Source organism: Paenibacillus sp. 2TAB19 (genome assembly GCF_052115185.1).
GTDB lineage: Bacteria > Bacillota > Bacilli > Paenibacillales > Paenibacillaceae > Pristimantibacillus.
In genome coordinates this window covers 1-57671 of the sequence record NZ_JBFRGE010000033.1, presented here as the reverse complement: position 1 = coordinate 57671, position 57671 = coordinate 1, and the positions used below count along the sequence as shown (strand labels likewise).

The following is a 57671-nucleotide window of genomic DNA, read 5'->3' as shown; positions in this document are numbered from 1 at the left end:
ATTCTCGCTGGCCATCATATCGATGCCGTCCGACCAGCCTCTCGTGCTGAACGACTTGAAGTTCTCGATATGAATGTTCCGAGACTTGCCAATATAGATGCTGTAATGCGGCGGATCGAGCGTAATGATGCCTTCGACCCTGATATCGCTTGAGAACACAATCCGTACGCCGCGGAATGCAGAGAACCGGTGGAAGTCCGACAAGTAGACGATGCCCCTGCCCTTTATCGTTACATTCTTTACGTTGTCGCAGAGGAAAGAGCCTACCACGACTGCACCTCCTGCAACGTATACCGTTGTGCCGGAAGGAATGCGAAGCAGCGTTTCCTCCAAGTAATGCATGCCCGGCGCGAAATAGATGGTGTCAGGCGCCTTGCCGCTTGTTTCGTTTGGCGTTGCCGCCAGACGGTAAATATCTTCCGTCCGGTGAATGGCCGGCTTTAGCATAAGTACGTTCGGATCGGTTGGCTGCGGCGGAGCTTGATCGATCTTGTTCGCGAACACGTGCAGGTTCGCAAAACGCTCACCGTTCACTTCAATAGCTAGCTTGCGCGGCCGGTCCAGCTTGAAGATGACCCGATTTCCCTGCTGCTCRAAAGGAATTTCATACGATAACGGCCGGATAGTTACTTGTTCGACAACTAGATGCTTGGATAGGATAGCGACCTCTACTGTTCCATCCATATCGAAATAAACCATCGAAGCACGTCTCACGTTATGCATATCCACCTTCGCCTCGTAGACGAACAGCTCCTGCCACTCACCGCCCGGCACTCTTACACTCACCATAAAATCGTCGTTACTTGCCGCCCCCTTGGGCGCATCATATACGATTAGCTGATTCATCCTTTTGCCCTCTCTCTGCAATCGTTCATATTATCAACGTCCTCATGGATCGATGACAGCGCCTTCAATATCGGATATCGTGCATATCGACACGTATGCCATTACGGCTCATTCCTCCCATCCTGTTGCTTCTTCCTTCCCATTTTACTGAAACGATAGGATAGATCCTATTGCAATTTGCCGCGAATAATTGTAATAATCCAACTACCCGGAATCCAAGCAAATAGAAAAATGATGTCAACAGTCATCATGACGTAACCTGCTTTTCAAATGATTGAATATGTAAGCGCTGTACATTAGGATTAAATTAGGTTTTGGAAGTGAACTATACCAACGAATAAATTTTAAAAAATGGGAGGTTGCTGCATGAGTAAACTGATATCAGATAAACCGGCATCCGGCGGCGTTAAAGTTTCCGTTCAACGATTTGGCCGTTTTCTAAGCGGCATGGTCATGCCGAATATTGGCGCATTTATTGCTTGGGGACTCATAACGGCTTTATTCATACCGACAGGTTGGATTCCGAACGCAAGTCTGGCAACGCTTGTCGGACCGATGATCACTTATTTGCTCCCTATACTCATCGGTTATACCGGCGGTCAAATGATTCATGGCGTGCGGGGCGGCGTCATTGGTGCGGTCGTAACGGCAGGGGTTATTGTAGGATCAGATATTCCGATGTTTCTCGGCGCGATGATCGTTGGACCTTTTGCCGCATGGTTGCTCAAAAAATTCGATAAATCCATTGAAGGCAAAATCCCTTCGGGTTTCGAGATGCTGATCAACAACTTTTCTTCCGGCATTATCGGCGGTGGACTCGCGCTGCTGGCTTTCAAAGGAATCGGACCTGTAGTCGAAACCTTCAGCAAGCTGCTTGCACAAGGCGTCGAATTCCTAATTAACACGGGATTGCTGCCGCTCGCTAACATTTTGATCGAACCGGCAAAGGTGTTGTTCCTGAACAATGCGATCAATCACGGCATTCTCGGACCGCTTGCGCTTGATCAGGCATCCAAAGCAGGCCAATCGATCATTTACATGCTGGAATCCAATCCCGGTCCGGGTCTTGGCATCCTGCTCGCATACTGGCTCTTTGGTAAAGGCATGGTCAAACAGTCTGCTCCGGGCGCTGTCGTCATCCATTTCTTCGGCGGTATTCATGAAATCTATTTCCCTTACATTCTCATGAACCCGCGCTTGATTCTTGCCGCTATCGCGGGAGGCGTGTCAGGAACGTTCACCTTCTCCATCTTCGGTGCCGGTCTTGTCGCCGCTCCTTCGCCGGGCAGTATCATCGCCTACATTACGATGACGCCTAAAGGCGGCTTCCTCGCGATGTTTAGCGGTGTCGTAGTGGCCACAATCGTCTCGTTCCTAGTCGCTGCGCTGCTGCTGAAAACAAGCAAGCAAGCGGATGATTCAGAGAACGATCTTGAGCTCGCTGCGCACAAAGTTCAGCAAATGAAAGCTGAATCCAAAGGTACGGCAGCTCCGTCTGTTTCGCAGTCGGCGAAGCCAACGAAGGCGAAAATAAACAAAATCGTCTTTTCCTGTGACGCAGGCATGGGTTCAAGCGCGATGGGCGCTTCCATTTTACGCAAAAAAATAAATGCTGCGGATTTACCGATCACGGTCATTAATACGGCAATCAATGATATTCCGGCCGATGCCGACATTGTAATTACACACAAGACGCTCACCGACCGCGCGCGGCAAAAGGCTCCGGATGCGGAGCATATTTCGATCGATAATTTTCTCAAAAGTCCAGAGTATGATTTGCTCGTACAAAGACTAAGTTAATTCTACTCTACCTAACGCTGACAGAGTCATGTCGGCGTTATGCTCATTCCTCGGGAGGAGGATGATTCATATAAAAGCGTCTACCAGGCAGCGCCGTATTATTGTGCTTCTGCTCGAGCGGAAGCATGAAATCACCGTGGCCGATATAGCGGCTATCGTCGGAACGAGCACGAGGACGATCCATCGCGAGCTTAACGATATTGAACGGTTGTTAGCCGCAAACGGTATTCTTCTTCATAAAATTTCTGGACTTGGCATCCGGATCGAAGCCGACACGGATACACTGGAGTACTTCAAGCAATCATTCGACAGAACCGATTCATTCGAATATTCGGCAGAAGAACGGCAGGCCCTGATTCTCTGCAGACTCCTTGAGCATGACGAGCCCATTAAGCTGTTCTCGCTCGCTCACGAGCTGCGCGTGACGATGCCGACCATCAGCCACGACCTTGATGAGCTGGAACAATCCATTATCAAGCAAGGATTAACCCTTGTCCGTAAAAGAGGCTACGGCGTTGAACTCATTGGCCCTGAAACAGCGAAACGTCATTTCATTAGTTTGCTTGCGCTCAATCTTTTTGACGATTCCGATTTATTCGGGCAATTCGCAGACCATACGGTTTCGCAGACCAATCCTGTAACGGCACAGCTTCTAGACATGATCGGCAAGGATAACTTCAAGAAGCTTGAACAGGCATTATGGGAGCTTAACGACGATTGGCCAAACGACTTATCCGAAGCCGATTACACCCGACTGCTTATTAAACTGTCGGTTGCGTTAACCCGAATAGAACACAACCATCTGATTCTATCGGACGATTATGGCACTGGCGGCGAAATCGGCTTGCTAAGAAGCCTGCTGGACCTGCTTGATATACAGCTTCCGTTAGAAGAACAACGATACCTTTCCCGATTGCTCGACAACAACGCTTTTTTTGAAAGCAGTCTCTTGATTCATCACGACGATATGTCAATTATCGAGTCTGTGACGCTGTTGATCCGTTACGCCCAGGATCATCTGCAAATACCGCTTTTGGAAGACCGCTCGCTCTTAGAAGGGTTAATTCAACATATAAAAAAGGCCTTTCAGCGGATTAGAGACGGCATCGCGATACGTAATCCGATGCTGGCGCCAATTAAGAAGGATTACGCCCAGCTATTCGCCACGGTCCGGCAAGGCGTGAATGAGGTTATCCCTTCAATTGTCGTGCCTGACGAGGAAGTCGGTTATATTGTTATGCATTTCGGCGCTTCCATTGAACGCGTAAAACAATTCCCGAGAAAAATTAGAGCTGTGCTCGTTTGTACGAGCGGCATCGGTTCATCTAAGCTGCTCGCCGTAAGAATAACGAAGAAGCTGCCGCAAATCGAATTATTGGGTCATTACTCTTGGTACGAAGCCGCACGGCTGCCTTCGAATCAATATGACCTGGTCATATCGACCGTCGACCTGCCTTTGGATTCAGGCCAGTACATTAAGCTCAGCCCTCTACTTACCCAAGAGGAAACGGATAAGCTTCGCTCTTATATTGAGAGCACGACCTTAAAGAAGCTCTCTCACGCCGCTGAGTCAGAGCCGTCTATACAGTCGCCAATGGATCGTTTGACACTGCTGCAGCAATATTCCGGCAGCATCCTACGGCTGCTCGAAAGCTTCACCGTTCATGATTTGTCCATTTCGGAGCGGCGATTGAAGTTAGAAACACAGTTTCTGCCGATGATCTCGATGATTGGGAAGCCGGACATTTTGGCCCATAGCGAGAAAATAGCTGCGCAACTGCTGGCAAGAGAACAGCAAGGCAGTCTTGTCATTCCGGATACGGAGCTTGCCTTAATCCATACCCGAAGCGAATGGCTTCAAGAGCCGCTGCTCGCCTTGTACCGTTACGATCAGTCCCTGCTTCTTAACGATGATGAAACGATAAAGGTTAAACAAGTATTAATGATGCTGGGACCTGCAAAGCTGGATAAGTCCAGCTTGGAAGTGCTGAGCGAAATAAGCGCGATGCTGCTGCTGCCGGAAATGATTGCGATACTGGAAAATGGCGATAAAGCAAGCATCAAAGCTTTCATATCAAAGAAGCTGGAACAGTATATAAAAACAAAATGGATTGGAGAGAGTAAGCAATGACTATTTTAGCGAAAGAAAAAATCAAACTGAATGTAAATGTGAAAGACAAATACGAAGCCATTCGCATGGCCGGGCAACTGCTTGTTGACGCAGGACACGTACCTTCGGAATATATCGGCAAAATGCTTGAGCGAGAGGATGATCTGTCCACCTATATCGGAGGAGGTCTTGCCATGCCGCATGGTACGAATGAGTCGAAGGCTTTTATCCGCTCGACAGGCATAGCTATTCTTACTGTACCCGAAGGCGTAGACTTTGAAGGCGATGAACCCGCTCGATTAATTATCGGTTTAGCGGCGGTAGGTGACGACCATTTGAATATTTTGACGAACGTCGCTATGCTCGTGTCTGAAGAAGAGGATATGCAGCGCATTATGAATGCTTCTACGGAGGAAGAACTCATATCTATTTTCGAAGCGGGGATGCAGGAATGAAGGCCGTTCACTTTGGAGCCGGCAATATCGGCAGAGGTTTTATAGGTCTGCTGCTGCATCAATCAGGGTATGAGGTTGCTTTCGTGGATGTAAACGATGCTCTCGTTTCCCTCCTGCAGATGAAGCGGCAATATACCGTCAAGCTTGCCAATGAGCAGGCTGACACATTTCTTGTCGATCAAGTTACCGCCATTAACGGTAAACATCTATCTTTGGTCGCCAGAACGATCGCAGAGGCCGATCTTGTTACGACCGCCGTCGGTGTATCGGTTCTGAAGCATATTGCTGCCGCCATCGCTAAGGGAATCGAGCTTAGGTTAGCGGGCAGCCGGGAGCCTCTTCATATTATTGCATGCGAGAACGCCTTAGGCGGCAGTACGACGCTTAAGCATTTGGTCTATGAACACCTGTCGACTGAGGATCGGACGCTGGCCGACCGACTTGTCGCTTTCCCGGACGCTGCGGTAGACAGGATCGTCCCGCTTCAGCAAAACGARGATCCGCTGCTGGTTACGGTTGAACCATTCTATGAGTGGACGATCGATCGTTCTATCGTGCTGCCCGGACATCAAGAAATCGGCGGCGTCCACTATGTCGATCAGCTCGAGCCCTATATCGAGCGCAAGCTGTTTACGGTCAATACCGGACATTGCTGCGCCGCTTATCATGGCTACTTGAAGGGCTATACGACTATCCAGGAAGCGATGAAGGACCCGACCATCGTGGCTGAGGTTAGAGGAGCGCTGCAGGAGTCCGGTGCCGCACTCATACAAACCTATCAATTCGACGAAGCGGCGCACTCGCAATATATCGAGCAAATACTTGAGCGCTTCATTAACCCTTATTTAGTTGACGAAATCGTCCGGATTGGCCGCTCACCGATTCGGAAGTTATCGCCGCAAGACCGTCTTGTGCGGCCGGCTTCGCTCGCTAACCAATGCGGGATAACCGTTACGCATTTGACCAACGCCATGGCAGCAGCCCTGCACTTCGACTATTCGGATGATCCGGAGGCCGTTGAGCTGCAGGAAGCGATTAAGAAACATGGCATTCATCAGACGATAACGGAGTATACGGGGTTAAGCGGGCAGAGCCCTCTTCATGCGCGTACGGCGGAGCAATATCAACAGCTGGGACAATGGGTCCGGCACGGAAAGGAATGATCGAACGATGACACAATCATTGAGAGGGATAGGCGCATCGCCCGGCATCGCGGTCGCACCCGCCTTCTTCCTTACTTCGGAGCGCTTCGTTCCGGTCCGGACTGCCGTTGCGGACGGGAAACAGGAGATTGCAAGGTTCCGTGAAGCTGTAGCCGTCTCCCGAGGCGAAGTGGAAGTCATCCGGGACGCCGCTGAAGAGCGGTTTGGAGCGGACAAAGCTGAGATTTTCGAAGGCCATCTTATGCTGCTTGAGGATCCGGATCTCATTGATGCCATTGAAGAGAAAATAACGGATGAAGCCATTAATGCCGAATTCGCGTTACATGAAACAGCTCAATCCTTTATTGAGCTGCTGCAATCGATGGAGGACGAATTGCTCCGCGGACGCGCGGTTGATATAGAGGACATTTCGAGCCGAATAATGAGTCATTTGCGAGGTGTTCCGCATATGGACTTGGCCAATCTAACAGAAGAATGCGTTATTGTTGCACGGGATCTGACTCCTTCGGATACGGCCCAGCTTAATCTGGCTCTCGTTCGCGGATTCATTACCGAGGTCGGCAGCCGCACCTCTCATTCCGCCATTATGGCCCGCTCGCTGGAAATACCCGCAATCGTAGGTGCAGGCGCAGCGATTTATGCCGTACCGGACAATACCGTCGTGATCATGGATGCTAATGAAGGACTCATCCTTATTAATCCGACTACCAATGAGCTTGAAACTTATCAAGTAAAGAAGCAACAGGACGATCAGCGAAAAATCGAATTGGCGAAGCTGAAGGATCAGCCGACGCTGTCCAGTGACGGCAAGCAGGTCGAGCTTGCGGCTAATATCGGTAAACTGGAGGATATTCAAAAGGCCATCGACAACGGGGCCGAAGGCATCGGACTTTTCCGCACGGAATTTTTATATATGGGCCGCAATTCTCTTCCTACGGAGGAGGAGCAGTTCGCCAGCTACAAATATGCGCTTGAGAAAATGAGCCCTAAGCCGGTCGTTATCCGGACGCTGGATATCGGTGGCGATAAAGAGCTTCCGTATATGGATCTTCCGAGGGAAAGCAATCCCTTCCTTGGACTTCGGGCGCTTCGTCTCTGTCTGGATAGACAGGACCTGTTCCGCACGCAGTTGCGGGCGCTGCTTCGGGCAAGCCGTTACGGCAACCTGAAAATCATGTTCCCGATGATCGCCGTGCTCGAAGAGCTGCTGGAGGCCAAGCGGCTGCTCGCGGAAGAACAACAGAAGCTAATCGCCGAAGGCGTACAGCTGGCCGAGCATATCGAAGTAGGCATGATGGTCGAAATTCCGGCCGCAGCCGTCTCTGCCGACTTGTTCGCTCCGGAAGTCGATTTCTTCAGTATTGGAACGAATGATTTGATTCAATATACAATGGCTGCTGACCGCATGAACGAAAACGTGGCCTATCTGTACCAGCCTTGGCACCCTTCCTTGCTGCGCTTGATTCGTCTCGTTATTCAAGCGGCGGAGACGGAAGGCAAATGGGTCGGCATGTGCGGCGAAATGGCGGGCGACGCTACGGCTATTCCGCTCTTGCTTGGTCTTGGCCTGCATGAATTCAGCATGAGCGCCGGTTCCATCCTCCCATCAAGGGAGCTCATTGGCCAGCTTGATCAAGCGCACTGGTCCGGTTATGCCGATCAAGCGCTTCGGATGCGCAGCACGCAAGAAATTACGCAACTTGTAGAACAGATGAGAAACGGAGTGAATTCATAATGGTCAGCAAAACCTTCACCATTCTTAATCCGACGGGCTTTCATGTCCGTCCGACCAAAACATTCGTGCAAACCGCAAGCACCTTTCCTTGCAAGATTACCCTTATCAATAAAGGCAAAAAAGTAAACGGCAAAAGCTCGCTGAGCATGCTTACGCTCGGTATCGCTGCAAACGAGGAAGTGACGCTTGAAATTGACGGCGAGCAGGAAGAGCAAGCGCTTGATGCGCTCGGCAAGCTGTTGACGGAAATTCACGAGTAGAGCAAGTTGAACGGATAGCGTTGGGGCTGTCCCGGCAGGTCATATTCGACATGCTTGTGCAGCCCTTATTTCATCATGATGAAACAACTCCATCTCCGTATTGCCCCAAAGGGTTATGCGCTTTATGGCCGGCTTATCGCCTTGCCGACCTCGACTTGGCGTACGAGTAGAGCTGCGATTGCAGCGCGTTCAGATACTCCGTCATACCTGCATCCTTCAGCTCACTCCTCATCTCGGCAAGCTCGCTGTCGATATCGACACTTACGCCGACGGAAAGCGGCTGCACGTAAGCTTGCCTGATCTTCTCCAATCGCTCCAGCTCTTCCGAAACAACGGACGTATCGAAGATGAAGCCTTCATACGGATCGATGCCGTTCGCTTCCGCGAGCTTCGGCCCTTCCGTTACCGTCAGCTTGTCGATGATAGACTGCCATTCACCAGGCGCTTTGGACGGATAAGACATATAGCCGTCCGTCAGTCCCGTCCATCCCGGCTTACGGTTCTGCTCCGGTATTCCCTCATAGGATACCCTTCCGTTGTCCAGCTTGTAGTTCTCGCCTTCAACGCCGTACATGAGCAGATCGTAATACGACTGATCGGTATGCGCCTTCTCCAGAAACTTCAGCGCCAATAGCGGATAAGACGAGTTCGAGCCGATCGAGATCATGCTCGACGAATCGACCGATACCTTCGGCAGGAAGACCGTCGCCGGGTATAAGTCGAACCCAATGTCCAACCAGCCGAACTGCTGCTCAGGATACCTCGCTTTCAATACGTCGATATAGTTGCCGGATACCGCGCCGAAATGATTGCTGAATTCAAGAGGTTTCCTGTCGGCCTTCATGAGCTCGAACGTCTTGCTCGTCTCGTTGCCTTGGGACGCAAGGATATCCCGGTCGACAACGCCGTCTTCGTACCATTGCTTCGCTTTGCGTACGATCTGCTCGTATTCCGGCGTGTCATACTTGCTCATGACCTTGTAGGGATCTTTCACCGGCGCTACCGCATAATCGTTTACGATCGTGTAGTAGTCGCCCCCTGCCAGCAGTTGCCATAGCAGATCACCGAACCTCTTATCGTTGATCATCGGCGTGTCTGGGTATTGCTCCTTCGCTTTGTACAAATATTGTTCCAGCGCCTCGAAGCTATCCAGAACCGGAAGCCCCCATTGCTGACGCAAATCCTCGCGGTAGAGCACGCCTTGATATCCGGCACCCGGCTTGCCGAAGGATGGAATACCGTATAACTTACCATCCAGCATCGCTCGCTCCAACACGTCTCCATAATGCTCCGCGAGCGCCGGCACCTCGTTCAGCATCGGCGCGAGATCGACGAAGGCGTTCCGCTTCGCGTATTGCTTGAAGTCAGTCCAGAAGCCCCCGACGTAGAGATCGTATTCCTTCGTCGCAATGGCCCTGCCGATCTCGTTCTTCTCCTCGCCCCAAGGAATGAAGACGAACCGAACGGTGATGCCGAGATCATCGATCGTCATGGCGTCGAGCTGCTTGTAGAAGCTGTCCATTCCGCTGGCAGGCTCAGTGCCCATCGTAACCGCCTTAAGCTCCACAACGTCAGTCTGTATCTCATCTCCAGCCTCGGCGCGCTGCTCGGAAGCAGCATCCGGCTTCCGGTCCGAGCACGCGGACATGACAATGGCGATACCGATGACAAGCAGCGACAGCCCTACTTTTCGGAATCCGGCAATTCCCATTCGATTCCCTCCCTTCGTTATTCCGGTCCACTTCTCACGGCAGGAACGTCGATCGTGACGCATGTCCCGCCTTCAGCGATACTGGTGAACCGCAAAGTCGCGGGCTGGACGAAATACAGCTCCAGCCTTTTTTCGATATTTTTGACACCGTAGCCGCTTCCTTTGTGACTTCGCGGCGTCTCTCTCCCTTGCTGGTAGCCGACACCGTCATCCCTCACCTCCAGTAGCAGGCGTCCGTTCGCTACACCGCCCGTGACATGGATGACGCCCGTTCCGCCCTCCTTCTCGGAAATGCCGTGAATGATCGCGTTCTCGACGAGCGGCTGCAGCGTTATTTTCGGAATAAGACAGTCCATTGCCTCTTCCGCGACATCGAAATCTATCTGGATCCGGTTTCTGAAACGTTTCATCTGGATGTCCATATAAATGGCGCTGAGGCGAACCTCGTCCCTAACCGTGACGAAATCCTCCCCTTTGTTGAGAATAAGTCGATAATAGCCTGACAGCGCGTAAACGATTTGCTGAATATTTTCGCGCTCGCCCTTCTGCGCCATCCAATTCAGCATATCGAGCGTATTATATAGAAAATGCGGATTGATCTGGGACTGCAGCGCCTTAAGCTCCGCTTCGTTCTTCTCTTGCCCCAGCTTGAATTGCTCCGCAAGAAGCTCCTGCAAGCTGCCTATCATATAGTTATAGCTGGAAATTAGCTGTCCAACCTCGTCCTTGCTCGGCGAAATGTCAAGCTCGTTCAGCCTGCCCTGGCGAACCTGGCTCATCCTGTTCATGAGCAGCAATATTCTGCGCGTAATCGACTTCGCCACTGGAAAAATAACGATCAATATAATGAATGTAATAATGGCGTACGTAGACAGCACCTGCGTCCGGATGTTGTGAATCGCTTCAGTCGCCGCCTTGTTCGATAGGACGGTAACGAGATACAGATTCGTGTTGCCGATCTTCTGCCCGCGCGCCAAATAAGTGCCGCTTGCAAGCGACACGCTCTTGAATGCTCCGCCGCTGTCTATCGGCTCCGGCAGATGCATCTCCTCGTATTCGGCTTCACCGGTGCTGGCAATCAAATCTCCATCCGCCGTCGCGATATAGACCAATTGCTGCGGATTCGACTTCGTTAAGCTTTGCCTGATTTGATTCGTATCGATATTCAACGTGACGATACCGACCGGCTCGCTTAGATTCGCCGGATTCCAAAGCAAGCGGCCTAGCGCCAAATACTTGCTCGGAACGCTCTCCGGCTCTTCGCGAACGACCCATGCCGACCTGCCGTTATTTGCATATACGCTCTTCACCCAAGGCATATCGCTTACATCTCCTAACCTGCGGAACAACGTATCATCACCGGTCAGAATGAAATCGTCATTGATGTAATAAACAATGCGGTCGAACTCGGAATTGCTCTCCATGATCTGCGAATAGGCAACAACGTTGTTGAAGACAGCTAACTGCTCAGGTATCTTCATCTCGGATGGTTTTTTGGACAATATCGCGTTCAAATCTTTGTTGACGATAATCATCGACGTCAGCTCTTCCAAATGATAAAACTTTTTGGACAGCGTAACGAGCATCTGCTCGTAATTCTGATTCTCCGCGTAGCTTTGCCCATCAACGGCCAGCTTGCGGATCTCGCCATAAGAGATGAAGAACGTAACGATAAGCGGCACGATGCCGACGATGGCGAACAAGATCATTATTTTCTTCCGCAGCGACATATCGTTCAAATAATCGATCAGCTTCATCGGTCAGCTCTTCTTCCGGTACTGCATCGGAGACAGATCGGTAGCGGCCTTGAAAACCTTGACGAAGTAGCTGGCGCTGGCGAAGCCGCATAGCTCGGCGATCGTATGCATCTTGTATTGCTCATTCTCCACCAGCTTCTTCGCCAGATCGATTCGATAATCGCTAATGTATTGCTTGATCGAAGTGCCCGTCTCTTCTTTGAACAGCTTGCCTAGATAGCTTGTCGACAAATGCATATGGCCGGCGATCATCGTAAGATCGAGATCGATGCTGCGATAATTAGCGGCAACATAACTCATTACTTCCTGCACGAGCCGTGAATACCCCGACGATTGCCGCTTCTCCTCCATCCATACCGATAGAACGGCATGCATGAATAATTCGGCGTTATCAAGCGTCTCGCATTTTTTCAAATAGTGTCCGGCTTCCGCGAAGCCGTGCTCATTCGCTAACGTCTCGACCAACTTGCGGTTGTCGCCGAGCAGCGAATGGGCCATCGTATCCAGAAGCGCAACCGCTTTATCCTTGGCCGGGTATCGCTTCCTTCGCATCGATGCGAACAGCTCTGCCAACCATTCGCTTAAGCCTTCCGGATTGTCCTTGCTTAATTTATAAAAAGCCGGTAGCGCACCGTTATACCAATCATTACCTCCTGTATCTTCTACCGTATTGCTGCGCAGGCAGCGCACATCCGGCTCATAGAAGGAACGGTCCAGCGCCCTGCGCGCAGTCCGGAAGCTGTCCGGAATGGCATTCATTCCGTTTGCCTCCTCGCCAATGGCCACCGTACATGCCCCGTTTTTGCTAAGCCATCTATCAATAATGGAATAGAGCTGTTTATATTCATCGTTTTGACAAGCTACGATTATAAAGCAAAGCTTGCGATCCAACTGCTCGCCGATCGCTTCAATGCCGTAGCCGCGCCAATCTCCTATTATAGATGTCAAATCCGAACTAGGCGCTTTGACAATGAAGCTAATATATCGTTTATAGGGCGGAAAACCCGTCTCTTGGCATAGCCTTAGCAGTTCCTCCGAATCCGCATGCTCGTCGCACAGCAAGCCGGCCAGCTTCTGTCGCACCAGCTCATTCTTCTGCTTGTAGACGGAGCTCTGCGCCTGCTTCTCCTCCAGCGCACGAACAGACTTCAGTATGGCTTGCTCCACGTCTGCCAGCTTGATCGGTTTCTCGATATATTCCACCGCCGACAGCTTGATGGCGCTGCGCAAATATTCGACATCCATGTAACCGCTCATAAAAATCAATATGCTGCCCGGTGACTTCAGGGACAGCTTCTCGGCGAACTCGATACCGTTCAGCTTCGGCATCCGAATGTCGGTCAGCACGATATTTGGCCGATGAACCGTGCACATCCGCAGCGCTTCCGCGCCGTCTCCCGCGAGCAGCACGTCATGAATGCCGTATTGCTCCCAGTCGATGCTTTCCTTGAGCCCTTCTCTTGTATAATCATCGTCATCCGCTATTAACAATCTCATAGGCTACCACTACCACCTTCAACCCTGCTGCATTCATGATAACGCTTGCAATTTCTATTAATAGAATAACAGAAAAATAAAGCATCATCTATGCGCCATCATTGAATTCGTCCATGCAATACCGAGAAGAAGCTCACCCTTCCGCGATTGCGGAAGAATGAGCTTTTCACCCTATCGTTTAGAAATTAATTGCTTGCCGCACGGCGCTCTTGATACACTTTCGTCGCCTCGTCGAGAATTTCTTGGCCGCCGGCTTTCAGCCATTGCGCTTTGAAATCCGCGAACAGCTTCTCCACGTCGGCTGCGTTTTTGGCGATAATCGCCTTCGTGTAGAATTCGTCCTGCAGCGCCGACAAGTTGGCGTTGTACTTGCCTTTGCTCTCAAGTACCGTCGGTCCAAGCACGTCGGAGATTAATTCGAAGCCTTCGGTCAACTGTGCTTTGAAATCAAGCTTCTCCTGCGGCATATGGAACTTCCAAGTCGTCACGGCTCTCTCGATAAGCGGGTTGTAGAAGCCGCCGATGCCCATCTCGTAACGCTTGTTGTTATCCGACAGGTAAGGCTCGATCAAAGCGGGAACGCCGTCCTTCATCTCATAGGAGACGCCTTCCTCGCCGAATGCAGTAGCTAAGTACGTCTCGTCGTTCATTGCGATCTCTTCAAGAATTTGCAGGATTTTGATCCGTTTTTTCTCATCCTTCTCAACTTGCGCGCCGAGCAGAAGCGGCGTTTGCAAAGCGCCGTTCGATAGCGCCATCGATTTGCCAGCCGGGCCGATCAAGCCTTTGCCGTAAGCTGGCTCGATGCCATTGTCCTTAAACGTCTGCAATTGTCCGAACAGATGGTGATACATGTTCGTATCGTTGATACCGATCTTTTGGCTGTTGAATTTTTGGCCCATTAGACCGTTGTCATCTGTCATGAATTCAGGGTCGATCAGATCGGCATTATACCATTTGTTAAGCAGCTTCGTCGCTTCAAGCGCTTGATCGGAGATGCCACCCCAAGTAATCGTGCCGTCGCTTGCAGCAGAGAACACGTAAGGATTGACGCCGAATGCCGCATAGATCGGGTTGAACAGCTGGTTTCTGGCGTTTTTGCCGCGACCGCTCATRCCGTACGTATCCTTCTGCCCGTTGCCGTCCGGATCGTCGTTGCGGAACTTAGTCAGCACGTCTTCGAACTCTTCGATCGTCTTCGGCGCCTCCGTGTAACCGATCTTAGTCAGCCATGCTTTGTTATAAAGCGGAATGAACCCCGTCGAGCCGTTGAGCCAAACCCGCGGAATGCCGTAGTTTTTGCCGTCGACGAGACCTACGTCCCATGCTTTCGGCTCCACGGACTCCACGTCCGCTATGTAAGTAGGCATGTATTGCTTGATTTCATCGACGGAAATGCTTGCAATAACGCCTTGTCTAGCCCAGTTGACCATGTCGGTCTCAGTCGGCGATTGCGGGAAAATATCAGGCACCTCGTTAGCTGCAATCTTCAGCTTCAAGTTCTCGTCCGTAAYGCGCATGTTGATAATCTTCACGTTGTATTTCTCTTCGAGATATTTCTGAACGTAGTTGCCGTCTTCCGTCGGCACGTCCCACGTCGATCCAGCGAACGTAATTTCAACAGGCGCTTCTTCCTTCGGAGCGTTAGTCTCCCCGCCTGCATTCGACGGAGCGCTGCCGTTATTATTGCCGCCATTTCCATTGGACGAGCATCCTGCCGCAAGCAGCGAGAACGATAGCATGATTGCGATGCCTAGCTTCAAGCCTTGTTTCATTTCTTTTACTTCCTCCCTTTTTATGTTTAAGCAACTCATTTATTTAAACGGGGACAGCGAGTGCCCCCGAGTAAACCGAATCAACCTTTCAGCGAGCCGATCATCGTTCCTTTGACGAAATATTTTTGCAGGAAAGGGTAGACGACCAAGATCGGCAGCACGGCGAACATAACGGTGGCCGCCTTAATAGAGGATTCGTATCTCGTGTTCGCGATCGCGGATCGGCCAAGCGTCTCCGCGTCGGAGTTCGTGATGACGATTTCCCTTAAGAAAAACTGCAGGACTTGCTTGCCTTGATCGGAAATGTACAGCACAGCGTCGAACCAGGCATTCCAGTGACCAACGGCCGTCCATAACGCCAGCGTTGCGAGCACCGGCTTCGAAAGCGGCAGCACGATGCCGAATAAGATGCGGATATCATTAGCTCCGTCAATCTTGGCGGATTCCTCAAGCTCAGCTGGTATCGACATGAAGAAGTTGCGCAGGACAAGCATTGAGAATGTAGGAACGAGTCCTGGCAAAATGTACACCCACAGCGAGTCCATCAGACCGAGCCACTTCATCAGCAGGTACGTCGGCACAATGCCGCCGCCGAAGAACATCGTGAAGAGGATGATCATCGTATAGAAGCTGCGGTGCGGCAAATATTTACGCGATAACGGATAAGCGCAGAGCGACATTACGATCAAGGTTAGTATCGTTCCGACCACCGTCCGGAAGACGGAGTTACCGAAGCCTATCCAAATCTTCTTCTGCGACATCACCTGATTCCAAGCGGTCAGGTCAATATCCTTCGGATAGAGATGGAAGCCGAACCGGCTGGCTTCCGCCGGCGAGCTCAAGGAGATGGAAGTAAGATGAAGGAACGGATAGATCGTAACGGCGCATAACACCAGAAAGAAAATGACGAGCACGGTTTGAAAAATATTTTCGCCTACAGTTGGTTTCAATGTTGGTTTCTCCTTCCATGCGCCTGGCTACAGGACGCCTTCTTGTCCCAATTTCTTCACGACGTAATTCGTTGACAGCACCAGCATAATGCCGATGACATTTTTGAATAATCCAACCGCGGTCGTAAGCCCGAACTGAGCTCCCAGGATACCTGCTCGATACACGTAGGTGTCGATAACGTCGGCGACCTCATAGACGGCCGGGTTGTAAAGGTTGAATATTTGATCGAAGCCCGCGTTCAGGATGCCGCCGAGCGACAGAATGAACATAATGGTAATGACCGGCAGCAGCGAAGGTATCGTAATGTACCATATTTGCTTTCGGCGGTTAGCGCCATCGATAACAGCAGCTTCGTACAACGTAGGATCGATGCCGGACAGCGCGGCCAAATAAATAATCGTCCCCCATCCGATCTCCTTCCATATGTTCGTCGCTACGAGCGTAGCGCGGAAGTAGTTCGTATCGGCCAGAAAATAAATCGGCTCAAGACCTACCATCTTCATCAGAAAGTTGATTGGCCCTTCCGATGGCGACAGCATGACGATGATGATTCCGGAGAGCACGACCCACGAGAAGAAGTGGGGAATGTACGAGATCGACTGGGCGATCCGCTTGAACATTTTGAAGCGCAGCTCATTCAACAATAACGCGAGTATGATCGGCGCAGGAAAACCGAAGATGATGTTGTAGAAGCTAATCAGCAGCGTATTTCGGAATATGCGCATGAAGTCGGGCGATTGGAAGAACAGAAATTTGAAATGATCCAGACCGACCCACGGGCTGCCGATGATCCCGAGCCGTGGACTGAAGTCCTTGAAAGCTAACAATATGCCGTATAAAGGGCCGTAATGGAAGACCCCGTACCAGAGGATGACCGGGATAAGCATAAAAAACAAATATTTGCTTTTCTTATACTCTCTCCATGTGTGCCCCCATTTCGGGTCCTTTCGTTTTACTATTTTGGTGACGCTTTCAACACTGGCAGTACTATAATTATCCACAGCAAAACATTCCTTTCTTACAATCCCTAAGATGCAGTTCGGGTACTGGAAGGCGGCCATGAAGACCGCTTTGCCTTGCACGTTGTACCGCTTTCATAAGTTAATTGTAAGCGCCTCAAAAAAACGGGAATATAACAATTCGGCGATATTTATTGTAATTTTCGATGATGGCTGGCTTCTGCTCCGAAAAAAAACAGGGCTGCTCCATGAGTACCTCATGGAACAACCCTGTAATCTCTCATTCGTATGGATGCTGATCATGCTCAGCCATGAACCGCGACCTGCTCGCCAATCCGACTGCGAATGATGCCGTTTCGCCCGTTTCTTTTTGCCGTGTACAGCGCCTTATGCCAAATTCATCGCCTCCATAACGGACGAACAAATCGTTAGGGCTTTAACAAATAGTTTTAACATCTCTCTAATTATAGCAAAAAATGAACCATAGTATTTACATGGATCGTTTCAAGGTTCATAGAGAGTAGGTGTTCTCGCTTCATTCGTAATAGCTTTTTACGACGATATCCTGATCATAATTGCCGAAGCCCTTGCCATAAATCGTTAGTCCGCCGCGTCCGCGCTGGGAATCCTGCGCGCTTAGTCGAAACGTCCAGTGGCTGGCATCCAGTTGCAGCTGCCCGATGCAGGTGTCTGAAATCCGCAATCCGTCAATAAACGTGCCGCTCTCATTAATGCGCAATACTTTCATCAGTCCGTATTGATTGACGTCCGAATGCCACCATCTCGGGCTGAGTCTTCCTCTCGTTTCACCGAAGTCGCCCGGGCTTGTCCATGCTCCAATTGGCTGGCCATTAAGCGAGAATCTAATCTCCGATGGCCACTGCTCGTTAATATGTGGAGCCTCAGAGCCGATTTCCATCGAAATCTCGATCTCTCTCAGCATCTGATCCTTGAACAGATAGTTAGGTATTTTATACTCAACGAATCCGCGCGCAAACCATAGAATGCCCGCGTTAACCCGTTCGGGATCCATGAAGTAAGCCGGGTTATCGTATTGGCCGATCATTCTCTCTGTTGTTGCGATACCGCAGGTCGGCCATGCCTCGTAATCGGTATAATGGCCGACGGGAACGGACACTTCCTCATAGCCGCCCGAGGCTTGTTTGGCAGGAGTGAGCTGTATTTGCATGAAAGCCGTATTCACGAAGCAATACTTATACGTCCCCCCGCCTACCCGCCTCATTTTGCTGCCGACGATTCCCGCCTTCTCCAGCTTGCTCACATGGCTGCTCACAATCGCATTGCTTAGATATAGCTCGGACGCCAGCTCCTTAATATGCATTTCCCTTATGAACAGCTTATCGATTATATGCAGTCTGACCTCACTCGCGAGCGCTTCATACACCTGAAGCGAAGCGGCGTTTGTCGATAGATACATGGATTTTATCGCCCCTTTAGAATACGCAATTTAGTTAATCCTAACGAATCGTATTGAAACATTTAATTCATTATGATACATATTAATTGTTAATTCAATCTTTTAGGATTCGTATTTTACTTCATTCAACATTTAGGAGGATGCATGATTATGTCCCTGAARTCAACTATGCTAATCGATAAAGATTTTGCTATATCGCCCGTGGATCCAAGACTATACGGATCATTCATCGAGCATCTAGGACGCGCTGTGTACGGCGGCATCTACGAGCCGGGGCATCCGACAGCTGACGAGAACGGTTTCCGCCGCGATGCAATCGAAGCCATTCGCGCTCTGCAAGTTCCGATCATTCGTTACCCGGGCGGCAATTTCGTATCAGGCTATAACTGGGAAGACGGCGTCGGTCCGAAGTCCGAACGGAAGCGGCTGCTAGACCTTGCTTGGTGGACGACGGAGACGAACGAGGTCGGTACGAATGAATTCGCCGATTGGGCTAAGCTGGTCGGCTCGGAGGTCATGATGGCCGTCAATCTCGGCACGCGCGGTATCGATGCGGCAAGAAACCTCGTCGAATATTGCAATCATCCTTCCGGTTCGTACTGGAGCGACCTTCGTATCTCACATGGCTACAAGAATCCCCAMAAGTTCAAAACATGGTGTCTGGGCAACGAAATGGACGGCCCTTGGCAGATTGGCGCCAAAACAGCCGTTGAATACGGCCGTCTAGCCAATGAAACCGGCAAAGCAATGCGCTGGGTCGATCCTTCGATCGARCTGGTCGCTTGCGGCAGTTCATCCAGCGGCATGAGTACGTTCGCCGACTGGGAAGCGACTGTGCTTGATCTGACTTATGATACCGTCGACTATCTGTCTCTGCATGCTTACTACAACAACAATGCGGGCGATACGGCCAACTTCCTTGCCAGCTCACTGAACTTTGACGCATTCATCGACAGCGTAGCATCGATCTGCGATTACGTGAAAGCGAAGAAGCGGAGCAAGAAGAAGATCATGCTCTCGCTGGATGAGTGGAACGTTTGGAACACGATTGGATCAAGCCGCGTGGATGAGCGGTGGCAAGTAGCACCGCCGGAATTCGAGGACGTATACACACATGCGGATGCACTCGCGGTTGGCTGCTATCTGATAACGCTCATGAAGCACGCGGATCGCGTAAAAATGGCATGTATCGCTCAGCTGATTAATGTCATCGCGCCAATTACGACCGAGAACGGCGGACCTCTCTGGCTGCAAACGACTTATTATCCGTTCCTTCATGCTTCGGTTTACGGCAGAGGAACTGTCCTGCATGCCATTACCTCTTCGCCGAAGTATGATTCCAAGGATTACACGGATGTTCCTTACCTGGAAGCGATCAGCGTGCACAATGAGGAGACTGGAGAAGTGACGATCTTCGCCGTTAACCGCCATCTTGGCGAGAACATGGAGCTGGACGTCGACCTCCGCAGCTTCGGCCCAGTCAGCTTGATCGAGCATATCGTGCTGGAGAGCAACGACCTTATGGCCGTAAATACGAAAGAGAACCCGAACAATGTCGCCCCTCGCAGCGGCGGCAGCTCCTCCATCGACAACGGACGAGTGAAAGCGCAGCTTGCGAAAGCTTCTTGGAACRTGATCCGTCTGCAGACGAAAGCGAACTAACGATCTGACGAGCGGCTCCATATTCGCCTTTTGTATGAGGCAAATATCAGTAATAGTGAGTTGAACTCACTATTTCAGCTCCAATATACGGTATAACAAACAAATAGTGAGGCAAAACTCACTGCTCGTGAATCTAGGTTCACGGCAGATGAGAATTGCCTCACTATTTTGTGTGTATGGCATCTGATCCGATGATTATAGTGAGTTTTACCTCACTGTTAAGTGAGGTGCTTCATTCTTCTTATTTTTGTTCGGACTCGATATGGTTGGCAAAATAAGCGAATCGCTGCTGGCAGCGGCGTCCGCTGCTATCTTCGATCATCCTGCTGCTGTAGGACTCTTCGCGTTCAACGCAGGCATCTACTTCTTCGGCAACGTGACTTGCCGCTTTAGGACAACCCTTCATCCGATCGTTGTCACTATGTTGAGTGGAAATCCTCCAGCCAAATAGCCTGCAGCAGACAGAACAAGTACCTTTGAGTGGAAATCATACAGCCTAATTCCCCCATTTTGCTCATTTCCTCCAAAGTTGCCTCATTTGCCTGTATGAAATCCAATTGACAACTCGCTGATCGGCTCCTCAACGATTAAGCATAGCTCAAGGTCGGAATGCTTCCATACCTGCCGTCTACCGATGCTTCCTCCGATCGCAATGGAGACAACTCTTGGATCAGCCTCAAACGATTCGGCAATCTCTGCCGCCGTATCATAAATCCTCTGTCTCCAGTCCATGTCGGTTTCCCTTCAAGAAAGATACGTGAAGCTGTAGCTGCCAGAGCCTAGCTCCACCTGGACACCCGCGCCATCCTCGGCAGCCGACACTTGGTGGATGCCAGCCGCCTGCTCAGCAGGCACGCCGTTTTCCTGCAAGCCTTGAAGCTTCGCCCCCGGCAGAACGACAACACCGGTCGTGTTCGCCGGCACAGTGACCTGCACCTCCATCACGCCGTCCTCCTTCCGTGTCCAGGAAGATGCTACATTGCCATACATAGATTCCACGCTCGCCCGCACGAAGTCCAGCCCCGCACCAGGCTGCGGCTTGATATGAACCCGCTTGAAGCCAGGCAACGCTTCATCCGTTCCGATCCCTGCGACGTAACGGTACAACCATTCGCCGATTGCGCCGTAGGCGTAATGGTTGAACGAGTTCATGTCCGTGCTCCAGAAGCTGCCGTCCTCCTTGATGCCGTCCCAATGCTCCCAGATCGTCGTCGCGCCTTTCGTCACCTGATACAGCCAAGAAGGGTAATCTTGCTGGAACAACAGCTTATACGCCAGCTCGTTATGACCGTTCTCGGTAAGAACGGGATTGAGATATGGCGTCCCGACGAAGCCCGTCGTCAAGTGATCGCCCGATTCGGCGAGCAGCTCCTTCAGCTTCAACACCGCGCGCTCCTTGGCTGCGCCTTCCACAAGTCCGAACTTCAGAGCAAGCACCTGCGCTGTTTGCGTCGATACCGCCAGCCTGCCGGACGGCGTAACGAATTCGCTTTGGAATGCGCCGACTACTCGCCCGTGCAGATCGCGGTAATATTCCGCATCCTCCGAATGGCCAAGCACTTCTGCCGCCTTCCGTGTCAGCTCAGTCGAGTAGGCGTAAAAAGCGGTAGCTATCAAATCTCTGTCCGTTGCCCCGATATAGCTGTCCGGCTTGGAATCGAGACCCAGCCAATCGCCGAAGTGGAAGCCTGTATTCCAAAGGTACGGATTGCTGCCTTGTTCATGCATATAGGAAATCCACTTCTTCATGCTGTCGTACTGGTCGGCCAGAAGCCTCGTATCGCCGTACATCTCGTAGATCGTCCACGGGCAGATCGTCGCCGCGTCTCCCCAAGCGGCAGAGGAATGGTTCTTCTCGAGCGAATCTTCCGTATACGACCGCTGCAGATCCGGTATGAAGAACGGAATGCCTCCCTCAGGTGTCTGATCCACCTTCAAATCCCGCAGCCACTTCGTGAAGAACGGCGCCGTGTTCATCAAATACGAGGCCGTACGGACGAACATCTGCGCATCGCCAGTCCAGCCAAGCCGCTCATCGCGCTGCGGACAGTCGGTCGGCACGTCGAGGAAATTGCCTTTCTGCCCCCATAAAATATTGTGATGCAATTGATTGACCAATGGATCGGAGCACTCAAAATCCCCCGTACGCTCCATTTCCGAATGCAGCACAACGCCTGTAAAATCATCCGCTTGCACATCGTCGCCGAATCCCGTCAGCAGCACATATCTAAATCCTTGGAAAGTGAAATGCGGCTCGTAAGTCTCTTTCTCTCCGCCCTTCAGCGTATAGCGAACACGCTGCTCGGCCGTACGCATATTGTCCCGGTAGAAGTTTCCTTCGCTATCGAGCACCTCTGCATGCACCAGCTCGACTGTTCGGCCTGCCTCTCCCTGTACCGTGAAGCTCAGCCAGCCAACCATATTTTGTCCCATATCGAGAACGAGCTCGCCCTTCGGCGTCGTGAGCAGCTCGATCGACTTCAGCCTTTCAATCTTCGTGACCGGAACATTTTCCTGCGCGACGATGATGTCCTTCGAATGGTTAATGGTCACCGCTTGCTGCCACCCGTCCTGCGAACGATTCGTCCAATCGAGCTCCAGCCGCGCATCGTATTGCTCGCCCATGTAGATGTCCGACATTAGAATCGCGCTTTCCGCAGCCTGCCAGCTGTCATTGGATAATACATGCTGCTCCGAGCCGTCTTCATATCGAATATGAAGCTCCAGCAGCAACGCCCGGTTCGGGCCGTATATATTCTTCTGCTGTCGAAAACCAAGGTAGCCCTTATACCAGCCGCTGCCGAGCAACGCGCCAAGCGCATTTTCCCCGTCCTTCAGCAATCCGGTCACGTCATAGGTTTGATATTGCAGACGATTCCAGTAACTGGTCCAGCCCGGCGTAAAATAATGATCGCCTACGCGCTCGCCGTTCAGCTCCAACTCGTACAGACCAAGCGCCGTTACGTATATTCGCGCACTTGCGATGCGTCCGTTCACCTCGAAGAACGTGCGAAGCTGCGGCGAGCGGTCGTCGTTCTGCGGCATTAGCTGCTGCGGTGCGGTAATCCACTCCGCCTGCCACTGGCTTGCATCCGCGAGCCCCGTTTCGAAGAAGGCGGCAGTCGACCAATCCGTTCCATTGCCCTTCGCATTCCATGCCTGAACGCGGTAATAGTACCGATTACGCGCTTCTAACTTCAATTGATTCAGCTCGACATGGATGGACTGTGCCGAGTTTATTTTGCCGGAATCCCATAGGACGTTATCGAAAGAGCTGCCTCCCGCTACTTGAATCTGATAGGCTTCTTGCACGCAATCTCGTTCGTCGGACAACAGCTGCCAGCTAATACGCGGAGTAACTGACCAGTCGATGCCAATTGGATTTTCTTTGTACTCACAACKAAGTTTGGTTATTTGGAACATGTGAACGACTCCCTCACATAGATTTTTGATACGCTTTCAATTTATAATTATAGAGATTGCAATCTCACATTCACCCGCCAATGAAGACATCATATCCCTGAGATCACGCCATCTATGCAAGAGGGGGAGCGCTAATGAACCGAACGACTGAGCTTTTCAAAAATGAGCACTATTTGCAAAACCATTTGCATCTGTTCGTTAATCGAGCGACCGAGGACTTCCACGTTCCGTTTCACTCGCATGAATTCATTGAATATTGTTATGTGGCTCAAGGCAAGGGCTATCATCATATCGAGAATGAGACCTTCTCCGTTCATAAAGGCATGTTATACGTCATACCTGTCGGCGTCTCGCATGTGTTTCGTCCAAGCACGCCCGACTCGGCCAGCGAGCCGCTCATCGTCTACAATTGCTTATTCGATACCCGCATGATCGGGCGACTATCGCCTATTTTGCTGGATCGACCTGTTCAAGAGCATTTAGAGACGCTCGGCAGCAACGAAAAGATCAACAGTTCCTCTTACTTCAAAGTGTTCGATCGTGACGGATCGGCTGAAAGCATCATGCAGCGACTGTATAGAGAAATGTCCGTGCCAGGCGTGGGATCGGCTACGATGCTGCTCTCGCTTGTCGGCCAATTGGTCATTACGGTATATAGGCTGAAATACGGAGAAGCGGATAAGAGGATGGTCGATGCTACGGATTTTACGAGCGTCATTCAGTATATCGAGCAGCATCTTTCGGAACCAATCACGCTGTCCGATTTGGCTCATATGTCCAGATGGAGCAACCGACATTTGCAGCGATTATTCGCGAAGCATTCCGGTCAGTCGTTTGGCTCTTATTTGCAAAATGCGCGCATCCATAAGAGCTGCGAGCTGCTTCGCGAATCGTCGCATAAAGTGAGCGTCATCGCCGGGCTTGTGGGCTATCGCGATATCGACTCGTTCAATGCCGTCTTCAAAAAAATTGTCGGGCAATCACCTTCGGAATATCGCAGCCTTCAACGCGGATAGTTAGAGCTAGTTGCTCAAATCGGGCGTATGTATCCCGTTCATTCGCCAACGCCGCCACCGATGACCGAACATAGCATGGAGAGAGAACGAGCTGTGCGCGGTTGACTGGCGCAGGGCAAACCTTAGGAAGGGATGCTGCTCTCTATGTTTTTTTGCTGGATCGGGAAGGTCGTCATCGTGAAGAATGAAGGCAAGATCATCTTTGGCAATTCGAAAATACTGAGGGTGAACGACACCTCCACCACCACTACCGGCGCCGGAGAATCGACTGAGGAAGAGGAAGAGACGACTAACCAGGACGCTGTACAAATACTTGCCAGCAGGAGATCAAAAAGGAAGAGGGCAACGAAAAGGAACACATCGACCAACAAGGCATCGGTCCCTTATCTTGCACCGAGGCTCCGAGCGAAACCAAACAAATAAACAACCCCCCGAATCCGATTCGGGGCGTTGCTTATTTGTATTACGGCGCTGCTGCTCCCAGCTCCGCAATCTGCTCGGCTGATAACGCCGCGTTATAAATAAGAAGCTCGTCGATCATGCCGGTGAACGGCGTATCCCAATAATTGACGCCTAGCGCGAACACCGCGTCATTCGATGTGAATACATCAGGGAAGCCCGTTCCCGTGAATTTCGCTTCGCCGTTTACATAAACCGTAATGCGTCCGTCTTCAACCGTGAACGCAACATGTGCCCATTCCCCGATCGGAATCTGTATGCCCGTGCTCGCGTCGTACCATGACGTGCCGGACCATAACATCGTCGGCTGCGAACTGCCAGGACCGCGCGGCACGAGACTGATCCAGCTGTTGCCCGACTGAGCCCCGAAAAATGCTGGCGTATACTGGCTTCCCTGCTGGACATATACGGACATCGAAACCGTATAGCTGTCGCTTGCAATGAGGCCGTTCGGCAGACGTATGCCCGAGCTGCCGTTGAACACTGCGGCTTGACCGGAGACGCCGTCGTCATAGGTGATCGCTCCGCCCGTATTGTCCGCCTTATTGCCCGTTATCGTACCTGACGAGCCGCCTTGTTCATCAGTCAAATCGCCCTCGAAGCTGTAATGGGCTATCGCTTCATCGACAACCTCCAACGTATAGGATGCGGATGCCCCGCTGCCGTCTGTCGCAGTTGCCGTAATGACCACGAAGCCGGCTTGAACAGCCGTTACCGTTCCTGTGTCAGCGTCAACCGTTGCGACGGTGTCATCCTCCGAGCTCCACAGCAGCTGCTGATTGCCTGCGTTTATCGGGGATACCGATACGCCAGACGGCGTATACGTATTTAGGGCGAATACTTTTTTGTCGGTAAAGCCGAGCTGAACGCTCTCGACCACAACGCTAGAATCGAATACCAGCTCATGAACCTCTTGCTGCGTTAAAATGCCTTCATAAATCCGAAGATCATCGATCAGACCTCGATACGGCGTATCCCACCAGTTCACCCCAAGGCTGAACGAGCCGTCATTGCCCGTGAAAATATCGGGGAAACCCGTGCCGCTGTATTTCAGTATTCCGTTCACGTACAGCTTGGCGGTGCCGCTCTCTACCGTGAAGGCAATATGCGACCACTGCTGTGCCTTAATCGTTAATCCGGCAGTCACGTCGTACCATTCGGTGCTGCCCGACCATAACATCGTCTGATTGCCGACGGGACCTTGCGGCAGAAGACTGATCCAGTTGTTGCCGTCTCTTGCCCCGTAGAACGCAGACGTATACGTATTTAACGTCTCTGGCCTCAACCATAACGAGACGGAATAGCTGTTGCTCGCGATGAGCCCGTTAGGCAGCTTGACGCCGGAACTTCCGTCGAATGCCGCTGCATCGCCGTACATGCCAGCTTCATACGTAATTGCGCCGCCTGTATTATCGATCCTATTGCCAGTAATCGTTCCTGCACCGAAGCCATCCAGCGATTCCGTTAAATTGTCTTCGAATTCGTAACGCGCTGCAAGTTCGGAAAGCTGGGAAGGAAGCACGTTAACTGTAAATACTCTTGTCCCTGTCTCTTCGCCTTTCGTAACCGTAGCGGTAAGCTGTGCCGTCGCTGATCCCGCATCCGCTTCCGGACGAGTAATAACGCCTTGCTCGGTAACGACTGACGAATTACTCGTCGACCAGCTAATCTGCGAATAGCGTGCGCCTTCGAGCGGAAGCGTCAGGTCGGAGACCACTTTCGTAAGATCCCCTAACTGAATTCCCTTCAGAACATCGTTCACAAGCTGCTTGTCGGTGCGGTCACGAAGCTTGCTGCCCCAGATCGATGCGCCTTCGCCGGACATCGCCGTGAAAGTCATGACATAGCTTTGCGAATCCGTATCCCATAGCTTCGCATATACACCTTTGTAGACGGTGCCGCCAATCGTCAATACCGCGTAATAATCGCTCGTCAATTGCCAGCTTCCAGTCACGTCGCCGCTTATCGTGTTGTCTTCGTTTAAGCGAATGAGGATTGACTTCACAGTTGGCACTGCATTCGTTTTGCCGTGATTAAGGAATCGATATTCCCCTGCGATCTGTTTCTCGTTCACTTTGCCCAGCTTCTCGCCCGTATAACGATAAGGCGCCACGATCGGCCAGTTATCCTCGTTCATGAACAATTGATGGACGCGAACCTCATGGAATTCGCCTGTTCCCGGAAAGCGCGTATGGAACACAATAAATTTTTTTCCCGTCTTCTCATCGAAATAAAGCGAGTTATGCCCCGAAGATACATAACCGGTGCCGATTCCCGTTCCAGGATCGCCTACTTTGCGTTCGAACAAATAGTTGCCGATGAGCTTGTTGCCATAAGGATCATTGTCCGTATTGCTCGGCAGTACGGCATCCTGATTCACTGCATCCGTGTATGGACCTTCAGGCGACGTTGCCCGGAATAGACGCATATTGTATGCACCGTCCGCGCCAAGCCAGCCATATGTAACATTTAGGAAATAGTAGCCGGTCGCCTTGTCGTAGCGCACGTAAGGACCTTCTCCAGACTTGCCGTATCCTCCCGCAATCTTCGTTCCGAAGTAGCGGTCGATCAATCTGCCATCCTCCGTCGTTCCGTCCTCGCCTGGATAGATCGGCCTGCCTGTAGCCTTGTCGATGTCCAGCAGGAAGATGCCGCCTGACCAAGAACCGTACGTCATATGAAGCTTGCCGTCCGCGTCGTAGAACAGGTTCGCGTCGATCGCGTTCGGGTACATGCTGTTTTTGTACGAGCCGTCCCCGTTAAACCACGCAGTTGACTCCGTTAGCACGCCGTCCTCAATCAATGACGGAATGTTCGTATTCGTCCATTTTTTATTAATAACACTGTCTTCGTCAGTAGCGTCTTCTTGAGTAAAGCCGGAATAAATAATCGTATCGACATATTCATATGGGCCTTCAATGTTCTGAGAAGCCGCAATTCCGATAGCCGAGCGGATATAGGTGGACGATACCGAGTAGTACATCAAGTAAGCGCCTTTCGAACCGTCTTCATTCAAATAGTCGGCATTCCATAATACATCCGGAGCCCAGACGGAGAAGCCGCCCAGATTGTCGGCGTCGTTCTCTCCCGCCCAGTCGAACGATTCCGCAAGATTGGCGGAGAGATCGCCGAACAAGGCGTTGCCCGTCGTCGCGTAGCCGTTCGTAAAGCGCGTCCAGTGCTGAAGATCGGTCGACTTCGCCGCTTCAATATGAGAACCGAAAACATAATACGTGTTGCCGGCCTTCACGATCGATGGGTCGTGAACGGATACTTCCCCGAACGTTGGAGCGGATGCGCCAGGCGTTGACGGAAGGTCGGTCGGCGTCTCGGACTGCTGATCCTTGAAGATCGGCTTCGACTTCGACCCGCCATTCACCGTTACGGCACCTAAGCCTGTAATGGTAATAATCGAATCCGTATCGATAAGCAGATCCTGAATGGATGTCCCTTGCTCTGCATGAAGCTTGATTTTGCGCTCGATGACGAGCTTGCGAATGATGCCTTGCAGCAGCTTTAGCTCAGACTCAGTTAGCGAGCGAGTGACAACTTCGCCGAAGCTGCCGGACAATTCCACGACTGCATTCTCTGTAAGACCTTCCTCCAAAATAACTCTTTCATATCCGTTGCCCGTAACGTTATCGCCATTCTCCAGCTTCACGCCGCTAAGGACGAAGGTTTGCTTAACGTTCGTAGCACCGTTCACAACGATCCGAACCGTACCGTTCTTCTTGTCCACGATAATCGCTTCGATATCGGAGTCGTTAACGTGAATGCTGTTCGGCCCGCCGCCCGAAATGCGAAGCGATCCTTTGACCGTTACGTTGTTAAGCGTAATATCGCCTTCGCCGACACCTGCGGTCACGAACAGGTCGCCTTCTATGACACTGTCCGAAAGTTCGACGCCAGCTTTGCTTATAACCKCGTTGCGAGTCGTCAGATTGCTGTAAGAACCAGCTATATTTATAATCTCGCCGGATAGGCTGCCGATCAGCTTGACCGCCTCAGCTCTCGTAATCGGGCTTGCAGGCCTAAACGTTTTGTCCGGGTAACCGCTTACAAAACCTTGCTCGACTAAAGCTCGAAYGCTCCCCCTGCTCCATTTCGCAAGCTGCTCGATATCCGTAAGTTTATCGACCGGCTGCTCGGAAGGCGCAATAGCGAATACGTTCGCAAGGATCACCGCCGCTTCCTGACGGTTGATCGTCATGTCGGGGCGGAACGTACCGTCATCGTAGCCTCGAATATATCCTGCGGCAACCGCCTTTTGAATATCGCCGTAGTAGCTGCTATCCGCCGCTACATCCTTGAACGCAGCATTGCCCATGGCCGTGAAACCGAAGACCCGATTAACGAGCGTTATGAATTCCGCTCTCGTAATCGATTGATTCGGCTTGAGGCTGCCATCTCCAAACCCTTGAATGAGTCCCTTCTCCTGCCACTCCGTCAGCTCCTTCTCTGCCCAGTGATGCTCGCTGCCTGTAAGCCCGCTAGACGGCGAAGCGCCGATCAAAGCACTCGGCAGCATCAGAACAACCGCAAAAAATCCGATCAATAGCTTTGTTGCACCTTTTCTCATGCTTTTCCTTGTCATCATCGTTCTATCGTTCGCCTCCCTTAATAGTGTGCGAAATGCTAATATGACGCCCTCGTTCATGCGAATCGGCTCACGCATCCGCTCCTTTCCGCTAGTTAAACGCTTACATATTAACAAAGATGTTATTCCGATTATGTAAATTCAAATGTCAGGCGTTTAACGGCATGAAACAAGTTAATAAATATATTAACTTGTTATTATTTATATTACTGATTCATATCATAATCCGCCCCGCCTACCTTCGTCAAGAAAAAAAGAACAGCCCGTCAGGTCTAAGATTGACCTAATGAACTGTCCTTCTTGCGCGTGCTCGAACGGCTCTAACCTTTGAGTCCCGTCGTGCTGATGCCTTCGACGATATACTTCTGGAAGCCGACGAAAATGGCAAGCACCGGAATCAGCGACAAGACGGACATCGCGAACACCGCTCCCCAATCGGTTTCCATCGTGGGGTTCGACATCGATTTGATGGCTAGCGCCACCGTCGCAAGCTTCTGCGAATTTAAGTACAGGAACGGGCTGAAATAATCGTCCCACGTCCAATAAAACTTGAAAATAGCAGCCGTGACGAGTGCCGGGACGATAAGCGGAAGCATGATGCGGATGAAGAAGCCGAATCTTCCGCAGCCGTCAATCCGTGCCGATTCATCCAAGTCCAGCGGGATGCCCCGCATGAATTGAATCATCAGGAAGATGAAGAAGGCGCCTCCGGCGAAAGACGGCACGATCAGAGGCAGGTGTGTATCGATCCAATCAAGCTCCTTGAAGAGCAAATATTGCGGAATGATTAGCACTTCGCCCGGCAGCATCATCGTAAGCATCATGCATACGAACCATAACGAGACGCCTGGAAAGCGGATCCTTGCAAACGCATAGGCGGCTAACGCCGACGATGCAACTGTTCCGATGACAGACAGAATAGTGACGATTGCTGAGTTTTTGAAAAACGTAACGAACGTAATGTCCGCAAAACCTTTCAGCCCTTGGGCATAATTGTCCGCATGCAGCGTATGCGGTATGAGATTATGGGCTTGGACGAAAATATCGCTTGTCGGMTTGAACGAGCTTGAGACGAGCCATAACAGCGGATAGATCATCGCAAGCGCGAATAACCAAGCTCCCGCGCTGAGCGCGATCGAGCCGATCCGCCATTTGTAACGAACGGTCATGAATTCCCCTCCCGATGCTCATAGTAGACCCAGAATCGCGACGAACGGAACAAAATACCCGTCAGCACCGCGACTGTAAGCAGCATCACCCACGCCATCGCCGATCCATAGCCCATATGATGGAAACGGAATGAATTCTCATACAAATAGATGACGTAGAACAGCGTCTGGTCATGCGGTCCGCCGCCTGTCAGTATCATCGCCTCCGAGAATACTTTGAAGCCGCCGATAATGCCCATAACGAGGTTGAAGAAGACGACAGGCGTCAGCAGCGGCAGACTTATTTTCCAGAAACGCTGGACCGCGTTCGCCCCGTCTACTTCGGCAGCTTCCAGCAGGCTTGCCGGAACTTGCTTCAGGCCAGCCAAGAAAATAAGCATCGAAGCGCCGAACTGCCAAGTCGCAAGCAGTATAATCGAATACAGCGCCGTCGAAGGGTTCGTGATCCAGGAGATGCCGATATCTATGCCTGTTATCGCCTCCACGGCCGAGTTAAACGCCCCTTCAATTCCGAACAGCTGCCCCCACATAACGATGATTGCCACACTGCCGCCCATAAGCGTCGGCAAGTAGTACATCGCGCGAAGCCAACTCGAGCCCGCTAGCTTCTGATTCAGCAGAATCGCGACGGCAAGCGCAAAGCCTAAGCGGATAGGAACGGATAACAGCACGTACATTAACGTGACTGCAATAGACTTCGCATAACGCGGATCGTCTCCGAACAATTGCTTGAAATTATCGAGCCCGATCCATTTCGGCGCGGACAATATATCGTAATCGGTGAATGACAAATACAGCGAAGCCAATATCGGGAATAGCGAGAACAGCAGAAACCCGACTAGCCATGGGAAAATAAATAGATAACCCGAGACCGTATCGGAACGGTTCAATCGCGATTTTACAACCGCCTTCATCTTAAGCACTTCCTCTCCGAGCGATGTCCTGGAATGAAATCGGCCCCTTCCCTTAATGGGCAAGAGGGCCGATGACCGCCAAGCAGCGCTATTGCCAGCTGGCTACTTGCTTAATATTTTGCTCGCTTCCTCACGGAATCGCGTTGCCCCGTCAGCCGGTGACAGCTTCTCGTAAAAGATTTCCGAGGCGATGTTCTTGAATGCCGCGCCTACCTCGCTTCCCGCTGCCGGAGCCGGTGGGTCGATCGGGGAGCCTTGCTTCTCCACTTTCGCCAAGAAGTCGACGATATGTTTTTGATTTTCGCTGAACGTACCTTCCAGTCCCGCGAGCACCTTCGGATTATAAGCGAAGCCGAAGTAGCCGTTAAGCGACTTGGCCGCTTCGATATTATTCGTATAGAACTCGATGAACGTCGCTGCCTCGACAGGATGCTTCGACTTCGACCATACCCCGTGGAAGAAGCTTGGTTTAATGTAAGCGCCCTTCGTCGGACCCGGGAAGAACGAGAAGCCGACTTGCTTGCCGAGCTGCTTCACGAATACATCGCTATGGCTGTTGCTCCAGTAGCCGTAGCCGCCGAATGCCGCTTGGCCTTTCGGGAACGGTCCGTCCTCGAGCGCCTTGATTTCCGATTCAACCGCAATGCTGGATAGAAGCCCCTTCTTCTGCAGGCGAAGCTGCGTATCGAAGAAGGTTGTGAACAAGCCGTCATCCTCGTAGCCTAAGCTTTTGCCGTCAGCGGCATACAGCTTGGCGTCATTTTGACGCAGCCAAATTTCGAATTGGGATTGGCCATAATGGGAATCGCCCGCAATGTCCAGCTTGTCCTTGACCGTCAGCAAGTCTTTCTCGTATTGCTCCCATGTATACTCGCTTTCCGGCAGTGTCACTCCGGCTTCCTTCAACTTATCGGGATCGTAATAGAGCACGAGAGCGTTGTTGCCGATGTTAATGCCGTACAGCTTCCCGTCAACCCGGCCAACGTCGATATGCATCGGATTAACGCCTTCAAGATCGATTGTCTTATTCGCCACGAAATCGTCCAGCGGCGCGAGCAATCCTTTGCTCACATAGTTGTTGATTTGGGAATAGTCGGTCCGAATGACGTCTGGCAGCGTATCCGATGCCGCTTGCACGAGAATCTTGTCGTTATACTCGCCGCCCGGCGCATATTCGGATTCGACGTTAATATGCGGGTATGCTTTCTCGAACAGCTCGACCACTTTGTTATGTGCGTCGATCGTTAGCTGGGTGCCTGCCCAATAACTTACGCGGATGGTGACGTCCTCATGGGGCTTCTCCGTCTCGGCTGCGGCGTTGCTTGCAGCAGGATCGGAAGGCTTCGGCGAGGATGCGCTATTGGCGTTGCCTCCGTTATTTTGACCGCAAGCGGTAAGAGATAAAGCTATAAATGCCGATAAGGCAATGGATATGAATTTGGATGCTCGCTTCATAATACCAACACTCCTCTTAGTCTAGCGATATGGTTTAGTTGCTATACGATTCAACCGCGCCCCGCTTCAATATTGCGGCAGCTTCGTTTCTGAATCGCGTCGCGCCCTCTTCGGGCGTAATTCGTCCAAACAATATTTCGTTATGGAGCGAGCTGTACAAGCTGCTCACCTCGCCCCCGACCGATGGCTGCGGCGGGTCGATTGGATTTCCTTTGCGTTCCACCAAAGTTAAGTATGCAAGCACATTGCGCTGCGTCTCGGAGAGCGAATCCTTGATGCCCTCAATGACACGAGGGTGATAGGGCAGCCCGAAATAGCCGTTCAATGACTTGGCAGCTTCCATGTTATTCGTATAGAAGTTAATGAACAGCGCAGCTTCGTCGGGATGCTTCGATGTGCTCGCGATGCCGTGGTAGAAGGAAGGTTTGATGTACATGCCTCCCTCGCCCGAGCCTGGATACATCGCAAGTCCAACCGGGAAGCCTAGCTGTTTCTCCATAATATCGATATGATTGCTCCAGTAAGACAAACCTCCGAACGCGCTTAACCCTCTCGGGAACGGTCCGTCATCCAATCCCCGCACGTTTTGCTCCAACGCCGTTGGCGTCGTCAGCTCTTCCTGCTGCAGCCGCAGCTGCCTTTGGAAAAAGGTCGTAAACAAGCCGTCATCGTCGTAGCCAAGACCGTCCTGCTTCTCGTTGTATAAGGTCAATCCGTGCTGCCTAAGCCATATTTGAAAATGGTTGAAAGTTAAGTGGGTATCTCCATACACGCCTCCGACTTGCTTCAAAGCTCGCAAGTCTTCCTCGTATTGCTCCCATGTATAATCCGGTCCCGGTGCAGCCACTCCCGCCTTCGCGAGCAGCGCCGGGTTATAGAACATGACAAGCGCGTTATTCCCTATATTGAGAGCATACGTCTTGCCCCTTTTCGTTGCTCCGGCATTATGCATCGGGCTTACGCCTTCCAGATCGATCGCTCCCGAATCGATATACTCATTCAGCGGAAGCAGGAGTCCTTTGTCGATATACCTGGAAATATTCGAATAATCAATACGGATCACGTCCGGCAAGCTGTTTGAAGCTGCCATGACGGCAAGGCTTCCCGAGTAAGCGTCGCCCCAGAAGTACTCCGCTTTGATGCGGATATTCGGATAAGTCTCCTCGAACAGCCGTATGACGGCGTCGTTTTTGTCCACGGTAAGCTGGGAACTCGCCCAATAAGTCATGCGCAGAGTGATTGGCTCGCTCTCCTTGGACGTCTCGATAGAAGACATGCGGCTAAGGCCGGTGCCCGCTTCCGTGTCCCGATAGCCCGTGCATGCGGCGAGAGCCGCAGCCAGTATTAGCAAGATGAAGATACCTACAGCTCTCTTTATCACGACCATAAGATTAAGTTCCTTTGCGCTTTGCGTTTGGACTCTCGCCTGGGCTTGCTTCTAGCTGTTCGAAGGCGGAGTCTGCGGCAGTTCCCCGATTGCGTTATTAGCTAAATTCGTTAGTACGGCATCATCCATCGGCGGATTATGCAACCCTGCCCTAACGTCGCGATACATCCGCTCCAGCGGCAAGCTGCGCGACAAGCTCAGCGCGCCGACGATTCTCATCGCCTGATCGACGATTCGAATAGCCGCGTTCGTCGCCGTATACTTCGCAAGACCAAGCTCATGCTTCATATGCACGCGATTGTCAGGCTCCTTGTCCCAGCGGTCCGCCGTATGGAACAAATAGCTTCTAGCGGTTAACAGATCAGCTTCGATCTGCCCGATCTGCCGCTTAATATGCGGGAGCTCGGCGATCGGCACCGTCAACGAATTCGGCTTGTGCTTGCGAGCGAATTCGAGCGCGAAGTCACGCGCAGCGTGGGCAATTCCGAGGTAACAAGCCGGAATGTGCAGCAGCGTCGCTTCTGTCGGAACAGGTGCGGCCGTGACCGGATCAAGCCCTCTTATCGTGTCCTCGTCCGGTACGAATACATCCTTCAGCACGACGTCATGACTTCCGGTAGCACGCATTCCAAGCGTGTTCCACGTCTCCTCAATGACAATGCCGGCACCTTGGCGAACGAAGAAGAAACCTACCTTATCGCTGTCCTCGATAGCTGCCGATACCGTGAAAAATGTAAGTACCGGGCTCAGCGTGCTATATGTCTTTCTCCCGTTAATCCGCCAGCCTCCGGCAACACGGGTTGCAGTCGTTTCCGGCCTGCCTCCGCGGCTCGGGCTTCCTGTCGCAATCTCGCTTATAAGTTCGTTAATTACAGCACCGCTAGCCACAGTCTCCCGGCATAATTCTGCGAACAGCTTCTCTGGCCAAGCCCTGGATAGGCGCAGTTGAAGAAGCAGACCGATATGCCAGCCAACGGCGAGCGCCGTCGAGCCGTCTCCTCTTGCCAGACGTTCCTGAGACAACACCATTTCGTATGCCGACCCTTCTTCACCGCCGAATGCATTCGGGACTGTCAGCTTCAGGTACCCGGATTGCTTCAGGTCCTCGAAGTTCTCGAACGGGAAAGATCCCTCCAGATCATGTTTGGCAGCTCTCTGGGCGAACCGCTCCGCAAGCCAGTCTGCCCTTGAGGCTATATCTTCTTCGCGCTTGTTGCGTAGGAATGGATCTGGACGATCTAGTCGGGTCATAATTGAACTGACCACCTTTCTTTCTTTTCTGATGTGTTTACTAGGGTTAAGCTAATCATAGTAACTTTTCCAGCTTCGTTATAGGTAAAAACCCGATCACTTTATTGTAAAAAACCGATTTCATTTCATCTGTATGCTGAACTTCTTCCGGTATTCCGCAGCGGTATAACCGGTCGTCTTCTTGAATACGTTGGCAAAATATTGCGGGTCTTGCTCGAAGCCGCAGCGTTCGGCAATTTCATACATTTTCAGTTCTGTCGACATCCTGAGCAGTTGCTTGGCTAAGTCGATTCTGAGGTTCGTCAAATATTGCGTATACTTCTCCCCCGTCTCGAGCCTGAACTGCTTGCCCAAATATTCGGAGTTCATGAAGAGATAATGCTGGGCCAGCCATTGCAGCGACAGCCTGCCATCTTGCAAATGCTCCGCTGTCAGCCGCTTCATATGATCGATCAGCTTCGACTTCTTGTCAAGCTTGCCCGGAGGCGTCTCTTGCTGCCGTGTGTCATCCGTTCCTTGTCCGGATTGCTCCAGCTTGCGCAGCATGCCCTCGATCTCTTTCTCCCTCGCATGATAAACGCGCAGCTCCGCAATAACCTCCCGGAGCGCATCCATTATTTCCTGTTCATTGCTTGGCTTAAGCACATAGTGCTTGACGCCGTATTTCATCGCTTGCGCAGCCAGCTCGAATTCGCCGTATCCCGAGAGCACGATGAACTTCGTATCCGGCAGCGCRGTCTGCGTCCGCTCTATTAATTCCAAGCCGTTCAGCTTTGGCATTCGAATATCCGTAATGACGATGTCCGGCTTCAGGCTTCTGATCTCTTCATAAGCCTGCAGGCCATCCGGAGCCGTTCCTGTGAGCGTGAGACCAAGCTCCTCCCATGCGACCGTATCCGCCACTCCATCGCGAATATGCCTCTCGTCGTCGGCCAGGTACACCTTATAACCGTTCATGGCTCCCTTCACCTCGCATTCGTCCTCATAGTCTGCTGCTCATTCCTAACCGGCACCGAAACGCGAACAATCGTCCCCTGATCGATCCCGTTATGTATACTTATGCCGTATTCCTCTCCGAATAACAGCTGAATTCGATTATGGACGCTGCGAAGCCCTATGCCGCTTCCTTGCGGGCGCGCGCTTCCGGGCTCCGATTCCGCATCTGCCAAGTAATCGGGGTTCATGCCCGGCCCATGATCGGCAATCCATAAGTCCAGGCGATCTCCGAATTGCTCGCCGCTTACGGATATGTCGCATATTCCCGTTTCTTCGTCGACGCCGTATTTGACGGCATTCTCGACAAGCGGCTGAAGCAGCATGCTTGGCAGGCGAAGGTCCTGCAACTTGGGCGGAATATCGATCCGATAACGCAATCTGTCCTCAAAGCGAAATTGCTGTATGGATAAATAGTTGTATAGCAGCGTAATCTCATCCTTCACCGTCACCATTTCTTCGCCGCCGATCGTGCCGCGGAGCATATCTCCAAGCGCTTTGACCATATGCGAAATGTCCTGCTGGCCTTTCCTTCTCGCGAGCCAGTTGATTGAATCAAGCGTATTGTAAAGAAAGTGAGGATTAAGCTTAGCTTTCAACGCCTCGTACTGCGATTCCTTCAAATGAATTTGCTTTATATAATTTTCTTTAATTAACAGATCCAAACGATCCGTCATTTTAGCAAAATTAATCGTGAGCAGCCCAATCTCGTCCACGTTCTTCATCGTCTCGGAGCGTCTAGTCGCGAAATCGCCTCTCTCGACTTGCGTCATTCTCCGCGTTAATTCCTCTAGCGGACGCGTAATGCCGCGTGAGAACGAGAGTCCGAACACGATTAATGCGAGCAAAATGCAGCCATATAGAATAAGCAGCATTTTTTTCATATATACGGCTTGGGCGAACACCGACTCGTAAGGGACCAAATGAATGAACGTCCACCCTGTATAGCTCATTGTGAAATAAGCGGCCAAATAGTTCCGATCTCCGGCACGCAGCTTACCGTATCGATTCGCCATTCCTTCCTCTGCGTAATCTCTCTTCGGCAAACCGGTGGCCGCGATGCGCTCCTCGTCCGGAAATATCGGCTCCTCTCCGTCCTGAATAATAAGCGAGGTGTCATAACTTGTGCTTTTCCGATCCGAGCGGTTGACGATTTCATCGGCATTCGCTCTAATCACAAGCGTGCCCAGCTGCTGCAGATCCATATGCTTCGTCGCACGAATCTGCCTCAGCGACAGTATCTTCGCTTGCTCTCCGCCGCCTCCGGTCCACACGCTCGCTCCCGCTCTGTCGGCGGCTACGCTTATCATCTCATCCGTATGGGCAGGCACCGGCGTATTTGCAAGCGACCCTGCTAAGTATTCATTCCCATTGGCGTCCACAATGGCAATCGATGATATGGAATACTCATGGAACGGATAKGAAAGCAATTTCTGCTTCAGCCGGCTAACAGCAAGGAAAGTATCGTATGTACCTGAATCTGTATCGTTTTTCAATCGGAATAAGCCTTCCTGTATGTCGGGATCGCTCGCGATCGTTACCGTCAGCTTATCGATCTCGCGCAGCTTCTCCTCAATGCGCTCCGAATAGAGATAAAGCTTGTCGCTCGCCTCTTGGTAGACCAGCTGCTCATAGAGCGATTGCGTTCTTTGGACGTACAGCAGCCCGAGCAAGCTGCTCGTGACCGCCCCGATAATGACGAAAGCAATCAATTTATGCCATAGCTTGAACCTTTTCACGTTCCCACCCGCTAATTCATACTAATCCGATATACTTTAAAAGAATTGTATCAATGCTCTCAGCGAGGTGTCAATAAAAGGTTACGTTTATACAGATAACGAGCCAATGCGTGTCGCTCGTTCCCCGTTGTATATTCTGCAAGCGAAAAAGCCTCCGACTCCACAAAAAGTGGCATCGGAGGCTTTCTTTTAAAATAATTATCCGTTAGCGTTCAAACGCTTAAGCAGCTCGGCTTTCTGAGCTTCGAAGCCTGGCTTGCCCAGCAAAGCGAACATATTTACTTTGTACGCTTCTACGCCCGGCTGGTCGAATGGATTAACGCCGAGCAGCAAGCCGCTGATGCCGCATGCTTTCTCGAAGAAGTAAACCATTTCGCCGAACGTATATTCATTAAGCTCATCTAGTTCAACGATCAGATTCGGCACTCCGCCGTCAACATGAGCGAGGCGTGTTCCTTCAGCCGCTTTCTGATTCACTTCATGCATCGTCATGCCGGCGATGAAGTTCAACCCGTCCAGGTTGCCCGCATCTTCCTCGATCGTCAGCTCAATGCGCGGCTTAGCGACAGCCAGAACCGTCTCAATCAGATCGCGACGGCCTTCTTGGACGTACTGGCCCATCGAATGCAGATCCGTCGAGAAGTCAACGGAGGCTGGATATAGCCCCTTCTGGTCTTTGCCTTCGCTTTCGCCGGATAGTTGCTTCCACCATTCGGAAACATAGTGCAAGGACGGTTCGAAGTTAGCCAGCAGCTCGATCGTTTTACCTTTGCGGTAGAGCGAGTTGCGAACAGCCGCATATTGATAGCTCTCGTTGGAAGCGAGGTCCGGATTGCTGTATTTCTTCGCAGCTGCAGCCGCTCCAGCCATCATCTGATCGATATCGAGTCCAGCAACCGCAATCGGCAGCAAGCCTACAGCCGTAAGTACGGAATAACGTCCGCCAACATCGTCAGGGATTACGAAAGTTTCGTAGCCTTCTTCGTCTGCCAGCGTCTTAAGCGCGCCTTTCGATGCATCGGTCGTCGCGAAGATCCGTTTTTGCGCTTCGTCTTTGCCGTATTTTTTCTCCATATAATCACGTAGAATACGGAAAGCAACGGCTGGCTCAGTCGTCGTACCTGACTTGGAGATGACGTTCAAGGAAATATCTTTGCCCTCTAACAGCTCGAGCAGATGCGTAATATACGTCGAGCTAATATTTTGACCGGCAAAATACACCTGCGTATTCCCGCTCATCTGATTGTGGAACGTATGGGATAACGCCTCGATTGCCGCTCTTGCGCCTAAGTACGAGCCGCCGATACCGATGACGACCAGCGCCTCGGAGTTGCTGCGAATACGCTTCGCAGCCTCCTTGATTCTAGCAAACTCTTCTTTGTCGTATTGATGCGGAAGATCGACCCAGCCTACATAGTCCGAACCGGGGCCTTGCTTCTCGTGAAGCATGCGGTGGGCGGTGCCGACGAACTCGCTGAAGTAATCAACCTCATGCTGCCCGATAAAAGATAATGCATTGGAATAATCGAATGAAATCGTCATTTGTAACGTCTCCTATCCGCATCTCAATAAATGCTTTTTCTATTATTGAACCGCTTTTTTCCAGTCGGCAGCGAATTTCTCAAGGCCTTGATCCGTTAATGGGTGCTTCGTCAATTGCTCGATTACGCTGAACGGAATCGTTGCAATGTGCGCGCCTGCCAAGGCTACGCGAGTAACATGGTCAGGGTGGCGAACCGATGCTGCGATAATTTGAGCATCCAGGTTGTGTACGCGGAACAGCTCGGCGATCTTCGCAACAAGCAGCACGCCGTCTTCGGAGATATCATCCAAGCGGCCAAGGAAAGGCGAGACGTAAGTAGCGCCTGCACGAGCAGCCAGAAGCGCTTGGTTCACCGTGAAAATAAGCGTTACGTTTGTTTTTACGCCTTTTTTCGTAAGGTAACGGCAAGCCTCAAGACCTGCAAGCGTCATTGGAAGCTTGATCGTGATGTTCTTGTCATAGTCATTGATTTTAATAAGCTCATTCGCTTGCGCAATCATTTCTTCAGCCGTAATCGCATCAGGCGTTACTTCAGCGGATACGGATTCTACTTCAGGTACTTCCTTCAAGATCTCTTCGATGCGGTCTTCGAACTTCACGCCTTCCTTCGCAACGAGGGATGGGTTAGTCGTAACGCCGGAAAGAACGCCGATCTTGTATGCTTTCTTAATATCAGTCAGGTTAGCTGTATCGATAAAAAATTTCATAGTAACGACCTCCGATTATAGTTGGATTAGTTCGTATTACTTAAGCAATTCTTTCGCCAAGCGAACCACATTGTCTGTGGAGAACCCGAAATATTCCATAACTTGCGGCCCTGGGCCGGATGCGCCGAACGTGTCGATCGACAACACTTTGCCGCTATGTCCCGCGTAACGCTCCCAGCCAAGGGAGATGCCCGCTTCAAGCGTCAGACGTTTCGTTACCGAGTCAGGAAGCACGCTTTGCTTGTACGATTCCGACTGGCGGTCGAATAGCTCTCTGCTCGGCATAGCTACAACGCGAACCGATACATTGTCTTTCTCCAGCTCAGCCTTCGCGCTAACTGCCAGCGATACCTCGGAACCAGTAGCGATCAAGATAACATCCGGCTGTGCATTCGTTTCTTCTAGAACGTAAGCGCCTTGGGATACGGCTTGCACGTTGCCTTTCGTTTGCTCGAAGATCGGCAGGTTCTGTCTGCTCAGTACGAGGGCAACAGGACCATCGTTTTGTTGCAAAGCATATGCCCATGCGTTTGCTGTTTCATTCGCATCCGATGGACGGATAACCGTAAGACCCGGAATCGTGCGAAGCGCAGCCAAGTGCTCAACAGGCTCATGCGTAGGACCGTCTTCGCCGACAGCGATGGAGTCATGCGTGAACACGTAGATGACAGGCAGCTTCTGCAGCGCAGCCAAACGAATCGACGGACGCAGGTAGTCGCTGAATACGAAGAACGTGCTGACGAAAGGCTTCACGCCGCCGTGCAGCGCCATACCGTTGCCGGCTGCGCCCATCGCATGCTCACGAACGCCGAAGTATACATTGCGTCCCGCATACGATTTCACTGCGAATATGTCTTCGCCCTTCATATCGGTCATCGTGGAGTGCGATAGATCGGCGCTGCCGCCGAAGATCGAAGGAACAGTCTTCACATAATGATTGATCGCTTCGCCGCTTGCTACGCGAGTCGAGATCGATTTCGAAGAATCGAAAGTAAGAAGGTTAGCTGCGTCGATCGTTACAGTGCCCGCGATAACTCCCGCTAGCTCCTTGCCTTGCTCAGGGTATTGCGCCGAATAGGATACAAGAAGCTTGTTCCAAGCTGCTTCCTTCGCTTCGCCGCCTGCTTTGAGCTGTGCATAATGAGCTTTTACTTCTTCAGGAACGGTGAACTCTTCTTCGTATTTCCAGCCGTACACTTCTTTCGTTGCTTTCGCTTCTTCCTTGCCAAGCGGATTGCCATGTACTTTATTTGTTCCCGCAGCTTTGCTGCCATATCCAATAATCGTACGAACTTCGATAAGCGTAGGCTGCGATTCGTTCGCCTTCGCTGCTGCTAGCGCCGCTGCGATTGCCGCAATATCGTTGCCGTCCTCGACGCGAAGGTACTGCCAGTTCGCCGATTCCGCTCTCTTCTGGATATTTTCGCCGAACGACAGATTCAATTCGCCATCGAGCRAAATATCATTCGAATCGTACAATACAACGAGCTTGCCCAGCTTCATATGGCCAGCCATAGACATCGCTTCGTAAGAAATACCTTCCATTAAGCAGCCGTCTCCGACTAATGCGTAAGTGTAATGATCGACAACAGGGAAGCCGTCTTGGTTGAACTTCGCTGCAAGATGAGCTTCAGCCATTGCCATGCCGACTGCGTTCGCGATGCCTTGGCCGAGCGGACCGGTTGTTGCGTCTACGCCGTCCGTGTGGCCGAATTCAGGATGACCAGGCGTCTTGCTGTTCAGCTTGCGGAATTGCTTCAGATCGTCAATCGATACTTGGTAACCCGACAAGTGCAGCAGGCTGTATAGAAGCGCCGAACCGTGTCCTGCGGAGAGGACGAAGCGATCGCGGTTGAACCATTTTGCATGGCCTGGATTATGGTTAAGGAACTGCGACCAGAGCGTGTACGCCATAGGCGCTGCTCCCATCGGCAATCCCGGGTGACCCGAGTTCGCCGCATTGATTGCATCAATGGAAAGCGTACGGATCGTATCGATCGAAAGTTGTTCAATGGTTTGTGTGATAGGCATATTGTTTTCCTTCCTCTGCTTCATTATTTTGTTCCAGCTTGGAATCGAACCACCAGTGGAAGCCATCCTGCGCAAGAAGCGCATTGGCCTCGGCTGGTCCGTAAGTGCCCGATGCATACTTATGAAGAGGTACGAGGTTCTCCTCGAACGCTTCCAGCACCGGCTGAACCCATGCCCATGACAGCTCTACTTCGTCCCAATGCGCGAAGAAAGTAGCGTCGCCATGCAAGGCGTCTTGAATCAAGCTTTCGTAAGCTTCGGGGAAATCGTGATCGCCTGGATTAAGGTCGATCTGGATCGGCTTGAATTCCCCTTTGTTCTCGGTATCTTTCGTATTTATTTGAAGCATAATCTTCTCATTAGGACTCATCTCAATTACGAGAAGATTAGGCGCTGCTTGCTCATTCGCAGATGTAGAATGCTTCAGCGGCTCGCTGAACTCGATGACGATCCGCGTCGACTTCTCCTTCATTCGCTTGCCTGTACGGATATAGAACGGAACGCCGCGCCAGAACGAGTTATCGATCTGCAGCTTAGCGGCAATGAACGTATCGTTCATCGATTCGGGCGCAATGCCGGGCTCGGAGCGATAATCGACGACCTCCTTGCCATTAATGGTTCCCGCCGCGTACTGGCCGCGGATAAGGCTTGCGCTCACGTCTTGCTTTTGTACCGGCTCGAGCGCCTCCATCACCTGCTTCTTCTTGAACCGCACGCGGTCAGCCGCGCTTTTGCTTGGCACTTGAATGGCCGTCATCATAAGCATTTGCAGCATATGGTTCTGGAACATGTCCCGAATGGCGCCGACATGGTCGTAATAGCCAGCGCGTTCTTCAACGCCTACTGTTTCGTTAGCCGTAATCTGCACGTTCGCAATGTAACGATTGTTCCAGATTGCCTGGATAACCGGATTCGTTTGCTGCAACGCTTCAAGACGCTGTACCATCGGCTTGCCGAGGTAATGGTCGATGCGGTAAATCTCTTCTTCCGCGAACGAATGGCTCAGCTTCTCGTTGAGATCGCGCGCCGATTGAAGATCGTGGCCGAACGGCTTTTCGATAACGAGACGTTTCCAGCCTTCAGCGGAACCAAGTCCGCTGCCTTGAATATGGGATGCTATTTTCTCGAAATATTCCGGTCCTACGGAGAGGTAGAATAGACGATTCGGTGTGGCGCGAAGCTCTTGCTCACGTTGCTCAATTAGCAGCAGCAGCTTCTGGTAATCTTCCTTGCGATCTATATCGAGGACGCTGTAGCGGAAGGCTTGCAGGAACTCGTTCAGTAGTACTGGGTCAGTGTCTTTGCGTCTGGAGAAGTCGCGAATCGATTGCTCGACGTTCGACCGGAACGTCGCATCGGTCCATTCTCTTCTTCCAAGACCGAATATTGAAAAGGATTGAGGCAGCTTCTTATCAATAAACAAATTGTATAAGGCAGGGTATATTTTTCTTTTGGCTAAATCCCCTGTMGCTCCGAATAGAACGAATGTAGTTGGCTCCATGTTCCTTTCTCCTTCCAAATGTGCTATTGCGGCTTATGTAATCGCTAATCCGCATGCACTGGTTTCTTTTCTGTAATTCCACTATAATACGTTTAACAGCCATACAAGTAATTAATATATTTCACAGGAGCTATAGATGGTGTCTATGACCAACAATTATGAATTGTATAAAGTTTTTTATTGGGCAGCCAAAACGGGCAGCTTGACGCAAGCCGCCAAAGCGCTCTACTTGACACAGCCAAGCGTCAGTCATGCAATCAAGCAGCTGGAGGAAAGCTTTGGCCTCACGCTGTTCTACCGCACATCCAAGGGAGTTGCGCTGACACAAGAAGGAACAATCCTATACTCCTACATCGAGCAATCTCAAGTGCTCATCTCGCTCGCCGAGGAGAAGATGGCCGCGCTTAAGAACCTTGATAGCGGCGAGCTGCGCATCGGCGGCAGCGATTCGCTGTTCAAGCATTATTTGCTGCCTTATCTGGAAGAATTCCATCTCAAGCATCCCAGCGTCAGACTTCATTTGAATCACGGCACGACGCCGGAGGTCATTACGTTCTTGAAGGAAGGGCGCATCGATCTTGGAGTCGTTCGTATGCCGATCGTCGATCCGCAGCTTGAAGTGAGGGAGAGCATTCAACTGCAGGATTGTTTCGTTGCGGGTTCTCGCTATTCCGAGCTGAAGGGCGTCGTCATGACGATGGATCTGCTGCTTCAATATCCGGTTATTCTATTCTCGCGCAACAGCCGGGCGCGGATGGCGATATCGGAGATTTTCCAAAACTACGGCTACAATCTGAAGCCGGAGATAGAGGTCGGAAGCGTGGATTTGCTGATCGAGTTCGCCAAGCGGGGACTAGGCATCTCTTACGTGACGAGGGAGTTCGTGAAGAAGGAGCTGGAGGAAGGATCGCTCTTCGAGATCCAGCTGGATGTAGAACTCCCGCCTGCCCATGTCGGTCTCTTGACGATCCGCAACATGCCGCTGTCCAGCAGCTCTCGCAAGTTTATTGAGTATGTGCGGTAAGGACGATAGCAATTTGTTGATTTATGTCATATTTGATGAAACTACTAGGAGAGAACCGAAGTATATAGTAAACTGATAAGGAAAATATTAGTAGGAGGGATTGAGGTTGAGTACATCCAGGATTTTAAAATGGATTACCGGATCGTTAGAGGCCATTCTTGGCATTCCGATACTTGGAGCAGTTATAATCATAAGTTTTATGTGGATCCCACTTGTAATAATGCTAATTCTACATATAATCACTTTGGCTATATCCATAAAAAATAATGAACCCTATCACGGATCAATATTAGGAATTGTAGCATCCGTTATTGGATGGATACCATTCGTAGGGTTGACGCTGCACATTTTAAGCGCTGTATTTTTGATGATTACCGCTGCTTCAATCAAAAATAAAAACAATCCCCCTATCCCTCCTCATCCTTATGAATTTTAATAATCAGTGTTTTGATTGGATTTCATACAATCAAAACGCTGGTTACGAGACGTTATCCAAGTTTGATTGGATTTTGTGCAGTCAAATGAGCACTTTAGGCAACCGGAGGCTAAAATCGTAAGCTTTGACTGTATGTATTCCACTCAAACTTCCCCTTCCCAGCGAAAGCGGCTAATTAGGCTGTATGAAATACAGGCAAACATAATATCAGTAGACGCGAAAAGGCCTTCGTCCCATGGAATATAGGACGAAGGCCTTTTATCATGCCAAGTTAATCGCTTTAATCCGATCGATCGGTACCTTAGGCTGCCGATCCTCAGTCAACAGACCGTTCACCTCTTGCTGCACGTCGGTGACCTGCGTATAACAATAGCCGCAAATATAATCGATATCCTTGATCGCTTGCGTAATGCTTTGGAACCGTTCGAAGAAAGCTTCCTCGCCTTCGACTTGATTGCCGTAGCCCCAGCCCGCTTCCGTCTTAAAGGCAATGCCGCCGAACTCGCTTACGATAATCGGTTGTCCGCGATATTCGTAGCCTTGCGCCATCGCATACCTCCAATTCATATGCGAGATTTCGTTGCTCGTTATTGCATCCTTGTCAGCGTAACGCTTGCTGAACTTGGCGCCCGATTCCTCATAATCATGCAAGGTGATAATATCGGAAATCGTATGCTCCCATCCGTCATTGCATACAACTGGCCGATAAGGATCGATTGATTTGGTCAAATAATAGATCGCTTCCGTGAACTGCTGCTGCTTGCGGTCGACGAACACGTTGCCGATCCCCCATGACTCATTGAAAGGGACCCATGTAATGATGCAAGGATGGTTATATTGCTGTTGCACAATCTCCAGCCATTCTTTGGTGAACCGATCTACTGCCAGATCATTGAATTCATAAGTGGCAGCCATCTCCGACCATACTAATAAACCTTTCACGTCGCACCAGTATAGGAAACGCGGATCTTCGATCTTCTGATGTTTGCGTACGCCGTTGTAGCCCATCGCCAATATTTTGTCGATATCMTCGATGATTGCTTCTTCGGAAGGCGGCGTCAGATGGCTGTCCGTCCAATAACCTTGGTCCAAGATCAACCGCTGGTAGATCGGCGTGTTGTTCAGCAGCACTTTGCCCTTCTGGATAGACACTTTACGAAGACCGAAGTACGAATGCACCTGGTCGACAATAGAATCCGACTGAGTCAACATGAATTCTACCTCATAGAGCTTCGGATGCTCCGGACGCCATGAATCTACCTTCCACTCCCGCGTTTCGCTGATCAATTCCACGCTTGCCGTCAACTGCGAGCGGTCCACCGTCACGCTTGTTTCCTTCACGAGTCGGCCGTCCATCCTAATCGTCGTCGTCAACCGGAGATCGGCCGATGCAATACCTTCACGAAGCCGATAATCGAACCGAACGGAATTCGTATCGAGATCTGGGGTGATTTTGACCGATTCCAAATGCTGCTCGGCCACGTACTCTACCCATACAGTCTGCCAGATGCCCGTCGTCTGCACATACCAGCAGCCAAAGTTCTCATCCCGCCAGCGCTGCTTGCCTCTCGGCTGCGTGCAATCGTTGCTGTCTTCCGCCTTGACGACGATTTGGTTATTCGCTCCTGCATCTATTAGCAAGTAAGGCGTAATATCGAATGAAAATGCCGTATAACCGCCCTCATGCCGTCCGACAAATTGACCGTTGACCCATACTTTCGCCACATAATCGACTGCTTGGAAATGAAGCATAACTCGCTTCTGCCTTTGCTCAGTCGGAACGTTGAACTGGCGCTGATACCATACATACGGATGGAACGCTGCCTCTTCGATACCGCTTGCTTTCGTCTCGTACACGAACGGAACTTGAATTTTCATATTGCCGCCAAAATCGCCTGGCTTGAACCATTGCTCCTGCTCGCCGACATTGTTGTCATCGAAACGGAAATCCCATTCCCCGTTCAAGTTGTCCCAATCCTCCCGCACGAATTGCGGTCTCGGATACTCTTTTCTATAATGCTTCAAGCTCATCTGTCTCCACCTATCCTTTGCTGACTAATTCATCGAATTTGTGTTCTACTTTTTCCAGCGTCTCAGAGATCCTACCCTTGAATGATTTTTCGGATGGTCTCAAGAGGTAGTTTGGGCTGCCGATCATACGTCAAGAGACCATTGATCTCCTGCTCGACATCGGTCAGCTGGGTATAGCAGAAGCCTTGGAGGATAGGAGACTGGTGCGCAGCCTCAACAACATCCTGCAGCCGCTTGGCAAAATCATCTTCATCCTGGGCGCCGGAATAGCCCCAACCGTCCCAGCCGCTTTTCTTAAAGGAAATGCCGCCGAACTCGGTCAATAGCAGCGGCTGTCCCTCATACTCATAGCCAGGCACAAGTATCCAGCGATTGCCGGGACGAGCCTTCAACGCTTTGCCAGTATCCGAATAACGATCCGCCAACACTTCTTTGCGCCATTCATAGTCATGAATGGTAACGAGATCTGTCTTCACAAGCTCCCAGCCGTCATTGGATATGACCGGCCGCGTCGGATCCAGCGACTTCGTCATATGGTACATCGCGAGCGCGTGCTGCTGCTGCTGGTTGTCGATCAATATATTCGTTACGCCCCAGCTTTCGTTGATTGGCACCCAAGTCACGATACACGGATGGTTATAGTCCCGCTCCACGGCTTGCAGCCACTCTCTCGTAACGCGTCCGACGTAATCTTCCGAGAAATGATAGGCATTAGCCATCTCGCCCCACACGAGTAGACCAAGCCGGTCCGCCCAATAGAGGTACCGCGGGTCCTCAATCTTCTGATGCTTGCGAGCGCCGTTGAAGCCCATAGCCTTCGTAAGCTCAACATCGCGGCGCAGGTCCTCATCACTTGGAGCAGTAAGCAATCCTGTCGGGAAATAGCCTTGATCGAGCACCAGCTTCATCGTGTAAGGACGGTTGTTCAGCAGCACGACGCCGTCTTCGATTGATATTTTGCGCATGCCGAAATACGACGCTATCCGGTCGGCCTCCTTGCCGTCGACAACAAGCGTGAGCGTCAAGTCGTACAGATTCGGTCGATCCGGCGTCCACCACCGTCCGAGTCCATGATCGTTGAAGTCGTGGAGGGCTAACGTACGCGATTCGGACGCTCGCGTTACGGTGAATTCGTCCTGTGCGATCGGCTGACCTTCGAATGTAATGGTAGCTCTTAGTGATACGTTCGCCCCTTCCTTGAATCCGCCGATGAACGCTTGCACACTTAGCTCATTGCGATCAATGTTCGGCGTTAGACGGATGCGGCTAATATGCTGCGCCGACACGGGCTCCAGCCAGACGCTCTGCCAAATGCCCGTCGTCCGTGTATAGAAGATGCCAGCTGACTTCTCCTCCCAGAACTGCTTGCCTCTCGGCAAGGTTACATCCTTGCTGAAATCCACCGCTTTGACGACAAGGGTATTTTCTCCGTCGATCAAGGCGTCTGTGATGTCGGCATGAAAAGGTGTATGTCCGCCCTCATGCTTCACCACGAGCTTCCCGTTTACCCAAATGCTGGCTTCATAATCGACCGCACCGAAGTGAAGCAGCAAGCGCTGCCCTGCATACGCTTCGGGAACGGCAAAGGTACGGCTGTACCACACGATATCGTGGAACGAAGTATCGGCTAAGCCGCTTAATTCGCTTTGATGACAGAACGGAACCTCTATCCTCTTGGAGAAGCGGCAGCCGCCCTCCTGCCATCTTTGGCGTTCTCCTGCATTCTCGTCGTCAAAATCGAAATCCCATGTTCCATTCAAAGACATCCATTGCTCGCGGACGAACTGCGGACGCGGATACTCGTTTCTTGGCTGTTGTGGTTGTTGGTTCATCTCTGTCTCCTGCTCCTTTTTCGATTACAGTCTAAGTTGTTGTAGTTGTAGATGACGGCTGAGATCGCTTGGATTGCGGAGGCTTCGTAATAATCCACACGCAGAACGTTACGATCGCAACGATTACGCAGGCCAGCCAAAAACCTTCCCCAGCGCCCACCAGCAATTTCTGCTGCTGGCTGCTCTTAAGCGCGAAGATAAGCACGTTGCTCATCACCAAGTACGAAAGGACATTGCGCCCCATCGCTTCAAACAGGGTGAAGGGGAATGGATATCGCTCCATCAGACGAGCCAATCCATAATAGCCGTACATTAGCAGTGCAGGGCCGGCAATCCACCATACGGAGGGCGGAAACCGTTCCGGCAGCGGCTGCCCGTCTACCGACAGCCAGCGCCACACGAAACCTCCCGTCGCGATCAGCGCTGCAACGAATACCCGCCAGTCCCACGTTATGCGATGTTTGGCAAACAAGATGCCTATGATGTAATAAGACAAATATTGAAGCACCGGAAACGAAGCGAAATCACGCGTCCCGATTAGCGGCCCAAGCTGCATCACATGAATCGAGCCATACGGGATGAACGTGAATACAAGCATCAGGCCGCTAATTCCGAAGCCGATTGCCTTTCGTGACGCCAACCAGCGAAGCGGCACGAACAACGCCAGTCCAATAATCATGAGATACGTGAAAGATATAAGAAATTCAGACCAGCCCGGCATGTCTCGGATCAATAGAATCGGCTTTAAGGTCGACCAACCAGCCTCCCTGCCGTCGATAAACACACGGAACGCCATGCCCGATACGTAGAACGCCGCAAGCGTCTTGACCGCTGCCACCAGCATGCGAGGCGCCGCTTGGCGGAAAGGCTTCGAATAATAAGCAAGCTGCGATACGTAACCGAAGCTGAAGACGAACCCCGAGAACGTTATTAAATTAATGACTTCAATGAAAGGTCGGCCGTTCGGGTACAACTCTCCATCGCTAAAAAACTGCAGCGTATGGCAATAAACCATCCCCAGCACGAGCAGACCCTTGAACATATCGATGGCCCGCTCGCGTTTTTTGACCGCCGAACCGATTGCACTCATCCTTTAATCCCCGACAGGCTGACGCCCTTCACGATTTGTCGTTCGAAAATGACGAACAGCAGCAGGATCGGAAGCGAAGCAACCGTATTGATGACCATCGGCTTCACATAATCCTCCGAATATTGGTTCATCAGCGTTGGAATACCCATCGGCAGCGTGAACAGGTTGTCGTCGGTTACGGATAGGAACGGCCACAAGAAGTTGTTCCACGAACCGATGAACGTCAAGATGAGCATCKAGGCGAGAGCCGGCCGTGTAAGCGGAAGGACAATAGACCAGAATATGCGCCATACCCCGCCGCCATCGATCTGCACGCTTTCCAGCAGATCCTTCGGAATGCCGTCAAAGAAGCTCTTCAGCACGATAACCGCCACGGGCGATGCAAGCATCGGCAGGATTAAGCCTTGATAGCTGTTGAGAATGCCCATGTCCTTCGCTACTTGATAAAGGGGGATAATGGTAGCCTCCCCTGGAACGAGCAAGCCCGCAAGTATGAAGAAGAAGATAAACGAACGATAGCGGAAGGGAAGCTTCGATAAGGCAAAGCCGGCCAATGCCGCAAACGCCACCGTCAGAATCGTCACGCAGACGGCGATCATGAAGCTGTTAAGCGTCCAGTTCGTCAGCTTCGTCGTCGACAATATCTCATCGTATACGGCGAACGAATACGGAGGCGTGAACCAGTCGATCAACGATACAATTTTCATTCCCTCTTTCTTCACGGACACCACCATCATCCAGACAATCGGCGCAAGGAAGAAGAAAGCGACGACAAGCGATAATAAGCGATAGATCCATTTCATTACGCTTGCTCTCCTTTCCGATTGTTAATCCAGTATTGAATGGCAGATAGAACAAGCAGGATGATGAACACGACGTACGACATCGTCGCGGCGTAGCCGAGATCGTTTTTACGGAAGCCCGTCTGATAGATGAGCTGAATGATCGGCCTTGTCTGATCGAGCGGCCCGCCTCCGGTAATAATGTAAATTTGGAGGAAAACCTTGAAGGAGCTTATAATTTGCAGCATCGTTATCGTCTTTGTAATCGGGCTCAAATGCGGCAGCGTAATGCGCCAGAACACTTGCCAATCATTCGCGCCGTCGAGGCGGGCTGCCTCATATAGCTCATCGGGAATTTCCTGCATGGCCGACAAATAAAGAATGAAGTTAAAGCCAACCGTCCACCAAAGCGTAATAACGGCGACCGCAATCCAGGATAACCATTTTTCCGATAACCAAAATATTTCGGTGCCCTGCGGAAGCAGACCAAACAAGTGAAGAAAAGTATTAATAAATCCCATATACGGCTGAAAAATAAATAGCCCCAGGAAGGAAGCTACGGCAACCGAAAGCACGCTCGGAATAAAAAACACGCTTCGATAAAGCTTCTGAAGCCTCGATCTGCGGTTAGCGATCAATGCCAGCACTATCGCCAGCACCAGCATCGTCGGCGTCGTAATAATGACAAATGTGAAAGAATGCCCAATGGCAGCCCAGACCTCATGGTCTTGAAGCAGCTTCTTGTAATTGTCCAATCCGATATACGACATCTTCTTAATAAGCGTCCATTTATAGAACGTCATCTCGACGCCCTTAATCATCGGCCAAATGGTGTAAAGCACATAGACGATCAAGAAGGGGAGCAAAAACAATAATGCGAGCATATCCGCTCTAAGCTTGCTTATTCTCATATATGCGCCTCACCTCATCAAGAATGGATCGGCAAGCTTCCGGCTCATAGCCGAAAGCCTGCCAATGCCCTTGCATTATGAACCTATTCGCTGAGCACTTTCTGAATGGCGTCCTGCATCTTAGTCATTGCGTCAGCCGGCGTCATTTTGCTAGCCCATACCTCGTTGAGGAATTTGAACAAAGCGTTGTCGCGAATCGTCCAGTTTTTCGTCGACGGCTTGCTGAACTTAACTGTGTCGGCAACGGACGCGTAATCGGCGCGGTTTGGCAGATCTTTGAACTCTTGCTTCTCGAATACGGAAGGCTTCGAAGGAATATGTCCCGCTTTCGCCCATACTTGGCCGTTCTCGGCAACCCAGTCCGCGAAGATGATAGCCGCTTTGCGTTTCTCCGGATCTTCCTTCTTCGTAACCGGAAGAATAATCGTGTGCGAATCGCCCCAAGTCGCCTCTTGGTCGAAAATCTTCGGAATCGGCATAGCGCCGAAATCAAGGCCTTCAGTCGATTCCCAAGTTCCGGTTGCCCATACGCCTGTCATCATAATGGCAGCCGTGCCGCTTTGGAAGTTTTTGTAGAAGTCCGGATCGTTTTTCTTGATATAACCTTTGGTATAGATGTTCTGGAGATACTCGGCAGCTTTCGCGCCTTTCTCCGTGTCAAGCGCAGCTGTTGCAAGATCGTCGGATACGACGTCATTGCCGCCCAATTGGTGATACAGCGCCCACCATAGACGGAACGGGTCGTCGTTGCTGTTCGACAACGCGAACGGCGTAACGTTAGCCRGAAGCTTCTGCTTCAGCGTATCGAGGAACGAGACGAAGCCGTCAGCGGATTGCTCCAACACAGGCTTGCCGTCATCGCCGAGCAGACCGGCATCCTTCAACAGCTTCTTGTTATAGTACATAATGAATGGATGCGTATCGATCGGCACTGCGTAATGCTTGCCGTCTACTACTGCTGCATTAAGCAAATTCTGGTTGTATGTGCCCCAATCAACGCTAGCGGTTTCCGCCACTTCATCCAGCTCGGAAACAACCCCTTGATTAATCAGGTCAGGCAGGCGTGATGTATGAGAGATGCCGACATCCGGACCGTTGCCGTTGCCRACAGCCGTAATTAGCTTCGTGTAGTATTCGCCCCACTCAAGCTTGGTGTTTTTCACTTGAATGTCGGGATGGCTTTTGTTGAAATCATCGATTAGTTTCTGCATGTTGTCGCCGTCGCCGCCGCTGAACAATGTCCAGAAGGACAACGTCACCTTGCTTCCGCTGGAATCCCCTGTTGAAGCGCTTCCATTGTTCTCCGAAGCATTGCCCCCGTTATTTCCACCGTTGTTGCCGCCGTTGTTGCTCCCGCACGCACTAAGCACCAGCGAAGCTGTCAGCAGCGTGGCCAAAGTCAAAACATAACCCTTTTTCATGTTTAGCCTCCCCTATGATTTAAAATCATTTTTCAGGCACAAAACTTTTTCCTCACTTTATTACAATAATTTTGTACCATAAACCCATATTATCCCCCATTAACTATTTTGTCAACGGTTTCAAACCAAATTTATGTAATTAAATAAAAGAAAAAAGACCTTCAATTACAAGGAATCTGTAATTAAAGGTCTTTCGTTTCGTCTTGATCTGCCGCATAATACACTTTAACGACAATATCCTGCTCGTAATCACCAAATTGTTTGCCGAATAAGTTCATGCCGCCTTGGTGAACGGCATCAGACTTCACACCGAGCCGAAGCCTAATATTAGGACGCTGCATCAGCTTTAAGTCGCTGATCGTGATGTCGGAAATTTTTTGCATATCCAGTGATGCGCCATTCCTGTCGATTCGCCAATTTTTGAGCAATCCGTATTGCGTGCACCAGTCGGGCCACCAAGAAGGCGTCATCTTGCCGCGTCGATCACCGAAGTCGCCTGGACTCGTCCAGGTACCGATCTCAACGCCATTGATCCATAACGTAATATCCGAAGGCCAGTTATTATCGTAGTTAGGCGCTTCCGAGCATAGTTCCATCGATAGTTCCAAAGCGTCAATCCGCGCTTCCGGTGGAACTTCCATCGGCATCAAATATTCCAAATACCCTTTGCGAAGCCAAATGATCTGCGCTCCGATATGCTTCGGGTGATAGAAGCTTGCCGGCTCGTCCTCCCGAACGATCATCCCGTCGACGTTAGCCATGCCGCAGGTTGGATGAACCTCGCAGTCGCTGTAGTGGCCGATTGGCATTTCCATCTCGTAGATGAGAAGCGCCCCTCTTGGAATGGTCTTCTCCACGTTGAAGGCGATGTGAATGTCGTCATAATTGCGGCTGCACACCTTCATGGCTCCGCGCGATGCCGGCAGCAGCTCGGTATTGATCAGCTTGGCTGCCTCCAGCACTTTAACGTTATTGGCGACGGTAGATACCGGCAGCTTAAGCGTCTCTGCAATTTCAACCACATTCATATTCCTTGTACTGAGAAGCCGAAGCATATCGACGCGAGCCCGGGTAGATAACGCATGCGAAACTTGGACAAGCTTATCTGGATCTTGAAAGCTTAACTCCAGCATTATAGTTTGACACCTCCTTATTTATGATTAATTACAATTATTTTATATGATAACGTCATTTATATCAATAATGTTGAATTAAAATATTATTTTTGTATCAATWGAATTTACCTTTGAATAATCGGCTTCAGCCGTGCAACAATAGATTCTATTGATCGATGGGAGGTGAAGGTCTGATGTTATTAATCGGTTCCCATGTTTCCATGGGCGGGAAGGGGATGCTTCTCCAAGCGAGCGAGGAAGCAGCCTCATACGGCGCTTCAACCTTCCTAATCTATACAGGCGCTCCGCAGAATACGCGGCGCAAAGCAATCGAGGCCTACAACATTGAGGCTGGCCACGCCCATATGAAAGAGCATGGAATCTCGAACATTGTCGTGCATGCTCCCTTCCTCATTAATCTGGCGAATACGCGTAAAGATCAAGTATTCAATCATAGTATTTCATTTCTTAGGGATGAAATAGAGCGCACGGCGGCGCTAGGTTCGGAGCAGCTCGTGCTTCATCCGGGCGCGCATATCGGTGCAGGTCCAGAAGCAGGCATCAAACGAATTATTGAGGGGTTAAACGAAGTATTATCGGAGGAACGTCATCGGCATGTACAAGTATCGCTGGAAACGATGGCAGGCAAAGGCTCTGAGATCGGCCGGACTTTCGAAGAGCTTGCGATGATTATTGAAGGCGTCCGCCACAATGAGCGGCTGTCCGTCTGTCTCGATACATGCCATATCCATGATGCCGGCTACGATATCGTTCACGACTTCGACGGCGTTCTGAATGAATTCGACCGAATCATAGGGCTCGATAAGCTCAAAGTGATTCATGTCAATGACTCCAAGAACGAGCGGGGCTCAGGCAAAGACCGCCATGAAAATATCGGTCACGGCCACATTGGCCTTAAAGCTTTGGACTATATTGTGCATCATCCGCAGATGAAGCACTTGCCGAAGCTTCTTGAGACGCCTTCGATTGGCAAGATCAAATATAAAGACGCCCCGTACAAGCATGAGATTGCGCTGCTGCGCAGAGAAGTGTCGGAGCCGGTCACGAAGCTCGACTAAAGGATATGGAGCGTTGCACGTTATGACAGCTTGCTGTTCGCGTACGCAGCCGCACCGAYCACGCCGGCTTGTCCGCCCAGCTTCGCTTGTTCGATCTTGCATTCGCTGGAAGACAACTTCAAAGCATGTTTCGCAACGGTCTCACGTACCGGAGAGAGCAAGCGATCGCCGGCAGCCGACATCCCGCCGCCAACAATAATAATTTCGGGATTCAACAGGTTGATCACATTTCCAAGACCAAACCCGAGAATTTCCCCCGTTTCATGCATGACCTCAATCGCTAGCGAATCACCTTGATCATAAGCGTCGGAAATCATGCGAGCCGTAATAGCCGAAGGATCATTTTTCGTCCATTCCGTTAAGATACTCGTTCTTCCTTCCTCAAGCTTCTCCGTTAACGTTCGAACCATCCCGATCGCGGACACGTATCTGCCCAGGCAGCCTGAGCTTCCGCAGCGGCAAGGACGTCCTTCCCGGTACATATTCATATGCCCGATTTCGCCCGCGCTGGACGTTGTGCCATAGACCACCTTACCATCGTTGATAATACCCGATCCTAACCCGGTGCCTAATGTGATCAACACTGCGTTCCTGTAACCGATACCCGCGCCAAACAGCCACTCGCCATATAGATTAACCCGCACATCATTGTCGATGAATACAGGGAAATCAAAATAACGTTTCATAAAATCAACGACATGAATATTTTCCCACCCCGGAAAGTTAGGCGAAAATATAGAGAGACCCTCATCTGGGTTTAGTAAACCGGGAATCCCCATACCCATGCACTTTATGGATGCATGATCGATTCCTTCGTCCGTGAGCATCTGTTGAATGATATCTTTCATTCTGTTCAACACGTGGTCAGGTCCTTCGGCCGCTTCCGTAGGGTCGCTTCTTTCATGCAACGTCTGAAACACCGAGTCGAAAATCGCAGACTTGATATTCGTTCCGCCAAGGTCAATGCCAATTATATAATTGCTCATCATCATTCTCCGCTCTGATTTCATATCGATTTTGTTCAATTTACTTTAGATATAGCGCTTCAGTCAAGCACGATAGGCTGATGCCATATCAGCCTTCATCCGTTATGGACTCAAGCGACACTATTAAGCCAAATTTCAATCCTATTGCGTGGTTGCGGACCGAGGTGACTTTAAAGGGCTCCTTTGCCCAACAAACTCGTGCTGATTGTCTCTGTTAGAGTCCGCTGAGTCCGATAAGGCGGGAATCGGAGGGGAAAACCTGAATTAAGGTCTTTAAGGTCCGCACTTCGATCAAAAAACCAATTGTCGCTCTTCTGCTAGATAAAAAAATGAGATTGTGAAATAGATCACATACATCCCATTCAAAACGGTTTATGCTTGAACTATTAAATCACAGAAGAAGGTGAGAGCGATGGAAACGAAGTACTCCAGAGCATCCGCATCACAATTATTCGTTCGATAACCCTATTAAATACAAAGACAGGAGTGTTCTATCATGATGATGAACTTTTGGAGAGAAAACAAATGGGCCGCTGCCATCATAACCGTAATAAGAATCGTGCTTGGCTACCAATGGCTTACCGCAGGATGGCACAAACTAACGGACGGATTCGAGTTTCGATCGCCTTATTCAGGAACCCCGTTGCATCGAATCCGTCC

The 57671-nt window shown here is 51.0% G+C and carries 43 protein-coding genes (1 of these 43 running past the window's edge); 11 read left to right on the top strand and 32 right to left on the bottom strand.

The annotated features are described in order from the left end of the window. On the bottom strand, positions 1-846 hold the 5' portion of the coding sequence (locus tag AB4Z33_RS16465) for a glycosyl hydrolase family 28 protein (protein WP_442050941.1). Its footprint begins 591 nt before the window's first position; 846 of the gene's 1437 nt are visible here — the first part of the coding sequence; the start codon lies at positions 844-846; its stop codon lies off the left edge, out of view. 366 nt (positions 847-1212) lie between these two features. Between AB4Z33_RS16465 and AB4Z33_RS16460 the strand changes: the two genes are divergently transcribed. The 6 genes from AB4Z33_RS16460 (at position 1213) to AB4Z33_RS16435 (ending at position 8369) form a co-directional block, all read left to right on the top strand. Next, entirely contained in the window at positions 1213-2646 is a 1434-nt protein-coding gene (locus tag AB4Z33_RS16460) for a PTS mannitol transporter subunit IICB (protein ID WP_442050940.1), read from the top strand. A gap of 61 nt (positions 2647-2707) precedes the next feature. Further along, positions 2708-4777, top strand: coding sequence for a BglG family transcription antiterminator (locus tag AB4Z33_RS16455; RefSeq protein ID WP_442050939.1), 2070 nt, complete (start codon positions 2708-2710; stop codon positions 4775-4777). Next, entirely contained in the window at positions 4774-5211 is a 438-nt protein-coding gene (locus AB4Z33_RS16450) for a PTS sugar transporter subunit IIA (protein ID WP_442050938.1), read from the top strand. Before AB4Z33_RS16455 ends, AB4Z33_RS16450 begins: the two co-directional genes overlap by 4 nt. After that, positions 5208-6374 (top strand): mannitol-1-phosphate 5-dehydrogenase, encoded by a 1167-nt coding sequence (locus AB4Z33_RS16445; protein WP_442050937.1) that lies wholly within the window; start codon positions 5208-5210, stop codon positions 6372-6374. The genes AB4Z33_RS16450 and AB4Z33_RS16445 overlap by 4 nt, the downstream gene beginning before the upstream one ends. A 7-nt stretch (positions 6375-6381) precedes the next feature. Next, positions 6382-8109, top strand: a complete 1728-nt coding sequence (gene ptsP, locus AB4Z33_RS16440; RefSeq protein WP_442050936.1) for a phosphoenolpyruvate--protein phosphotransferase — start codon at positions 6382-6384, stop codon at positions 8107-8109. After that, positions 8109-8369 carry an HPr family phosphocarrier protein gene (locus AB4Z33_RS16435; protein WP_442050935.1) on the top strand — a complete coding sequence of 87 codons (261 nt, stop codon included), beginning with the start codon at positions 8109-8111 and terminating at the stop codon, positions 8367-8369. Before ptsP ends, AB4Z33_RS16435 begins: the two co-directional genes overlap by 1 nt. Before the next feature lie 133 nt (positions 8370-8502). On the opposite strand, the gene AB4Z33_RS16430 is transcribed toward AB4Z33_RS16435, so the two are convergent. The 7 genes from AB4Z33_RS16430 to AB4Z33_RS16400 form a co-directional block, all read right to left on the bottom strand. Next, on the bottom strand, positions 8503-10080 hold the full coding sequence (locus tag AB4Z33_RS16430) for an extracellular solute-binding protein (RefSeq protein WP_442050934.1): 1578 nt from the start codon (positions 10078-10080) through the stop codon (positions 8503-8505). 17 nt (positions 10081-10097) lie between these two features. After that, complete coding sequence (locus AB4Z33_RS16425; RefSeq protein WP_442050933.1) at positions 10098-11837, bottom strand: sensor histidine kinase; 1740 nt, start codon at positions 11835-11837, stop codon at positions 10098-10100. A gap of 3 nt (positions 11838-11840) precedes the next feature. Further along, a complete protein-coding gene (locus AB4Z33_RS16420; protein ID WP_442050932.1) occupies positions 11841-13334 on the bottom strand; it encodes a response regulator in 1494 nt (497 codons plus the stop codon). A gap of 185 nt (positions 13335-13519) precedes the next feature. Then, positions 13520-15109 (bottom strand): extracellular solute-binding protein, encoded by a 1590-nt coding sequence (locus AB4Z33_RS16415; protein WP_442050931.1) that lies wholly within the window; start codon positions 15107-15109, stop codon positions 13520-13522. Positions 15110-15189: 80 nt separating this feature from the next. Beyond that, positions 15190-16059: a carbohydrate ABC transporter permease gene (locus tag AB4Z33_RS16410; protein WP_442050930.1), complete on the bottom strand. Its 870-nt coding sequence runs from the start codon at positions 16057-16059 to the stop codon at positions 15190-15192. A gap of 27 nt (positions 16060-16086) precedes the next feature. After that, positions 16087-16887 carry an ABC transporter permease gene (locus tag AB4Z33_RS16405; RefSeq protein WP_442050929.1) on the bottom strand — a complete coding sequence of 267 codons (801 nt, stop codon included), beginning with the start codon at positions 16885-16887 and terminating at the stop codon, positions 16087-16089. A 667-nt stretch (positions 16888-17554) separates the two neighbouring features. Continuing rightward, positions 17555-18457 (bottom strand): ArsR/SmtB family transcription factor, encoded by a 903-nt coding sequence (locus AB4Z33_RS16400; protein WP_442050928.1) that lies wholly within the window; start codon positions 18455-18457, stop codon positions 17555-17557. Positions 18458-18607: 150 nt separating this feature from the next. Here AB4Z33_RS16400 and arfA point away from each other — a divergent pair, with 150 nt between their 5' ends. Beyond that, the gene (gene arfA, locus AB4Z33_RS16395; RefSeq protein ID WP_442050927.1) at positions 18608-20119 is read left to right on the top strand and encodes an arabinosylfuranosidase ArfA; all 1512 of its coding nucleotides are present in this window, start codon (positions 18608-18610) and stop codon (positions 20117-20119) included. A 241-nt stretch (positions 20120-20360) separates the two neighbouring features. On the opposite strand, the gene AB4Z33_RS16390 is transcribed toward arfA, so the two are convergent. The 3 genes from AB4Z33_RS16390 to AB4Z33_RS16380 all read right to left on the bottom strand — a co-directional run bounded on the left by AB4Z33_RS16390 (position 20361) and on the right by AB4Z33_RS16380 (position 23542). Next, the gene (locus AB4Z33_RS16390; protein WP_442050926.1) at positions 20361-20525 is read right to left on the bottom strand and encodes a hypothetical protein; all 165 of its coding nucleotides are present in this window, start codon (positions 20523-20525) and stop codon (positions 20361-20363) included. Positions 20526-20653: 128 nt separating this feature from the next. Next, the gene (locus AB4Z33_RS16385; RefSeq protein ID WP_442050925.1) at positions 20654-20851 is read right to left on the bottom strand and encodes a hypothetical protein; all 198 of its coding nucleotides are present in this window, start codon (positions 20849-20851) and stop codon (positions 20654-20656) included. Positions 20852-20863: 12 nt separating this feature from the next. After that, the gene (locus AB4Z33_RS16380; RefSeq protein ID WP_442050924.1) at positions 20864-23542 is read right to left on the bottom strand and encodes a family 78 glycoside hydrolase catalytic domain; all 2679 of its coding nucleotides are present in this window, start codon (positions 23540-23542) and stop codon (positions 20864-20866) included. Positions 23543-23676: 134 nt separating this feature from the next. Between AB4Z33_RS16380 and AB4Z33_RS16375 the strand changes: the two genes are divergently transcribed. Then, positions 23677-24558, top strand: coding sequence for a helix-turn-helix domain-containing protein (locus AB4Z33_RS16375; protein WP_442050923.1), 882 nt, complete (start codon positions 23677-23679; stop codon positions 24556-24558). 122 nt (positions 24559-24680) lie between these two features. On the opposite strand, the gene AB4Z33_RS16370 is transcribed toward AB4Z33_RS16375, so the two are convergent. From AB4Z33_RS16370 to zwf, 13 genes are all read right to left on the bottom strand, one after another. Next, positions 24681-24929 carry a hypothetical protein gene (locus tag AB4Z33_RS16370; protein WP_442050922.1) on the bottom strand — a complete coding sequence of 83 codons (249 nt, stop codon included), beginning with the start codon at positions 24927-24929 and terminating at the stop codon, positions 24681-24683. Between the two features lie 92 nt (positions 24930-25021). Further along, positions 25022-29596, bottom strand: a complete 4575-nt coding sequence (locus tag AB4Z33_RS16365; protein ID WP_442050921.1) for a LamG-like jellyroll fold domain-containing protein — start codon at positions 29594-29596, stop codon at positions 25022-25024. A 338-nt stretch (positions 29597-29934) separates the two neighbouring features. After that, complete coding sequence (locus AB4Z33_RS16360; protein WP_442050920.1) at positions 29935-30783, bottom strand: carbohydrate ABC transporter permease; 849 nt, start codon at positions 30781-30783, stop codon at positions 29935-29937. After that, on the bottom strand, positions 30780-31697 hold the full coding sequence (locus AB4Z33_RS16355) for a carbohydrate ABC transporter permease (RefSeq protein ID WP_442050919.1): 918 nt from the start codon (positions 31695-31697) through the stop codon (positions 30780-30782). The genes AB4Z33_RS16360 and AB4Z33_RS16355 overlap by 4 nt, the downstream gene beginning before the upstream one ends. A gap of 102 nt (positions 31698-31799) precedes the next feature. Next, the gene (locus AB4Z33_RS16350; RefSeq protein WP_442050918.1) at positions 31800-33152 is read right to left on the bottom strand and encodes an ABC transporter substrate-binding protein; all 1353 of its coding nucleotides are present in this window, start codon (positions 33150-33152) and stop codon (positions 31800-31802) included. Between the two features lie 34 nt (positions 33153-33186). After that, a complete protein-coding gene (locus AB4Z33_RS16345) occupies positions 33187-34533 on the bottom strand; it encodes an ABC transporter substrate-binding protein (protein WP_442050917.1) in 1347 nt (448 codons plus the stop codon). Positions 34534-34590: 57 nt separating this feature from the next. Further along, positions 34591-35790 (bottom strand): acyl-CoA dehydrogenase family protein, encoded by a 1200-nt coding sequence (locus AB4Z33_RS16340; RefSeq protein WP_442050916.1) that lies wholly within the window; start codon positions 35788-35790, stop codon positions 34591-34593. A 120-nt stretch (positions 35791-35910) separates the two neighbouring features. Further along, positions 35911-36747, bottom strand: a complete 837-nt coding sequence (locus tag AB4Z33_RS16335) for a response regulator transcription factor (protein ID WP_442050915.1) — start codon at positions 36745-36747, stop codon at positions 35911-35913. 8 nt (positions 36748-36755) lie between these two features. Further along, positions 36756-38522: a cache domain-containing sensor histidine kinase gene (locus AB4Z33_RS16330; RefSeq protein ID WP_442050914.1), complete on the bottom strand. Its 1767-nt coding sequence runs from the start codon at positions 38520-38522 to the stop codon at positions 36756-36758. A 198-nt stretch (positions 38523-38720) separates the two neighbouring features. Further along, positions 38721-40064, bottom strand: a complete 1344-nt coding sequence (locus AB4Z33_RS16325; protein ID WP_442050913.1) for a glucose-6-phosphate isomerase — start codon at positions 40062-40064, stop codon at positions 38721-38723. 42 nt (positions 40065-40106) lie between these two features. Continuing rightward, on the bottom strand, positions 40107-40772 hold the full coding sequence (gene fsa / locus AB4Z33_RS16320) for a fructose-6-phosphate aldolase (protein WP_442050912.1): 666 nt from the start codon (positions 40770-40772) through the stop codon (positions 40107-40109). Between the two features lie 36 nt (positions 40773-40808). Continuing rightward, positions 40809-42803 carry a transketolase gene (gene tkt, locus AB4Z33_RS16315; protein ID WP_442050911.1) on the bottom strand — a complete coding sequence of 665 codons (1995 nt, stop codon included), beginning with the start codon at positions 42801-42803 and terminating at the stop codon, positions 40809-40811. Next, the gene (gene zwf / locus AB4Z33_RS16310; RefSeq protein WP_442050910.1) at positions 42781-44304 is read right to left on the bottom strand and encodes a glucose-6-phosphate dehydrogenase; all 1524 of its coding nucleotides are present in this window, start codon (positions 44302-44304) and stop codon (positions 42781-42783) included. Before zwf ends, tkt begins: the two co-directional genes overlap by 23 nt. Positions 44305-44449: 145 nt before the next feature. Here zwf and AB4Z33_RS16305 point away from each other — a divergent pair, with 145 nt between their 5' ends. Further along, positions 44450-45328, top strand: coding sequence for a LysR family transcriptional regulator (locus tag AB4Z33_RS16305; protein ID WP_442050909.1), 879 nt, complete (start codon positions 44450-44452; stop codon positions 45326-45328). A 106-nt stretch (positions 45329-45434) separates the two neighbouring features. Then, positions 45435-45764 (top strand): hypothetical protein, encoded by a 330-nt coding sequence (locus tag AB4Z33_RS16300; protein WP_442050908.1) that lies wholly within the window; start codon positions 45435-45437, stop codon positions 45762-45764. Between the two features lie 261 nt (positions 45765-46025). Here the strand turns inward: AB4Z33_RS16300 and AB4Z33_RS16295 are convergent, their stop codons facing one another. From AB4Z33_RS16295 to AB4Z33_RS16265, 7 genes are all read right to left on the bottom strand, one after another. Further along, complete coding sequence (locus tag AB4Z33_RS16295) at positions 46026-47795, bottom strand: glycoside hydrolase family 2 protein (RefSeq protein ID WP_442050907.1); 1770 nt, start codon at positions 47793-47795, stop codon at positions 46026-46028. Positions 47796-47866: 71 nt separating this feature from the next. Beyond that, positions 47867-49627: a glycoside hydrolase family 2 protein gene (locus tag AB4Z33_RS16290; protein WP_442050906.1), complete on the bottom strand. Its 1761-nt coding sequence runs from the start codon at positions 49625-49627 to the stop codon at positions 47867-47869. Between the two features lie 31 nt (positions 49628-49658). After that, positions 49659-50717, bottom strand: coding sequence for an acyltransferase family protein (locus AB4Z33_RS16285; protein ID WP_442050905.1), 1059 nt, complete (start codon positions 50715-50717; stop codon positions 49659-49661). Continuing rightward, positions 50714-51520 (bottom strand): carbohydrate ABC transporter permease, encoded by an 807-nt coding sequence (locus tag AB4Z33_RS16280; protein ID WP_442050904.1) that lies wholly within the window; start codon positions 51518-51520, stop codon positions 50714-50716. The genes AB4Z33_RS16285 and AB4Z33_RS16280 overlap by 4 nt, the downstream gene beginning before the upstream one ends. Beyond that, positions 51520-52410 (bottom strand): carbohydrate ABC transporter permease, encoded by an 891-nt coding sequence (locus AB4Z33_RS16275; protein ID WP_442050903.1) that lies wholly within the window; start codon positions 52408-52410, stop codon positions 51520-51522. Before AB4Z33_RS16275 ends, AB4Z33_RS16280 begins: the two co-directional genes overlap by 1 nt. Positions 52411-52493: 83 nt before the next feature. Further along, positions 52494-53831, bottom strand: a complete 1338-nt coding sequence (locus AB4Z33_RS16270) for an ABC transporter substrate-binding protein (protein WP_442050902.1) — start codon at positions 53829-53831, stop codon at positions 52494-52496. Positions 53832-54013: 182 nt separating this feature from the next. Further along, positions 54014-54964: an ArsR/SmtB family transcription factor gene (locus tag AB4Z33_RS16265; protein WP_442050901.1), complete on the bottom strand. Its 951-nt coding sequence runs from the start codon at positions 54962-54964 to the stop codon at positions 54014-54016. 176 nt (positions 54965-55140) lie between these two features. On the opposite strand from AB4Z33_RS16265, the gene AB4Z33_RS16260 reads away from it, so the two are divergent. Then, the gene (locus AB4Z33_RS16260; RefSeq protein WP_442050900.1) at positions 55141-56025 is read left to right on the top strand and encodes a deoxyribonuclease IV; all 885 of its coding nucleotides are present in this window, start codon (positions 55141-55143) and stop codon (positions 56023-56025) included. Between the two features lie 20 nt (positions 56026-56045). Here AB4Z33_RS16260 and AB4Z33_RS16255 read toward each other — a convergent pair whose 3' ends face one another. Then, positions 56046-57011 carry an ROK family protein gene (locus AB4Z33_RS16255; RefSeq protein WP_442050899.1) on the bottom strand — a complete coding sequence of 322 codons (966 nt, stop codon included), beginning with the start codon at positions 57009-57011 and terminating at the stop codon, positions 56046-56048. Positions 57012-57671: the final 660 nt, after the last annotated feature.

Bases quoted from the DNA above. Each gene is read 5' to 3' on its own strand.
- AB4Z33_RS16460 (WP_442050940.1), top strand. From the start codon at position 1,213: ATGAGTAAACTGATATCAGATAAACCGGCATCCGGCGGCGTTAAAGTT.
- AB4Z33_RS16455 (WP_442050939.1), top strand. From the start codon at position 2,708: ATGATTCATATAAAAGCGTCTACCAGGCAGCGCCGTATTATTGTGCTT.
- AB4Z33_RS16450 (WP_442050938.1), top strand. From the start codon at position 4,774: ATGACTATTTTAGCGAAAGAAAAAATCAAACTGAATGTAAATGTGAAA.
- ptsP (WP_442050936.1), top strand. From the start codon at position 6,382: ATGACACAATCATTGAGAGGGATAGGCGCATCGCCCGGCATCGCGGTC.
- AB4Z33_RS16435 (WP_442050935.1), top strand. From the start codon at position 8,109: ATGGTCAGCAAAACCTTCACCATTCTTAATCCGACGGGCTTTCATGTC.
- AB4Z33_RS16430 (WP_442050934.1), bottom strand. From the start codon at position 10,080: ATGGGAATTGCCGGATTCCGAAAAGTAGGGCTGTCGCTGCTTGTCATC.
- AB4Z33_RS16425 (WP_442050933.1), bottom strand. From the start codon at position 11,837: ATGAAGCTGATCGATTATTTGAACGATATGTCGCTGCGGAAGAAAATA.
- AB4Z33_RS16420 (WP_442050932.1), bottom strand. From the start codon at position 13,334: ATGAGATTGTTAATAGCGGATGACGATGATTATACAAGAGAAGGGCTC.
- AB4Z33_RS16400 (WP_442050928.1), bottom strand. From the start codon at position 18,457: ATGTATCTATCGACAAACGCCGCTTCGCTTCAGGTGTATGAAGCGCTC.
- AB4Z33_RS16390 (WP_442050926.1), bottom strand. From the start codon at position 20,525: ATGAAGGGTTGTCCTAAAGCGGCAAGTCACGTTGCCGAAGAAGTAGAT.
- AB4Z33_RS16385 (WP_442050925.1), bottom strand. From the start codon at position 20,851: ATGGACTGGAGACAGAGGATTTATGATACGGCGGCAGAGATTGCCGAA.
- AB4Z33_RS16375 (WP_442050923.1), top strand. From the start codon at position 23,677: ATGAACCGAACGACTGAGCTTTTCAAAAATGAGCACTATTTGCAAAAC.
- AB4Z33_RS16355 (WP_442050919.1), bottom strand. From the start codon at position 31,697: ATGAAGGCGGTTGTAAAATCGCGATTGAACCGTTCCGATACGGTCTCG.
- AB4Z33_RS16350 (WP_442050918.1), bottom strand. From the start codon at position 33,152: ATGAAGCGAGCATCCAAATTCATATCCATTGCCTTATCGGCATTTATA.
- AB4Z33_RS16340 (WP_442050916.1), bottom strand. From the start codon at position 35,790: ATGACCCGACTAGATCGTCCAGATCCATTCCTACGCAACAAGCGCGAA.
- AB4Z33_RS16325 (WP_442050913.1), bottom strand. From the start codon at position 40,064: ATGACGATTTCATTCGATTATTCCAATGCATTATCTTTTATCGGGCAG.
- fsa (WP_442050912.1), bottom strand. From the start codon at position 40,772: ATGAAATTTTTTATCGATACAGCTAACCTGACTGATATTAAGAAAGCA.
- AB4Z33_RS16305 (WP_442050909.1), top strand. From the start codon at position 44,450: ATGACCAACAATTATGAATTGTATAAAGTTTTTTATTGGGCAGCCAAA.
- AB4Z33_RS16290 (WP_442050906.1), bottom strand. From the start codon at position 49,627: ATGAACCAACAACCACAACAGCCAAGAAACGAGTATCCGCGTCCGCAG.
- AB4Z33_RS16285 (WP_442050905.1), bottom strand. From the start codon at position 50,717: ATGAGTGCAATCGGTTCGGCGGTCAAAAAACGCGAGCGGGCCATCGAT.
- AB4Z33_RS16275 (WP_442050903.1), bottom strand. From the start codon at position 52,410: ATGAGAATAAGCAAGCTTAGAGCGGATATGCTCGCATTATTGTTTTTG.
- AB4Z33_RS16265 (WP_442050901.1), bottom strand. From the start codon at position 54,964: ATGCTGGAGTTAAGCTTTCAAGATCCAGATAAGCTTGTCCAAGTTTCG.
- AB4Z33_RS16260 (WP_442050900.1), top strand. From the start codon at position 55,141: ATGTTATTAATCGGTTCCCATGTTTCCATGGGCGGGAAGGGGATGCTT.